At 37.7% G+C, this 57,671-nt stretch carries 52 protein-coding genes, 3 tRNA genes and 1 other annotated feature (1 of these 56 running past the window's edge); of the genes, 7 read left to right on the forward strand and 48 right to left on the reverse strand.

All coding sequences use genetic code 11. The annotated features are described in order from the left end of the window. Positions 1-384: 384 nt before the first annotated feature. The 7 genes from BUB87_RS04005 to BUB87_RS04035 all read right to left on the reverse strand — a co-directional run bounded on the left by BUB87_RS04005 (position 385) and on the right by BUB87_RS04035 (position 6,004). Positions 385-1,452 carry a hypothetical protein gene (locus BUB87_RS04005; protein ID WP_073341978.1) on the reverse strand — a complete coding sequence of 356 codons (1,068 nt, stop codon included), beginning with the start codon at positions 1,450-1,452 and terminating at the stop codon, positions 385-387. 12 nt (positions 1,453-1,464) lie between these two features. Beyond that, positions 1,465-1,854, reverse strand: a complete 390-nt coding sequence (locus BUB87_RS04010; RefSeq protein ID WP_073341979.1) for a hypothetical protein — start codon at positions 1,852-1,854, stop codon at positions 1,465-1,467. A 78-nt stretch (positions 1,855-1,932) separates the two neighbouring features. Continuing rightward, positions 1,933-2,142, reverse strand: coding sequence for a hypothetical protein (locus BUB87_RS04015; protein WP_073341981.1), 210 nt, complete (start codon positions 2,140-2,142; stop codon positions 1,933-1,935). Further along, positions 2,118-3,134: an oligopeptide/dipeptide ABC transporter ATP-binding protein gene (locus tag BUB87_RS04020; RefSeq protein ID WP_073341982.1), complete on the reverse strand. Its 1,017-nt coding sequence runs from the start codon at positions 3,132-3,134 to the stop codon at positions 2,118-2,120. The genes BUB87_RS04015 and BUB87_RS04020 overlap by 25 nt, the downstream gene beginning before the upstream one ends. Next, the gene (locus tag BUB87_RS04025) at positions 3,131-4,144 is read right to left on the reverse strand and encodes an ABC transporter ATP-binding protein (protein WP_073341983.1); all 1,014 of its coding nucleotides are present in this window, start codon (positions 4,142-4,144) and stop codon (positions 3,131-3,133) included. The genes BUB87_RS04020 and BUB87_RS04025 overlap by 4 nt, the downstream gene beginning before the upstream one ends. Positions 4,145-4,156: 12 nt before the next feature. After that, complete coding sequence (locus BUB87_RS04030) at positions 4,157-4,999, reverse strand: ABC transporter permease (RefSeq protein WP_073341985.1); 843 nt, start codon at positions 4,997-4,999, stop codon at positions 4,157-4,159. Positions 5,000-5,005: 6 nt separating this feature from the next. Further along, positions 5,006-6,004 carry an ABC transporter permease gene (locus tag BUB87_RS04035; RefSeq protein WP_073341986.1) on the reverse strand — a complete coding sequence of 333 codons (999 nt, stop codon included), beginning with the start codon at positions 6,002-6,004 and terminating at the stop codon, positions 5,006-5,008. 749 nt (positions 6,005-6,753) lie between these two features. Here BUB87_RS04035 and BUB87_RS04040 point away from each other — a divergent pair. Beyond that, positions 6,754-8,001 carry a D-alanyl-D-alanine carboxypeptidase family protein gene (locus tag BUB87_RS04040; RefSeq protein WP_073341988.1) on the forward strand — a complete coding sequence of 416 codons (1,248 nt, stop codon included), beginning with the start codon at positions 6,754-6,756 and terminating at the stop codon, positions 7,999-8,001. Between the two features lie 15 nt (positions 8,002-8,016). Here the strand turns inward: BUB87_RS04040 and BUB87_RS04045 are convergent, their stop codons facing one another. The 21 genes from BUB87_RS04045 to BUB87_RS04145 form a co-directional block, all read right to left on the reverse strand. Continuing rightward, positions 8,017-8,871, reverse strand: a complete 855-nt coding sequence (locus tag BUB87_RS04045; RefSeq protein ID WP_073341989.1) for a helix-turn-helix domain-containing protein — start codon at positions 8,869-8,871, stop codon at positions 8,017-8,019. A gap of 83 nt (positions 8,872-8,954) precedes the next feature. Continuing rightward, on the reverse strand, positions 8,955-9,614 hold the full coding sequence (locus BUB87_RS04050; RefSeq protein WP_073341991.1) for a helix-turn-helix transcriptional regulator: 660 nt from the start codon (positions 9,612-9,614) through the stop codon (positions 8,955-8,957). Between the two features lies 1 nt (position 9,615). After that, the gene (gene leuS, locus BUB87_RS04055) at positions 9,616-12,096 is read right to left on the reverse strand and encodes a leucine--tRNA ligase (RefSeq protein ID WP_073341992.1); all 2,481 of its coding nucleotides are present in this window, start codon (positions 12,094-12,096) and stop codon (positions 9,616-9,618) included. A 57-nt stretch (positions 12,097-12,153) separates the two neighbouring features. Further along, positions 12,154-12,360, reverse strand: a binding site (T-box leader). 8 nt (positions 12,361-12,368) lie between these two features. Continuing rightward, a complete protein-coding gene (rsfS, locus tag BUB87_RS04060) occupies positions 12,369-12,725 on the reverse strand; it encodes a ribosome silencing factor (protein ID WP_073341993.1) in 357 nt (118 codons plus the stop codon). 11 nt (positions 12,726-12,736) lie between these two features. Next, positions 12,737-13,975, reverse strand: coding sequence for an LCP family protein (locus tag BUB87_RS04065; protein ID WP_073341995.1), 1,239 nt, complete (start codon positions 13,973-13,975; stop codon positions 12,737-12,739). Between the two features lie 2 nt (positions 13,976-13,977). After that, entirely contained in the window at positions 13,978-14,559 is a 582-nt protein-coding gene (yqeK, locus tag BUB87_RS04070) for a bis(5'-nucleosyl)-tetraphosphatase (symmetrical) YqeK (RefSeq protein WP_234945949.1), read from the reverse strand. Positions 14,560-14,568: 9 nt separating this feature from the next. Beyond that, entirely contained in the window at positions 14,569-15,159 is a 591-nt protein-coding gene (gene nadD, locus BUB87_RS04075; RefSeq protein WP_234945952.1) for a nicotinate-nucleotide adenylyltransferase, read from the reverse strand. A gap of 92 nt (positions 15,160-15,251) precedes the next feature. Next, positions 15,252-18,164 (reverse strand): extracellular solute-binding protein, encoded by a 2,913-nt coding sequence (locus BUB87_RS04080; RefSeq protein ID WP_073341998.1) that lies wholly within the window; start codon positions 18,162-18,164, stop codon positions 15,252-15,254. A 12-nt stretch (positions 18,165-18,176) separates the two neighbouring features. Continuing rightward, positions 18,177-19,046: a carbohydrate ABC transporter permease gene (locus tag BUB87_RS04085; RefSeq protein WP_073342000.1), complete on the reverse strand. Its 870-nt coding sequence runs from the start codon at positions 19,044-19,046 to the stop codon at positions 18,177-18,179. Then, on the reverse strand, positions 19,046-21,229 hold the full coding sequence (locus BUB87_RS04090) for a DUF5696 domain-containing protein (RefSeq protein WP_073342001.1): 2,184 nt from the start codon (positions 21,227-21,229) through the stop codon (positions 19,046-19,048). The genes BUB87_RS04085 and BUB87_RS04090 overlap by 1 nt, the downstream gene beginning before the upstream one ends. Positions 21,230-21,246: 17 nt before the next feature. Further along, the gene (locus BUB87_RS04095) at positions 21,247-21,861 is read right to left on the reverse strand and encodes a hypothetical protein (RefSeq protein ID WP_073342003.1); all 615 of its coding nucleotides are present in this window, start codon (positions 21,859-21,861) and stop codon (positions 21,247-21,249) included. After that, a complete protein-coding gene (locus tag BUB87_RS04100; protein WP_073342004.1) occupies positions 21,858-23,294 on the reverse strand; it encodes a hypothetical protein in 1,437 nt (478 codons plus the stop codon). The genes BUB87_RS04095 and BUB87_RS04100 overlap by 4 nt, the downstream gene beginning before the upstream one ends. 18 nt (positions 23,295-23,312) lie before the next feature. Further along, positions 23,313-24,158 (reverse strand): carbohydrate ABC transporter permease, encoded by an 846-nt coding sequence (locus tag BUB87_RS04105; RefSeq protein ID WP_073342006.1) that lies wholly within the window; start codon positions 24,156-24,158, stop codon positions 23,313-23,315. 26 nt (positions 24,159-24,184) lie between these two features. Beyond that, positions 24,185-25,132 carry a carbohydrate ABC transporter permease gene (locus BUB87_RS04110; protein ID WP_073342007.1) on the reverse strand — a complete coding sequence of 316 codons (948 nt, stop codon included), beginning with the start codon at positions 25,130-25,132 and terminating at the stop codon, positions 24,185-24,187. Positions 25,133-25,209: 77 nt separating this feature from the next. Continuing rightward, on the reverse strand, positions 25,210-26,616 hold the full coding sequence (locus tag BUB87_RS04115; RefSeq protein WP_073342009.1) for an ABC transporter substrate-binding protein: 1,407 nt from the start codon (positions 26,614-26,616) through the stop codon (positions 25,210-25,212). A 260-nt stretch (positions 26,617-26,876) separates the two neighbouring features. Beyond that, on the reverse strand, positions 26,877-28,283 hold the full coding sequence (locus tag BUB87_RS04120) for an ABC transporter substrate-binding protein (protein ID WP_073342010.1): 1,407 nt from the start codon (positions 28,281-28,283) through the stop codon (positions 26,877-26,879). 82 nt (positions 28,284-28,365) lie between these two features. Further along, positions 28,366-29,364, reverse strand: coding sequence for a carbohydrate ABC transporter permease (locus BUB87_RS04125; RefSeq protein ID WP_084110863.1), 999 nt, complete (start codon positions 29,362-29,364; stop codon positions 28,366-28,368). A 330-nt stretch (positions 29,365-29,694) separates the two neighbouring features. Beyond that, positions 29,695-30,765, reverse strand: a complete 1,071-nt coding sequence (locus BUB87_RS04130) for a uroporphyrinogen decarboxylase/cobalamine-independent methonine synthase family protein (RefSeq protein WP_073342012.1) — start codon at positions 30,763-30,765, stop codon at positions 29,695-29,697. A 49-nt stretch (positions 30,766-30,814) separates the two neighbouring features. Continuing rightward, positions 30,815-30,887 (reverse strand) — tRNA-Thr (locus BUB87_RS04135). 9 nt (positions 30,888-30,896) lie between these two features. Then, positions 30,897-30,968 (reverse strand) — tRNA-Glu (locus tag BUB87_RS04140). Positions 30,969-30,986: 18 nt separating this feature from the next. Next, positions 30,987-31,059 (reverse strand) — tRNA-Pro (locus BUB87_RS04145). Positions 31,060-31,301: 242 nt separating this feature from the next. Here BUB87_RS04145 and BUB87_RS04150 point away from each other — a divergent pair. Then, complete coding sequence (locus BUB87_RS04150) at positions 31,302-33,656, forward strand: phosphodiester glycosidase family protein (protein WP_073342013.1); 2,355 nt, start codon at positions 31,302-31,304, stop codon at positions 33,654-33,656. A 115-nt stretch (positions 33,657-33,771) separates the two neighbouring features. After that, a complete protein-coding gene (gene yyaC / locus BUB87_RS04155; protein ID WP_327021781.1) occupies positions 33,772-34,317 on the forward strand; it encodes a spore protease YyaC in 546 nt (181 codons plus the stop codon). On the opposite strand, the gene BUB87_RS04160 is transcribed toward yyaC, so the two are convergent. The 10 genes from BUB87_RS04160 to BUB87_RS04205 form a co-directional block, all read right to left on the reverse strand. Next, the gene (locus BUB87_RS04160; RefSeq protein ID WP_073342015.1) at positions 34,285-35,943 is read right to left on the reverse strand and encodes a methyl-accepting chemotaxis protein; all 1,659 of its coding nucleotides are present in this window, start codon (positions 35,941-35,943) and stop codon (positions 34,285-34,287) included. The genes yyaC and BUB87_RS04160 overlap by 33 nt on opposite strands. Before the next feature lie 57 nt (positions 35,944-36,000). Beyond that, entirely contained in the window at positions 36,001-36,987 is a 987-nt protein-coding gene (locus BUB87_RS04165; protein WP_234945950.1) for a LacI family DNA-binding transcriptional regulator, read from the reverse strand. Positions 36,988-37,118: 131 nt separating this feature from the next. Then, the gene (gene cimA, locus BUB87_RS04170; protein WP_073342018.1) at positions 37,119-38,690 is read right to left on the reverse strand and encodes a citramalate synthase; all 1,572 of its coding nucleotides are present in this window, start codon (positions 38,688-38,690) and stop codon (positions 37,119-37,121) included. Between the two features lie 84 nt (positions 38,691-38,774). Beyond that, positions 38,775-40,151, reverse strand: a complete 1,377-nt coding sequence (locus BUB87_RS04175; protein WP_327021782.1) for an RsmB/NOP family class I SAM-dependent RNA methyltransferase — start codon at positions 40,149-40,151, stop codon at positions 38,775-38,777. Between the two features lie 126 nt (positions 40,152-40,277). Next, positions 40,278-40,664 carry an SHOCT-like domain-containing protein gene (locus BUB87_RS04180; RefSeq protein ID WP_073342022.1) on the reverse strand — a complete coding sequence of 129 codons (387 nt, stop codon included), beginning with the start codon at positions 40,662-40,664 and terminating at the stop codon, positions 40,278-40,280. Position 40,665: 1 nt separating this feature from the next. Continuing rightward, entirely contained in the window at positions 40,666-41,976 is a 1,311-nt protein-coding gene (locus BUB87_RS04185; RefSeq protein ID WP_073342023.1) for a DUF4097 family beta strand repeat-containing protein, read from the reverse strand. A 4-nt stretch (positions 41,977-41,980) separates the two neighbouring features. Beyond that, complete coding sequence (locus BUB87_RS04190) at positions 41,981-42,358, reverse strand: DUF2089 domain-containing protein (protein WP_073342025.1); 378 nt, start codon at positions 42,356-42,358, stop codon at positions 41,981-41,983. 149 nt (positions 42,359-42,507) lie between these two features. Then, on the reverse strand, positions 42,508-42,780 hold the full coding sequence (locus tag BUB87_RS04195; RefSeq protein ID WP_073342026.1) for an SHOCT domain-containing protein: 273 nt from the start codon (positions 42,778-42,780) through the stop codon (positions 42,508-42,510). Beyond that, a complete protein-coding gene (thiI, locus tag BUB87_RS04200) occupies positions 42,767-43,939 on the reverse strand; it encodes a tRNA uracil 4-sulfurtransferase ThiI (protein WP_073342028.1) in 1,173 nt (390 codons plus the stop codon). The genes BUB87_RS04195 and thiI overlap by 14 nt, the downstream gene beginning before the upstream one ends. Before the next feature lie 4 nt (positions 43,940-43,943). Then, positions 43,944-45,095, reverse strand: coding sequence for a cysteine desulfurase family protein (locus BUB87_RS04205; protein WP_073342029.1), 1,152 nt, complete (start codon positions 45,093-45,095; stop codon positions 43,944-43,946). Between the two features lie 177 nt (positions 45,096-45,272). Between BUB87_RS04205 and BUB87_RS04210 the strand changes: the two genes are divergently transcribed. Next, entirely contained in the window at positions 45,273-46,307 is a 1,035-nt protein-coding gene (locus BUB87_RS04210; protein ID WP_073342031.1) for a hypothetical protein, read from the forward strand. A gap of 34 nt (positions 46,308-46,341) precedes the next feature. On the opposite strand, the gene BUB87_RS04215 is transcribed toward BUB87_RS04210, so the two are convergent. Then, positions 46,342-46,563, reverse strand: coding sequence for a NifU family protein (locus BUB87_RS04215; protein WP_073342032.1), 222 nt, complete (start codon positions 46,561-46,563; stop codon positions 46,342-46,344). A 301-nt stretch (positions 46,564-46,864) separates the two neighbouring features. On the opposite strand from BUB87_RS04215, the gene BUB87_RS04220 reads away from it, so the two are divergent. Genes BUB87_RS04220 through BUB87_RS04230 form a run of 3 tightly spaced genes read left to right on the forward strand, consistent with a single transcriptional unit; the run spans position 46,865 to position 49,606 of the window. Next, on the forward strand, positions 46,865-48,115 hold the full coding sequence (locus BUB87_RS04220) for a magnesium transporter (RefSeq protein ID WP_073342034.1): 1,251 nt from the start codon (positions 46,865-46,867) through the stop codon (positions 48,113-48,115). 4 nt (positions 48,116-48,119) lie between these two features. Continuing rightward, positions 48,120-49,361, forward strand: a complete 1,242-nt coding sequence (locus BUB87_RS04225; protein ID WP_073342035.1) for an Nramp family divalent metal transporter — start codon at positions 48,120-48,122, stop codon at positions 49,359-49,361. A 29-nt stretch (positions 49,362-49,390) separates the two neighbouring features. Next, positions 49,391-49,606 (forward strand): DUF3006 domain-containing protein, encoded by a 216-nt coding sequence (locus BUB87_RS04230; protein WP_073342037.1) that lies wholly within the window; start codon positions 49,391-49,393, stop codon positions 49,604-49,606. Here the strand turns inward: BUB87_RS04230 and BUB87_RS04235 are convergent. The 9 genes from BUB87_RS04235 to BUB87_RS04275 form a co-directional block, all read right to left on the reverse strand. Beyond that, entirely contained in the window at positions 49,603-51,015 is a 1,413-nt protein-coding gene (locus tag BUB87_RS04235; protein WP_073342117.1) for an AAA family ATPase, read from the reverse strand. The two genes, BUB87_RS04230 and BUB87_RS04235, sit on opposite strands and share 4 nt — an antisense overlap. Before the next feature lie 69 nt (positions 51,016-51,084). Continuing rightward, the gene (locus tag BUB87_RS04240; RefSeq protein WP_073342039.1) at positions 51,085-51,612 is read right to left on the reverse strand and encodes a hypothetical protein; all 528 of its coding nucleotides are present in this window, start codon (positions 51,610-51,612) and stop codon (positions 51,085-51,087) included. Between the two features lie 106 nt (positions 51,613-51,718). Then, on the reverse strand, positions 51,719-53,467 hold the full coding sequence (locus BUB87_RS04245; protein ID WP_073342040.1) for an NADH-dependent [FeFe] hydrogenase, group A6: 1,749 nt from the start codon (positions 53,465-53,467) through the stop codon (positions 51,719-51,721). A gap of 20 nt (positions 53,468-53,487) precedes the next feature. Next, positions 53,488-55,290 carry an NADH-quinone oxidoreductase subunit NuoF gene (gene nuoF, locus BUB87_RS04250; RefSeq protein WP_073342042.1) on the reverse strand — a complete coding sequence of 601 codons (1,803 nt, stop codon included), beginning with the start codon at positions 55,288-55,290 and terminating at the stop codon, positions 53,488-53,490. An 11-nt stretch (positions 55,291-55,301) separates the two neighbouring features. Continuing rightward, positions 55,302-55,670: a (2Fe-2S) ferredoxin domain-containing protein gene (locus BUB87_RS04255; RefSeq protein ID WP_073342044.1), complete on the reverse strand. Its 369-nt coding sequence runs from the start codon at positions 55,668-55,670 to the stop codon at positions 55,302-55,304. Beyond that, complete coding sequence (locus BUB87_RS04260) at positions 55,648-56,205, reverse strand: ATP-binding protein (RefSeq protein WP_234945951.1); 558 nt, start codon at positions 56,203-56,205, stop codon at positions 55,648-55,650. Before BUB87_RS04260 ends, BUB87_RS04255 begins: the two co-directional genes overlap by 23 nt. A gap of 11 nt (positions 56,206-56,216) precedes the next feature. Beyond that, positions 56,217-56,711, reverse strand: coding sequence for an NADH-quinone oxidoreductase subunit NuoE (gene nuoE, locus BUB87_RS04265; protein ID WP_073342047.1), 495 nt, complete (start codon positions 56,709-56,711; stop codon positions 56,217-56,219). Between the two features lie 217 nt (positions 56,712-56,928). Continuing rightward, positions 56,929-57,612 carry a PHP domain-containing protein gene (locus tag BUB87_RS04270; RefSeq protein ID WP_073342049.1) on the reverse strand — a complete coding sequence of 228 codons (684 nt, stop codon included), beginning with the start codon at positions 57,610-57,612 and terminating at the stop codon, positions 56,929-56,931. Next, positions 57,613-57,671, reverse strand: the 3' portion of a protein-coding gene (locus BUB87_RS04275) for a DRTGG domain-containing protein (RefSeq protein WP_073342050.1). The gene runs 274 nt beyond the window's last position; only the last 59 of its 333 coding nucleotides appear in the window; its start codon lies beyond the right edge, outside the window; the stop codon is at positions 57,613-57,615.

Here is a 57,671-nt window from a genome sequence, read left to right on the forward strand (position 1 = left end):
AGACTGGTCTTTGCCTTGCTGAGCAAAGGCCAAATCTACCAACCGGGAGGTAATGGATAGATTTAGCAAATACATTTAACTGAATATCAGCTAAGTTTCCTTCCATTATTATCCAATATATGGTGGGTTTATTAAGTGTTGTCTTTTTTAGAGTTTTTGAGGCCTTTATTTTTCAAGGTTCCAAAAAATACCACTTGACATTACACCGCTTGTCTTTATAATATTTTTTTACTTAACGCCCACAATCTGTAGGGCCCTTTTATATCAAGTCTAATATGTTTTGCTGGTTATCTCTATGCAAGAGGTTATAATGCATCTGCATAACATCAAACTCGCCTGATTCTATACACCTCTCTTCTATGAGATATGCATAATTAAATATATTTAGACCACATCCATTTTATCACTCTTTGAAAACCATTGCAATTTAGTTTCTATCAATTTCATCAAATTATGGTAATTCAGTGCAAAGATTATACCAATTATGTATGAAATATTAACAATTATTTCTACATTCTTGGTGGCAAATGGCAAAATAATGACATTCACTAGTAAAATAGCCCAGAAAGCAACGTTATTTGATAGACGCGCCAATGTAAATTCATTTAAACGTGTTGCAATCAACATAAAAACATAAACACCTATAATAGAAATTATAAAAAATGTGAGCGAAGCCTGCGATAATTTAAAATACCGTACGTATTTTCTCATGAATAAAATATGTGTATACAAAAACATCAATGAATTTCTGCCAAAATAGTTTATAATAGGAACTTCTACATTTTTTAGCCCTCTTGTCACAATAAACAGCATCGAAAACAAAAAGAGCGATGCAAAAAAATACGATGCATCCATATTCCATTTATCAGACGAAAAAAATTTACCATTATATAATATTAGCAAAAGCAATAAGATAATCGTATTTATAATATTAGCTAGCAGCGAATGTTTGTACATATATACTCCATACAGAAAAAATCCCAACCATGGAAGAAGTGTAAAAACCCCTGGGGGCATAATAAACTCCCTCAAAAAGAAGTTGGACGTTACAGTATTCGTAAGCAAAAGATGAAGCAGTAAAGGAACCAAAAACATATAAGAATAATCTTTAAATCCCGCCTTTTCAAATACCGCTATGATCAAAACAGCTATGGCGACAATCTGTAAAATGTCGCTTACCAAATCTCTGGTAAAATAAAATGTATGCCATAGAGCATTGTAACTAAACCCCAATACAAAAAAAATAGCATAAAAGCAAAAAAGAACTTTCAAGTTCCTTTTTTTTATCTGATATAATGTTGTAATTCCTGTAATGGGGAAAAAAACCGCCGGAGCCATATTCGCTATAAAAAAACACAGTCCCCAGCTCGGCGGTATCTGTACAGGCGCATGAGCTAATATCATCATTAAGCAAGCAACGCCTTTTAAAAAGTCCAACGATCTATCCCTCAAATTGGCTCCCCCTCATCTCCTCTTTACGTATGAATCTAACCATTCCCAATGTCTCACATCGCTTACCTCTTTTCTGGCGGTAAGTTTTCCCCAGATATATGAAAAAGCAAGAGAACCTATTGCTCCTCCAAGTACATTAAAATCGCTGAATACCAATCCACCCGTTTTATTTAACAAGTAGTCCCCTACGTAACTTCCAATACACGCGATAATAAAATATACTACTATACCTCCATACCTAAATCTCATATCCCTAAACAACAATTTCTTTAGTACAAAGGATATAATTAATGATACCAACAATAACAGCGCTAAATACTCCGGGTGATTAAGAAAGCCTAAAAACTGCACAACAATATAGAGGTACGCGATCATTATCCATTTGACGACAAAATCAAACATATACAAGACCCCTTAAATGTTATTAAGAGAATAAATCCTCGAAGGATTTATTCTCTTTATATATCTCCTTATATCTCTTTACTCTCTACGCCTTTTTCCTTTTTCCTTTTTAGCCAGATAGCGTATATACATAATTGACGCCACTACTATAATTGCATTTAAAATCACCGAATACACTGTTACGACAAATTGACCCGTTCCCTTTTGTACAAACAAAAGTTGCACAAGACTTAATATCAATAAAAACACTGCAAACTTATATATCAATTTGCTTTCGGTAATTCCCATTTCGGCACCTTCTCATAATTATGACATGCTATAAACCCACTTCCTAATTTTACCATCTCTGGCTCTACCTCTTCGCACTTTTTATCAGCATAGGGGCATCTTGGATTAAACCTGCATCCCTTTGGCGGGTTAGCTACACTTGGCATCTCCAAGCTCTTAAGAGGCAATTTTCTCTTCATTTTAGCTATCTTAGGATTAGGCACAGGCACAGCTGTCAACAATGCCTGCAAATACGGATGTCTCGGATTTGACAGTATTTCCTGTACATTGCCCTGTTCTACAATCTTGCCCAGATACATAACCGCCATCCTGCCATTTTGGGCTATATACCTGGCTGTAGATAAATCATGGGTTATATATATAAACGCTATATTCATACTCTTATTCAAGGATGCCATCAAATTGAGCATAGCCAACCTTAGTGACACATCTATCATGGACACAGGCTCATCAGCCACTATGACCTTGGGGTTTAAAGATATAGCCCTGGCCATTGTGACCCTCTGTCTTTGACCTCCGCTCAATTGATGGGGATACTTCTCCAAAAACTGCTCTGGCGGCGTTAATTCCACTATCTTTAATAGCTCACATACCCTTTCATAAGCTTCTTTTGTGTTTTTAACCAATTTCTTTTGCAGTATAGGAGCTGAAAGAGATTGATATATAGTTCTTGCGGGATTTAACGCTGCAAAAGCATCTTGTTGCACCATTTGAACGCTATTTCTGTAATTATCAAATTCTTCCTTATTCATTTTGTATACATCTTTTCCCTCAAAAAACAACTGACCGTGAGTCGGTTTATACAACCCTGTCACTATTTTACCTAGCGTGGTCTTACCGCATCCACTCTCTCCTACCAACGCCAGGATTTCTCCAGGATATACTTCTAAACTTACGTCTACCACTGCACCTATATGAGATACCGGTCCAAATATGCCTGACCTCTTTTCAAAGATCATACTTACATTCTTTAATTCGATTATTGGATTCATGCTAACAGCCCCTCCTTCTTGTATCTCTCATTGTTATATGAATGACATTTTACTATATGATCTTCTCCCAGCACTGTAGTAGTAGGTTTAACTTCTTTGCACACCGGTTTAGCAAAGGGGCACCTTGGATGGAAGGGGCATCCGCTTGGCAGATTCAAAAGGTTTGGAGGAGATCCTTTTATTGGTGTCCTCTTGCCCAGGTCATCTATCAAAGACGGAGCTGCGTGTATCAAACCTATGGTATACGGATGTTTAGGATCCTCAAATACTTCATATATATCTCCCACTTCAACTACTTCTCCTGCATACATAACTCCTATCCTATCTGCCACCTTGGCTACAACTGCTATATCGTGTGTCTGAAGTAGCATCGTGATTCCTCTCTCTTTGTGTATCTTGGTCAAGATATCAAATATATAGTCCTGTGTTATAACATCTAATGCTGTAGTAGGCTCATCCAGTATAAGAAACTTTGGGTCCAGCAACAAGCTAAAAGCTATCATAACCCTCTGCTTCATGCCACCACTAAGCTCATGTGGATAAGACTTCAGTATCCTTTCTGGCTCCAATCTAACGTAGTCCAGGAGGTCTGACGCCTTTTTGAGTATCTCCTCACGGCTCATATCCACATGTTCCTGCACAGTTTCTATTATCTGTTCATCTATCCTCACAACTGGATTTAACGCATTCTGAGCTGCCTGGAATACCATTGCAACTTCTTTCCACCTGAAGCGCTGCAACTCTGCATTATTAAATTTTAAGATGTCTTTTTTAACATTATCTTTGGCGTCGTAACCATTATATATTATACTGCCACTGGTAATTTTACCCGGCGACGTTACAACTCTAAGTATTGCTGACGCCATGGTAGATTTGCCGCTTCCGCTCTCTCCCACAAGCCCTGTTATCTTACCTTCTGGTATATCAAAATCTACATGATTTGCTGCCGTTATAGTTCCATTTCTCAACGGAAATTGTATTGTTAAATCCCTTATTTCTATTATATTCATCGCTTTCACTCCTTATCCCCTTAACCTCGGATTAAGTGCTTCGTCCAATCCATTGGCAAAGAAAATAGCCCCTGTCTGGAAAAGTCCCAAACAAACTATCGGCGATAAGAGGTAAATATATCCTCTTGGATTGAATATTCCACCAGTCTGCTGTATTGCCAGCTGTAGCATCATACCCCAGTTAGTTGGCGAATACGGTACCAATCCTAACAACATCAATCCTACGCTGGCTACTATAGCTCCCTTCATTATCATAATAAAGTTCATAGCCAGGTATGATGTGATATTGGGCATAAGCTCCCTGAATATGATGTGGGACGTCTTTAACCCCATGACCCTACATATTACTATGAAATCCCTTTCTTTCAAAGATATAATCTGGGACCTTATGGCTCTTGCCAATCCACCCCAGCTCCACGCTGCCAGTATAAGGGAAAAAGTTATGGGGTCTTTTATCTTTACCAATGCCGACATCATCAGCATTGCAGGAAAGCTCGGTATTGTAAGGAAAAGGTTCGTTATCAACATCAATATCATATCCACTTTTCCGCCTAACAATCCTGATAAAGTGCCTATCAGTATTCCTATTATCAAGGTAAATAGCGCTGCAAAAAAGCCTATTACCAGAACGTCTCTTGAACCATATACGAGCTGCACAAAGGTATCTCTTCCGGCGTAATCTGTGCCCAACCAGTGTTTTGCCGAAGGTGGTTGATACCTCTCGTCATAACGCACGGTCATATCCAGTTTAAACAACATAGGCCCTATTATAGCCATCAAAAGGAAAAACACCAATATTAGAAGCCCTACAAACGATCTTTTATTTCTGTATATTACCCTGAAAAAATCCGCCATATACCATCACTCCTCTATTTTGACCCTTGGGTCAAGTTTTGCGTAAAGCAGATCAGCTATCAAGTTCGCAAATATCATAACGATACTCATGAAAAGGAACATTCCTTGCATGACGGTATAATCCCTCTGTCCTATCGCCTGACCCAAATAATAACCCATACCCGGATATGAGAATGAGTTTTCTATAAGAGCTGAACCACCTAACATTCCGCCAAAACTTATAGCAAGACCTGTTATCTGTGGCAATATAGCATTTTTTCTAACATAGTTTTTCATTATCTTTCTATCTGATATACCTCTTGCTCTGGCCGCCGTTACATAATCTTCACCTAGAACGCTCACCGCGGCACCTTTCATTCCCAACGTCCATCCTCCTATATTTGTGAGTACGTACGTTAGAATTGGAAGGGCCGCGTGATAGAGAACATTTAAAATAAACGTCAAATTAAACCCGGGTGTAACATACGGATCGTATGCACCGTTTATAGGAAACCACTGTAATCCGTAAGCAAATATGACCAATAACAATATAGCAAATATAAAGTCAGGTATAGCCGTAGAGAGAATCGCATAAACAGCTATCACAGGTTCAAGCCACGAACTCCTTTTCCATGCCATATTTACACCAAGCAACATACCTATAGTAAAACTTATAAGCAATGCTATAGTCAAGACAAACGTTGTCCACGGCAATGCACTAGCAATAATATCGTTAACTGTCCTGTTTTGATATATCATAGATACACCAAGATTGCCATGCAACAACCCCTTCGCATACCTTACAAACTGAGACGGGATAGGTTCCTTAGGATTGTAATTGATCATCAAAGCAATTCTTCTATATGCTTCTTCCAATGTCACCTGATATTGTATAGCATATTGCCTTGCCCAGTTGTCTATAGCACTACCAGGTGTAAGCCTCAACAATACAAATGTCAATATTACCGCTAATACAAGCGTAATAATTGCATTCCCCACCCTTTTAGCCAAAACTCTAAGGCTCATCTCTTCAACCACCTCTCGTATATAATCAATAGTACAACATTATATTATATAATGTAGAACCACAGCATTCATATTAAACATGCATATAATAAAATCCGTAAACCTTTGCTAGTAAAAGGTTCTCCCTCTTGTTACAGAGGCGACTTTGGCCAACCAGCAATTTTCCTCTCGACCTTCTTGTTTATTATATTCAGGGTCACTATCCTTCTCTAAGAGATTATTTTTTAAAAGTGTTTTAAAAAAATAAATTTTTAATTTTAGGTAAAACTATAAATGTAATTGATTTATAAAAACATTTAATATGGAAAACGGTAAGATCTTAAATTAAAGCATCTCCTCCTTCCTCCTTTACCTAAGAAAGCCTTTTGCTCTCTCTTCCACCTCCTCTTTTAAGAATCAAACGTTTTAGCAAAATATCCAACAAAACTTTTGTGATGATTACATTATACTATTAATGAGAATTGATAACAATAGTCAAATTTCACGAAAATCCGCCATTTTAGATGATTTTAATAGAAAAATATTCACTTTTCTCTCTCTTTCTAACTTATGTTTACGTTTTCTCGCGTTTTTAAGTTTTAAAGTTTTAATATGCAAATTTTTATAAACTCAATTCATATCTATATATTGTGAAGATTGTATACCAAAATTTAATAGAATTTTTTATATTTATAGCGTCCAAAATTTTTGTTTTCTTATTTTTTGAGGTTTGGTATAATTAAAATATCAATGTTTTAGGAGGATGAAAATTGAAAAAAAGCGCAATTATTATAATAATGCTTTTTTTACTCAATTTAAATATACGCTTTACATATGCAAATCCTGCTAAAATCGCACCCCCACAAATCAACGCTAAAAACGCCGTAGTAATGGATTATGAAACAGGCCAAATACTTTATGATAAAAATGGTCATATAAAAGTATATCCAGCCAGTACAACCAAAGTGCTAACTGCAATATTAGCTCTGGAAAAAGGAAATTTAGACGACACTGTTACAGCCAGTAAAAATGCAGCAAATGTGGAAGGTAGCAAAATATATTTAAGTGAGGGCGAGCAGCTTAAATTAAGACAACTGTTATACGCTATGATGGTAGAATCAGCCAACGACGCTGCTGTAGCCATAGCAGAATATATTGGTGGAAGCGTCGAAAATTTCGCAAATATGATGAACGAAAAAGCCCAACAAATAGGAGCTAAAGATAGCCATTTTGTTACTCCAAATGGCCTTCATGATCCTGATCATTATACGACAGCATATGATATGGCATTAATCGCTAGATATGCCATGAAAAATCAGTTTTTCAGGGAGCTAGTAAATACTATTACGTATGTAATTCCTCCTACAAATAAATTTAAAGAAAAAAGAGTTTTGTTAAATACTAACATGTTAATAAGGCCAACTAAGTATCACTATGACGGCGCTGATGGCATCAAAACTGGTTATACGTCTGAAGCAAATAAGTGCCTTCTTGCAACAGCTATGCGAAACGACAGGCGAGTAATAGTTGCTATTTACGACGATGATTCCTCTATTATATGGAAAGATGCCACTGATCTACTAAATTATGGCTTGGACAATTTTATAACAAAAACTTACATTCATAAAGGCGACTATGTAAAAAAAATACCTATAGATGGCACTACGGCATATGTTGATTTAAAAGCCGCTCAGGATTTTATATATACCGTCCCTACAGATAAAGCTGATTCTATAAAAGCACACATAAAAATAAAAAACATAAAAGTACCTATAAATAAAGGTCAAAGACTAGGTTATATAAGCTATGAACTCGATGGAAAAGAAATAGGAAAAGTCAATTTGATCGCAGATAGAGCAATAAAAGCAAATATTTTAAGTAATTTATACAGTAGTAGCAGCAAAAATGCTATAGATAATGATTTATTAAGACAACTTGAAAAATGGATATACTGGGGTATACTGGCACCAGGAGCCTTTATATTGGGTTTCTGGATCAAAAAGAGAAAAACTAAATAACAGGCATTTTGCCTGTTATTTAGTAAATACATACCAATATATCCCTGGCACATTTGCTTTTTCTACAGCCTGCCCGTCGATGTAAATAGCTACATCAGAGGCTTTGCCCAGCTTTATTTTTACCGTCGATGAAGATTTTATATCTAATTCTTTTGATTGACCTGTAGTCAATATGCCGCTATATACACTAGATCCATCCACCGAAATATCCATCCAGCATCTCGTACCTACAATATCTATTTTGAGTTTATACGAATCGTTATCTGTAATCACCTGATACATGGCTGTATCGGCTGTCTTGCTCATCTGTTTTATTTCTGTTTTTGCGGTTGGAGCGTTTAAATCACCTAAATTAACTGATTGATTGCTTTTATCTGTGGTAGGTTTATCCTTGGGCTTCTTATCTACGCTTCCTATATCTATTTCAGCACTTATATTATTATCAACAATACTATTGTTATGTCCGTCGATTTTCACTCCCAAAAAATTTCCCAATGAATAAAATCCATATATAAATAAACCGATTATAATTACAATAGCTATATATCTACCTATCTTTTTCGTGGAACGTCTTATATCAGTATTAACCTTACTTTTTTCTTTAATCATAGCAGAAACATTATATTCTCTGGTCTTGTTAAGCTTTAAGTCCTGCAAAAGCACTTCACCATTTAATCCCAACATTTCCGCATAACTTCTAATAAATCCTCTAATATATACAGGGTCAGGTAACTTATCTTCTTCACCATCTTCTATAGCCTTTATATAATAAGATTTAATTTTCGTGAATTCCTGGACATCTGATATACTAATATTCTTTTCCAGTCGCTTGGTTTTTAGTATTTCTCCTATTTCTCTCAATTCACTCAAGGGATCACCTCCATTTACCTACACCTAAATTATATTATAAAATTACAAACAGCGTCAACAAAAAAAGCCCAGAATGCGGGCTTTCAAAAACTTTCGCTGCTGGCACGAACTTCATCTAAATAATTATATATGGTATACCTTGATACACATAAAACTTTGGCTACATAATCAATTGCACCTTTTATCAAGAAAATACCTTTAGAATCCAGAAGTTTAACGATATATACTTTTTCATCTTTTGTCATAAAATTCACTGGCTTCCCAAAATTTTTTAATGTATTATCTACGATATTAGCGAGCACATCATTGACATTGCTATCGGTTGTTTCTGCCATATATTCTATCTGATTTTTACTTTCTGTCTGACAAAAATCTTTTATTATACTATCAAACATCACAAATTCTGATATATCGTAATTAATGCATAGAGTTCCAATGACTTTATCTCTTTCATCTCTTATAAAAATATAAGATGATTTTAGTATCTTGCCATCACTACTTTTGCTGCTAATATTTATCCTATCTTTTCCCAAAGTTCCTTCACTTATAGACCTCAAAACAACATCAGGCATAGGATCGCCAACATCTTTCCCCGTGACGTGGCCATTAAAAATGGCCACAATAGAACGCTGGGGATTTGATATATCATATATGGATACCTCGCAATTTTTGCCAAAAGTCTTAGCGATTCCTTCTGCAAGAGGTATTAAGTTTTTTAAAAGGGGGTGGATATTTTCAGCCATATTACACCTCCTTGACTACAATATTAACTAATTTGTCCTTTACGTATATAACCTTTACTATGCTTTTGCCGTCAATAAATGCCTTTACCTTTTCTGTATTCTGAGCCATTTTCTTTATGACCTCATCGCTCTCATCTCTTGGAACTATGATTTTATCTCTTACCTTACCATTTACCTGTACTACCAATTCCACCTCATTTCTTATCAATGCATTTTCATCATACCTGGGCCATTTCATAAGGTGTACACTCTCATTATGGCCCATCCTATGCCACAATTCTTCAGTTATATGTGGAGCAAATGGCGCAAGCATTATGACGAGGCTATCCAATGCCTCGCTTACGACATCAGGGTTTTTGTATTCATCGCTCAAATCAGCATATTGATAAAGAGCATTTACCATTTCCATAATAGCGCTGACAGCGGTGTTAAAGTTAAACCTGGTACTTATGTCCTCTGTAACCTTTTTTATAGTATAATTGGTAGAATACCTAAGTTCTTTATCCGCAGGACTTAAATTAGTGAACACACGAGGTCCCGTGTGGTATAAAGGTAACAATTCACCTACTACCCGCCAAACCCTGTTTAAAAACCTATAGCATCCTTCAACGCCTTGATCACTCCACTCTAGATCCCTTTCCGGTGGTGCTGCAAACAGTATAAACAATCTTGCCGTATCAGCTCCATATTTATCTACAATCTCTTCTGGGCTTACTACATTGCCTTTTGACTTTGACATCTTAGAGCCATCTTTTAAAACCATTCCTTGCGTTAAAAGATTTACAAATGGTTCATCCACCGGCGAATACCCTAAATCATACAAAACCTTTGTAAAAAATCTAGAATACAAAAGGTGCAATATAGCATGTTCTACACCACCCACGTATTGATCCACAGGCATCCAATGCGCTGCCTTTTCTTTGGCAAAAGGCTTTTCACTGTTGTGAGGATCCGTATACCTGAAAAAATACCATGAAGAACATATGAAAGTATCCATTGTATCTGTTTCCCTTTTAGCCGGCCCACCGCAAACGGGACACGTCGTATTCACAAAAGATGAACATTCAGCTAGAGGCGATTCTCCCTGCCCTGTAAATTCTACATCAGTAGGTAACATAACAGGTAATTGATCCTCTGGCACAGGTACAGTTCCACATTTTTCACAATAAATAATAGGTATAGGCGCTCCCCAATATCTCTGCCGGGATATTAACCAATCCCTCAATCGATAATTTACTTTGCGCTTACCCAACCCTTTTTCTTCAACAAACCTTATAATTTCTTTTATCATATCCTGACTTTTTAGTCCATTAAATTCCCCAGAATTTACCATGATACCAGGTTCCACATAAGCCTTATCCATTTTTTCAGGATCTAATGTCTCCCCTTCAGGAGTTATAACTACCTTTATCGGTAAACCATACTTTTTAGCAAATTGAAAATCTCTTTCATCATGAGCCGGTACACCCATAACCGCACCCGTACCATAATCTAATAATACATAATTAGCAATCCATATAGGTACCTTTTCACCATTTACTGGATTGATAGCATGTGCCCCAATATATATACCTTCTTTTTCTGTTTCAGTGGATGTGCGCTCGATCTCGCTCATCCTGTGTACTTTTTCAATAAATTCCTTTACAATCGCCTCATAAGGTGTTCCTTTTGTCAAAGTCTCAACCAGATGATGTTCTGGCGCCAGTACAATATATGTTACGCCGTATATGGTATCCGGTCTAGTAGTAAATATCGGAATAACATCGTCGGTACCATCAACCTTAAATAAAAGTTCAGCACCTTCACTTTTGCCTATCCAATTTTTCTGCATAATTTTTACTTTTTCAGGCCAGCCCTCTAACCTTTCAATATCGTTTAAAAGCCTCTCAGCGTACTTGGTAATTCTAAAAAACCATTGTTCGAGATTTTTTTTGCTGACTTCTGCACCACAGCGTTCACATCTGCCATCCACTACCTGTTCGTTGGCTAATACCGTCTTACATGAAGGGCACCAATTGGCATAAGCCTTTTTGCGATACGCTAGCCCGTTTTTATAAAACTGCAAAAACATCCACTCGGTCCACTTATAATAGTCTGGATGACACGTAGCTACTTCTCTATCCCAATCATAGCTAATGCCCAACTGCCTTAACTGCCTTCTCATGTTATTGATATTATCCCATGTCCACTTACTTGGATGTATGCCATGTTTAATCGCAGCATTTTCGGCTGGAAGGCCAAATGCATCCCATCCCATGGGATGCAACACATTGTATCCATTCATGCGCTTAAATCGAGCTATAACATCACCTATAGAATAATTTCTTACATGTCCCATATGTAGGTTTCCAGAAGGATATGGAAACATTTCTAGCATGTAAAACTCTGGCTTTTTATCATCCTCTGCTGTCTTATTTAGCTGATATTCATCCCAATACCTTTGCCATTTAGCTTCAATTTCTTTAAAATTATAGCTATCCATACAATGCCTCCTTCACACATGATATTTATCTCGTTAATAAAAAACCTCTCACCCCAGTTTAGGGACGAGAGGTCTCGCGGTACCACCCTAATTGGCTATAAGCCCTCTTTTAGCTTATAAGCCCTCTCTTTTACCTTATATCCGATATAAAATCGGATAATGCCCATTTTCATGAGGCGAGTTCACAGGATATCTGCACTGGTTTGCACCGACCACCAGCTCTCTCAAGCCCTTACCTGCTACTACTCCTCTGAGCATATATTTCAACTTTTTTAAGTGTTATTATAATTTACTTGTAGCAAATTGTCAACACCTATTTTTTCGGCATCAGCCCAAATACGCTCCAAATCGTAAAAATTTCTTTCCTCTTTTGTGAATATATGAACAATAACAGAACCGTAATCCATCAAAATCCATTTTCCAAAATCATAACCCTCTTTGTGCAATAATTCCAGACCACTCTCACGCATTTTCTCCTCAAGCTCGTCTGCAATAGCTTTAGTATGAGTAACAGATGTGCCACTACATATAACGAAATAATCAGCAATCGTTGATATTCTATCGATTTTAAGCACACATATATCTATAGATTTTTTGTCATCTAACACTTTTACAATCTGTTTTAACATAAATACCTCCCTTAATTGCTATTATAATCACTGCCAACTATAATTGTTACATCAGGCTTATTGCTTGTAGGATTTTCATCTATAACAACAGAATTTTTAATATAAGCCTTTATGCTTTCAGCAACTGCTTTATTTTGTGTTCTATTGATAATCTGCGTTGTTCTATAGTTCATATTTTCAGCATTGGCAATGTTAATAACATCATAACCATATTTTTCTAGTAATCTAGCTACAGACGTCGCTGCACCATTTATTCCTCCTCCATTTAATACCTCTACCTTAATATTTGAAGGATTTACGTCAGTGCTACTGCTACTAGAAGCTACATCGCTGTCATCCTGTAATTTATTTAAATTAGCCATCATCTCTTCAGTTTTAACTTCATCATAAATATAATAAGATATCCCATCAATGTATTTAGGTTCACCTGGAAGCGTCTCCATTTTTATATCATTCTTATTTACCTTAAATAAGTCATCTACATAGCTCAAAATCGTCATTGCAGGCATATTTGTCTTCACGTAGTGTGTTAAGACATCATATATAGACCCAACTTTAAAAATAGATGAGGGACTAACGATCTTGTCAAACAAAGTTTTCAAAAACTTTTGCTGTGTCTTTATCCTTCCCAAATCAGCATCTGCATATCCATACCTGAAACGAACCAGACCCAGAGCTTGATCTCCATTAAGATGCTGCATTCCTTTCTTCAAATGAATATGCAGATTCTGAGCAGGATCATCATAATTCATATCAACCGGTACATCAAAATCAATTCCACCCAAATCATCAATAAGCTTTTTAAACCCCTGAAAATCTATAAGAACATAATAATCTATAGGCACTCCTAAAACTTTAGATACTTCCTGAACCGATCCATCAGGACCGTAATATGCATATGCCGCATTTATCTTCTGATACCCATATTTATCCAATAATATTCTGGTATCCCTTGGAATCGAAATAAGCGTCGCCCTTCTCGTTAAAGGATCGTAAGATACAAAAATCAAGGTATCTGATCTGCCCGTATCACCTTTAGATGCATGGTCAACACCTAATATCAATATATTTAACTTTTTATCTCTTTTTGGAGACGATTTTGTCCGAGTCAATTTACTGTCGTTGTTATCGTTAAATGCCGATGTATTGTTTATGTCGGAGATATTATGCAAATATACATAACTTCCTGTACCAATAACAAGTACTGATAAAAGCAGCAACATAATAAAATATTTTAATAATTTTCTCATGCCTATCCCCGCCTTTCTCTTATTTTACACAGCAACTTATTTCTGGCGTCAATCGTATTGGTATGTATAAGTCCTTTCTTCTTGATAACATAAATAATAGTACTATCCATAGCCATTATAACCGCTTTATCTAGATCCTGCTTTGCTTCCTGTCTTATTTCATTTACGCCATCAAAATTTCTGCCAGGTTCTATATAATCCGATAAATATATTATTTTTTCTAGCAAATTCATATCAACTCTTCCTGTGGTATGATACCTTACAGCGTTTAATATATCCTCATCCTGGACATCAAACAGATCTTTAGCGAGCGCAGCTCCTAATGGTGCATGTACCAATTCCAATTGATTCAAATATATGTCGTCCAGTGCTAACCCATACTTCTTAATAAGAGCATGAATCTGGTCAGCATCGAGATCCTTTGCACAGTCATGTATCAATCCAGCAATAGATGCCTTATATACATCTGCTCCATACAAAGATGCCAGTTCTACAGCTGTAGCTTGCACTCCCAACGAATGCCTATATCTTTTGGGTGTTAACATATGCTCTAATCGTTGAGATATCTCTTGTTCTGATAACACGCTTTCACCTCAATTGTCTTTATATAATCCATTTTTATAAATATACCTTTCCACCGGTTCAGGCAACAAATATTTTATAGATCTACCCTCAGATACCCTTCGCCTTATATCAGTGGAAGATATGGCCAATGACGGCACTTCCAGTTTATATATAATCTTATTATGTTTTTCTTTTATAAAATCCAGCTCTTTCTCCAATTCACTTATATCAAATCCCGGTCGCGTTGCTGCTACGAATTCACATATCTTAAGCAATTCCTCTGAATCCTTCCATTTTAGTATCTCCAGCACAGCATCAGCACCCGTTATAAAATAAAATGTGGAATCAGGCAGCATCTCTTTAAATTCTCGCATGGTATCGATGGTATAGGTATAGCCTTTTTTTGTCAATTCGATAGTTGATACCTCAAACTTCGGATTTGATATAGTAGCAAGTATCGTCATCATATACCTGTGTTGACCTGCCGTCACCTTACGAGCCTTCTTGTGCGGCGGATTGCCGGCAGGAACAAATATAACCTTATCTAAATTAAACTCATCTCTAACAGCTTCAGCAGTAACCAAATGACCATAGTGAATCGGGTCAAAGGTTCCTCCCATTATCCCAATCTTACTCACTGTTCTCCCCTTTACACCTTTTCTATTTTATTTGTATATTATATCACAAAAAGAGGTACCAAAAAAGGTACCTCTCAAGGCTTTACACTAAATTCCTCCTGTTTCGCTTTCATTTCTTTGTTTATCTGTTTAACAGCATCCTCCAGTGCATCCCTGATCTTCATACCGCCCAGCACCACGTTATTCCAGGCAAACCCTACATATCGCCCTGTAAAGTAACCTCCCAAAACCACCGGCTGAACTTTAAATTGTTTCCATTGTTCTAATATTACATTTAAATCTTCCTGTTTCCACGGCATGCTCTTAAAAGCTGCTACATTCGCACTGTTCCATCTGGCGCCAACGCCTACAATTGCTTCAACATTTTCTCCAAATCTTGACTGTACATCTTCACTCATCCACCACTTCAAAAATTCCCACGCTTCCCGTTTATTTTTAGACTGCTGGAGTATTATGTTGGTGGTACCAAAACTACCTGTCCTCCTGTTTATGGTTGCATCAGGCATCCTGTGCCCCGGAAATGGCGCAATTCCCCATCGGCCTGTAAGCTCCGGTGCTGCAACAGTAAACATCACGTATTCGTTGTAACCTCCAACTCCCAACGGCATCTCACCGGTTCTGAACCTGTTAAAGAAATTGGCAGCCATAGGTATCTTAAAGTTGGTATATAGCTCTGTCCATTCTTTAAACGCCATATAAGCTTCAGATGTATCAAGAGCCGATCTCATGTAATCTTCAGTGTAGTAATCACCACCATACTGGAATAAAAACGGATCCAGTACAGGTGGATAATAGAATTCCATCCCATGCTGCTGCAAAATGGGCAACTCTGAGTATATGTCATCCCACGTTTGAGGTATTCCCAGCTTTAATTCACTTAATATATCTTTTCTATAAAACAATACGTTAAAATCCTGAGTACATGGAATGGCATAAATTCCACCCCTGTATTCAAAGGGAATAAAGGCGCCGTTTACAAACCACTTGGCTACATCCTTAAAATCCGGAAATTTGCTCAAATCTGCCGTCGCACCCCTGATGGCAAACTCCACCGGTGACTGTGAATCAACACCTATGGCCACATCAGGAGCCTTGCCTGAATTTATAGCAAGGAGTATGACGTTTACGGCGCCGGCATTTAACTGGCCTGCTGGGAATGTATTTATCTGGACCTTTATCCCGGTCTTAGGAGTAAATTCGTTATCAGCCATATCTCTCAATATCTCTGCCCATTCACGTCCCATGGCGACCCATACCTTTATAGTTTTTTTGCCCGTTGTAGTACTGCTTCCGACGCTATTATAATCTTTGTAAAATGACTTCAAAAAATTGTACCATGTAGCCCCAACCTTCTGCAAAAAGTTAGATCTGCCCGTCGGAATACTTTTATCCGGCGATGACACTATAAAATAGTCAATCACCAATGGTTCATTTTGCAGATCCAGCATCCACTGACCAAAACTGGTCTGGGCATTATTTAAATCATTTAGCCTTCGGGATATGAGGTCAGGATTCCTTATCATCTCATCAATGCTCTTCTTAATTGACTTAAAACTATAGTATACACTGGGCCTCTGGCCAGATATATTTGTTATATATTTCATCTGCGCCTCTATATCCTTAGACATATCCTTGAATTCATCCATAAGGCCCGGTACCTTTTTATCCAGCTCATACTCAAAATTAGGATCAGGCCTGGCTCCTGTAACCATTATGATCTCTCTTATCATTTTTGAAAGCCTCAAAGCCAGATCCGACATGGCATTCACCACTTCACTCATGGGACCCACTTTATCTGTCAACCTTAAAGTATGTTCACCCTTGGTAAGGTAAAACAAATACGGTTTCCCATTTTTATCCGACAATGTTTCCATGCGCCAATCCCTCTGGTATTTAAAAGGATACTCCTCCAGCTCCTTAAATGGCACTTTGCCATCAATGGCAACCTGCCTATAAGATGGTAAACCATCTCCCCACCATTGGCCTACCTTGAAAGATATTTTGTAGAGACCATCTTGTGGTACATTAAATTTCCATTCCGCCCATTGATTGCCACGGCGCCAGTTCCAATCGCCAAATACGTTCAATATAAAATCACCATTAGCTGCCGGTTCCACAGAAGGATCACTGTTGCTCTCAGCTCTTATGGTCGGATCAGATTTTAAAACCGGAAACTCCGCCTGGAACTTTACCTCTGCATCCTTCACCTCTTTATATCCCATAGCTTTATATTGATTTAAAACTTCATCATATGAAGGAATATTCTCGGGTGACTTTACCTCAATGCTATCTATGGCAACGGGTTCACTCACATATTCAAGCCTTATGGTGTGTTTACCTTTAGAAAAATACAACCTGAATGGCTCGGGATAAAATCCTTTAGAGTCGCTAAAACCTTCGTAATTCCACATGGTTTTTTCTTCCTGTAATGGCCTTATATCATCGCCGTTGCTATCCCTCACAGGTTTTCCTTTATCAACCCAAAGCCTTTCAAAAGAAACATTTAATGCCTCTTGAAAAGGTACAACACCATCGACGATCAATTTTCTCACAATAGGGCTTCTCTTGCCTTTTAATGGATAATAGCGCATGTATAATTGATACAAACCATCTTCAGGCACATCAAAAGTCCATTCAAACCACTTAACAGAATCGTCCCATACAAGAGCTGGTTTTGCATTACCGCCTATGTCGTTTTTTATAGGTAGCGATCCTCCATTAGAAGATTTAGCCTCATCGGGTCTTAAAACTATATCTATACCATCGGTATCCTTATAACTGCCCTTTTGATAACCTTTTAACACCTGCTCATAAAATGGAAGATTAGCCACTTTGACATCGTAGTCAACCTTTGGCATATCATTGTTTTTCAGATTCTTTTCTCTAAGTGGAACACCAGTATCAGATGTATCAGCCTTAACGGCTTGTGTAAATACCGAATTAAAAGCAAAAGCAATTATAAGTATGATCAAACCTATCTTTCTCACCTGTATCCCCCCTTAACGCTCACCGGCATAGAATACATGTCTTGAACTGACGATAAAGACGATGGCAATAACGATGAATATGAAAACAAAGTACAAAAAGCCCAGCGCGGCTGCATAACCTAATTCCAATTTACTGAACGCAACTTCATTAATATATTGCATTATGTTATTATTTATGTCCGTAAATGAATCGATAATTGTAAAAATTATATTTATCAATATAACAGGTGAAATCAAAGGCAATGTTATTTTCCAGAACGACTCCCATTCTGTTGCACCATCACATCTGGCTGCCTCATACAAATTATCTGATATACCCTGTAATCCTGCCAAAAACAGCACAATCTGAACACCCGAGCGCCAGAATATAAGCGTTAACCTGCTCAAAAAGGCGTTGACAATGTTTGTGGCAGTGGGGCCCAGATAAATAAATATCTGCTGAGGTATGCCTATGCCGTTTACCATCACCGTATTGTTTACACCGCCGTAAAGCAGCTGTTGCATAACGTAACCTGTTCCAAGAATAACAGGTAAAAAGAATACACCTCTAAAAAATCCTTTCGCCCTTATGTTATAATTTAACAATATTGCAATAAAAAGAGAAAATATTATTATCAATACAGTATTTATTATGGTATCGTTTATGATGGTCAAAAACCGCGGCAAGAAATTTACATCCACCACAAAGGCGTTTATATAATTGGAGATTCCCGTAAACTTTACCCTCAAGTTGGAAACTCCCTGTACCTCGCAAAAACTCAGCCACGCCGTGTGTAGAAGAGGATACAAGGAAAAAAGGATAAATCCGGCCAACCATGGCGATATAAAGAAATATCCATCTAAAACCTTCCTTTTTTCCAGCCCCATCTTCTTAATCTTCATCACATGCCACCTCCAACTACCAGGTAATCATACCCTTTAATAGTACGGCCATCCACCTCAACGTCGTTTTCGCTATAGTTTACATATACCTTTGCACCATTGCTGTACGTGGTAACATACAAATAATCGTTAACCTTCTTATGGTCAACCATATATTCCGACCATAATGGTTTAAGGTCCTCATTCATTTTCTTGTAATACTTTTCCGCATGAGCCACCCAATCGGTGTACTGTGAGCTAAATAACTCATTATAGTCTGTATACATCATTTCATTGGACGACCTATACGTCAGTTGATAATAAGGCATATAGCCGTATTCCACCAGCTTTAACAGTTGTGCTTTAGGATCATAGAACATATTAATAGGTGTACCTGAGTAAGGTATGGAGCCATGCACTACCATCTGATAGAAAGGAACGGCTTCGTCGCTGAAAAAATATCCTGAATCTTTTTCTGGTATGTCATAGAGCCTATCAGCGTACTTTAAAACATAAGCGTTTCCACCTTTTATGGCTGCAAAACCCAGCTTTTCTCTGACTTTATTTACCATCTTCATCCAATAACTGGCCGTCTGAGTTCGTGTAGAAGGATATCTATCGTTAAAATCATAGAAAAGAAAGTTTCCAAAACGTTCAAAGGTAATGCCATTCACTTTAAGCCTCAATAAATCAGGAAATATACTGTAATTAAAATAATCATAAACATATCCGGCGCTCTCTAAAAATCTGTTATTCCATATATTGGTAACAGGTAAAAATTTATTTGCCTGATACGCAATATTCTTTCGCGAAAATCCTCTGTAATCTGCATATATATCTACGTAATTATCCTGTAATGATATCTTTATTCCCATTTTATATACATCGCTAATAAGCCTTTTTAACCCCTCTGTTCCACCCAACGCGCCATTCACAGGAAAATGCAGAGGATAGGATAGATAACCCCTAGCATTCCAGCCCACAAGGTTTACCTGTACATCACTTACACCCCTTTCCCTTATATCTTTTAGAATAGTGTCTGCCTGATCAAATGTAGTCATAGGTATAAATTTATTCCTCAATAATTGATGTTCCTCTATACCCATAAACAGATCCAAACCCAGCGGCATATTGTCACCTTTTTTGATTACCTGTCTTAGCTCATGATGATCTATCAGATATTGCCTGTAAGCATTAGCCATACCGCTATAATTAGCATACGGCCCTGTTAAAAATTTATATGTGACGCTTCGGTCGATTTTTAGCATATGTGGCTCTAACTTCTGGGTCAGTGAACCGTTTTGAAGCGCGCCCTGGTAGCTTCGCCTGTAGGTAAATTCTACCGATACCCTGTTTAAATTAACCTGATACCCGCTGGGAGAGTAATTTATTGTAGCATCATATTCGCCTTTTGTAACAATGCCCATAAAAGCATTATCACCATTTTTTAACCCAAATACGGGCAGCATAGCAACTTCAGCCTTATTGTATTTATTCTCGTTTAAATTTATATCATCAGCGCCATAGATGTCTCCCTGATAATTCTTAAAGTACACAGGATGTGTCGACTTAAAGTATGAAATAGCCCCACTCCCATCAGGATAAAAAGCATAACCCTTATCTCTATCCGTCGCCGCCCCAAAATAAGGCAAAAGCTCTAATGTCACCAACCTTAAATTTCCGTATTCTTTTATATCCCTGGCCGGTATGTTTACGATAAAATCGTCTCCTTCAAGCTTGTATTCTATAGTGATTTTGAATTTTTGATCTACCATATCATAAGTCACTTTTACGCCGTTATCTATAGGTTGGGATGTGATTACAACTTTTTCAGTCGCTACACTGGCAGGCATGATATCAAGAGTCCTGGCCGCCGGATCAGCATATGTGATATTAAAAGCCGACTGGGTGTTTTTCAGTATATATTTATTTCCATTCACATCGCTGTCTTTTAAATTCTGAGGAAATCCCCATATATATCCATTCCTCTTATCTTTAAGCAAAATTCCTCCATCGGTATTCCTGAAATAAAAGGCAATGTTAGATGACTCCGCAACCAGGTTATAACCATCAGGTATTTTATTAACCACAGTTCCTTTCTGTAGATTTTCCTGCGTAGTTGGTTCCGCTATAGCCTCTATGCCAAAGGAATTCACTGTTATAATCAGTAACAAAGATATTAAAATCATCAATAATCTTTTCACTTTTCTCCCCCCTCGCGTCAACTTAACGTGAGTATCTTTATTTCCATAAATATCTGCAGCAAAAACTCATATATATTTCTCGTAAGCACATAAAACAGTCCACCCACCGCCCACAGTATCAGCATACTAAACAAAGCAAGAATACAAATCTTAAGCGTATCTATAAAGCTGTAGTCATTAAGATCCCTTACCTGCATAAAAAACAATATTAAAACCCATGCCCAGATAACTTCCTGTAAAAAAGTATATAACCCGGCATCTGTAGTACTCATAACGTGTGATAATATGCTAACGGGTATTGTAAGTATTATATATGGCAACATGGAATAAGCTGTAGCCACAAACACCTCACCTATATGGGATTCGCCATTCATTATGGTCGTCAAGGCATAACACGCAATTACCCAGGAAATAAGCGGCAATAGCATGCGGACTATTTCCAGATAAAAATTGGCCTCTCTAGGAAGTATCGACGCCAGCGGATAATGTGTAATAAAAATCTGTGCAATCCTTACAATACATACTAAAGCGTATAGAATAAATGCTTCAATATAATTTACGCCTTTTTTTAACCTAAAATAGCCTTCTGTAGGGAAAAATAGCATTACCAGCACGTTTTGTGCAAATCTCAATTCCTGATCCTCCCTCCTATGATCATATTGGCTTTCCTTCTGAGTATTGCCACAGCTTTTAATATGAGGTAGATTAATAAAACAACAATCAATACGACCCATCCAAAGTATTGCCTATATATCTGATGGCGGTACTCATCAAACGCCAGTGAATAACCGGCTTTATCCTCCCCTTTTAGATATTCTTTCATGCTTTCCCGCCACTTCCCTTCTTTATACAAAGCCTTTCCTATCTGCCTGTGAGCCAGCAAATAATTGGAATCTATCTTCAGGACATCCCTCCACAGCGTTGCCGCTTGCTGATATTTGCCATTATAATACATCTCTACTGCATTATGTACCATACTCATAAACCTTGTTGGTTGAAATATCTGTATATTGTTTCGATCCCTATCCAATACATAGAGTAAACCATCTTTGTCGACATCTATCGCTGAGGGATACTCAAAAAGTCCTCTTCTCTCACCCTGACCGCCGAAAACACATAAAAGATTTCCCTCTTGATCATACTGATAAATTCTTCTGGCCGATGCGTCTACTGCGCTTATAACCTTTTTGTCATCAACTGTTATACCTGTAAAATACGGCGTGTTCTGTGTCCATGATTCAGGTAACCAGTCCTCACCAAAAGATTTACCTGTGACGAAGGTGTTTACGCCCAGCGCATTTATCTTTTTAATCTGATCACTGTTGCTTAAAACCGTTGTGGTATACATATATCCTTCATCATCTAAAAAGATATCTGTAAAATATGGAGGGACCACCTTTGATAGCTGCGCCTTTTGTTCCGGCGTCGCAAAGAATCTAACAAGGGTATTTATTAAACTAAACGCCACCTTATTTGTTCCCACATAACCCCTGAAATTATTGAGGCCATCAATAGTTATCACGCCGTGGTAGTCATTTTCATTTAATACATTAAGGTAACCTCTTGCGTCCACCACCACTTTCCTGGGTTTAAAGGGATATTTGTTGTCCAGTAATTTCGAAGCAGGTCTGACAAATTCTTCGACAAAATTGCCATTTGGATCTAGATGAACAATACGGCCATTGCCTGTATCAGCCACAAATATATCACCGTTTTTATTAACAAAAACGCCTTTAGGCCCATTAAATGGCTTATCTTTTGGCCCCTTAAATACACCAAGGACATACCCGTCTTTTTCCAGTTTTACAATTCTGTTATTTCCTGTATCTGCCACATATAAAATCCCGTTCTGATCCACAAAAATGTCTTCCGGTTTATTAAAACCCACAGCCCCGCCATCGAGGTTAATGATAACGCTCTGTACGTCATAGGCTTTAGGTATAGGCACTCTTCTGCCATCCAGATTCAGCGTGTAGTCAATATCTTCAGCATAAGCAGGCAAAGCAGCAGAAATCAATGTAAAAACTATAACAATAAATGCCCACATTTTTTTAATATGCAACATAAATTGCCCTCCCATCCGTCAGGACTTTATACCTGAGTATATCATTGTATCCATAACCTTTTTCTGCATGATCACAAATATGATGATTGTAGGCATAGTCATTAAAAACGTAGCTGCAGCCATAGCACCCGATCGGGCTATGCTTGTACCTATAGTCTGGATAGCCAGTGTCAGATTTTTCATCTGTTCCGATGTGGTAAATACCAGCGGGCTGAAATAATCGTTCCAGTTGGACACGAAAGAAAACACAATAAGGGTAGACCATGCCGGTTTGCATGTAGGCATAACCACCTTCCAGAATATCTCCCATTCGTTAGCGCCATCTATGCGGGCTGCTTCTATTAATGAATCAGGAATCTGGTCGATAAATTGTTTCATTAAGAATATATTGTAGGCCACAGCGATTTTTGGAAGGATTAAAGCCCAGTATGTATTTACAAGCCCCATTTTGGATATCAAAAGATATGTAGGTATCTGCGTAACCTGTGGCGAGAACATAAGGGCTGCAATAATGATATTAAACATAGTGTTGGCACCTGGAAGCTTAAATTTTGATAGTGCATAAGCACCAAAACTACTTATTATAAGGGTTCCCAGCACTGTTGCTGTAGTTGTAAAAAGACTGTTGAACAAATACCTGGAAAATGGCACTGTAAAGCTGCTCAAAGCCGTAAGAAGATCGTAAAAATTCCTCAACGTAGGCCTTCGCACAAAAAATTCAGGAGGGAACAAAAAGAGTTCGTCCATGGGTTTAAAAGCAGTTGAAATCATGTAAACAATAGGCAACATCGTAAAACAAACCAGTGCGCCCATGAAAATATACGTAAATACCCATCCCGGTGTAAGTCTTGGTTTGCGAAACATACATCTCACTCCTTTCCCATATGCCTTCACAGTTCATCTTTAGATGAGAATACTCTCATGCAAATTCGGCCCAGCAAGAAGGTAACTATAAACAGAAACATAGCTATAGCTGAAGCATATCCCATTTCAAACCTTATAAACGCATAATCAAACAAATGAGCCACAATGGTGTGAGCTGCGTAATCAGGGCTGGGCATTCCCGCCACAGATACGGCAATATCAAAAACGCCAAAAGAACCCACAATGGCGTTGACGGCGCCAAAGAGTAATTGAGGTTTCATCATAGGCAGTGTAATAAACCACAGTTCCTGAAAACGACTTTTTATACCATCTATTATCCCTGCTTCATACAGTTCCTGAGGTACATTTTGTAATCCTGCTAAAAACACCAAAAATCCTGTACCCATACTCATCCACAGAGATATAATCATGACCACGGGCAGGATGGTTTTTGGATTTGTAGTCCACATAATGGGCTCTGTTATAATTCCCAAATTCATCAAAATATTGTTGATAAAACCGTATCTATCGTTAGAAAAGAAATAAAGCCATACAGTAGACATCGCTATACCGCTGGTGATAGAAGGCGCATAAAACGCCAGAGCAAAACCCGTCTTGAACTTCAGCTGGTTTATGACCCATGCCATTACAAAGGACAGCAGATAACCTATGGGACCCACGATCAGTGAAAACAAAAACGTATTCTTTAATGCGATCAAAAATACGTCATCGTCAGTAAACAGCAGCTTATAATTGGTTATGCCAATCCAGCGGGCAGGCTGGAGGAGATTGTAGTAGGTAAAACTCAGTCTCATGGCATCAAAAACAGGCAATACCGTAAAAACGATAAACAGGATCAAAAACGGTGCTAAAAAAAAGTATCCTGCTTTATTTCTATTAGCCTCTTTTAGCATGTGGCGAAAATTAACCTTCCATGCAGGTATCAAAATATTTCCCTTGGTTTGAACCCCCATCTAATTCACCTCTCCTCTAATGGATAATGGTAAGCCTGAACAAGTCAGGCTTACCATTTATTTATATCAGCTCATTATCATCTCTCGTATATGGGCTTTGCCAATTCAGCATCTATCTTTTTCTTTACGTCATCCAGTAATGCCTTGGGATCGCCTTTGCCTTGATAAGCCTTTTCTTTCGCATCCCACAATAAATTCCATAAGGTCTGCCCCACTGGTGTAACAGGCCTATAGTGATTCTTTGGAAGCAATTCTTTCACAAATACCTGATATCTGGGATCCCAATTGTTTACATAAGCTTCATTCACCGAAGGCATAGCTGAGAGCTGATTGCCATTAGCATCAAAATTTTTCAGTACCGACATCTGGCCTTCTTTACCGGTAGCCCATTTAATAAATTCCCACGCTGCATCCCTATGTTTTGCGCCTTTAGGTATCGCCATGGAAAATCCACCACCCCATGAAGCTGAGTCCACGCCAGGGACGGTCGGGAAAGGAGCCGTATCCCACTCAAAAGACACTTTATTTTTAGGATCCACCAGTGAAGGTATAGCAAAATTGCCATTATACATCATTGCTAATCTTCCCGATGAAAATGCATCTCTTGTTAATTTCAGTTGACCTGGCATTTGATTTACCTTGTCATAACCATATTTTTTAGCGTACCCTACTGCCCACTCCAAGGCCTTCACGAGATTAGGATCATTGGGCGTAAGATTCCCTTTATCATCAATAAATTTACCACCAAAGCGAAAACCAATATCATATATTGATCCACCTGATTGATCCCACCATGGCACGTATCCCAGTTGTGTATAATTTCCATTAGCGTCTTTCACCGTCAATTTCTCAGCCATCTGATCCAGTTCATCTATAGTCTTGGGAGGACTGCTAGGATCCAAGCCCGCCTTCTTAAAAAGCGTCTTATTGTAGAAAAGCCCACGAGCATCGGTGATATATGGCATGGCATACTGTTTACCGTTAAATATAGTTTCATCCCAACACGCTTTATAGTAATCATCAGCATTTATGCCATCCCTTTTCACGAGATCGGATATATCCTCAATAAGACCCTTTGCTGCCCATTCTCCAACAGCAAACCTATCAATATACAGCACATCCGGAGGGCTTCCACCTGCAATAGCAGCCGTGATCTTTTTGTCAAAACCTGTAACCCCATCGCCATTGGGCATAATGACCAACTTTACCTGAACATTCTTGTGTGTTTTATTAAAGGTATCCACAAGAGTTGCTTTAAGGTGATTCATGTAATTAACGCCCCAATCAGAATGCCAGAAAGTCACCTCAGTTACTTCACTCGTATTGGTGTTTTTGGTCTCCTGTGAAGCGCCTTGAGAGCTTTTATTCTTTTCACCACTTGATGTCGTCTGCTTTGTGTTTTTGCTGCCACATCCCGAAAGCAATAATGCACCTATCATCGCAATAATCATAATAATGCTAAAAAGCCTTCTTACATTTGACATCATTGTAACCCCCTCTTTAAATATTCATTTTGAATTATTATTAAAAAATATTTAATAAATTTATTGACTTGATATCCCTTTCGAAATTAAGTTATTTTACTATACCCGATCTCTCTATTCTTCTCATAACATACATGATTATATTCTAATAAGTCCCAAAACTGCCACCTCCATCAATCATGGTAACATCCTCCAACTCGTAAGGTAAACCCGAACAGGTCAGGCTTACCATGCAAAGATTCATCTTAAAATATTCATTATCATCTCTCATATATGGGTTTTGCTAATTCAGCATCTATCTTTTTCTTTACGTCATCCAGTAATGCCTTGGGATCTCCTTTGCCTTGCAGCGCATTATTTATAGCCTCGCCCATAAAACCAGCCAATGTCCCCGTTACCGGTGTGGCAGGCACAGGATTAGTCTTTGGGAATATGTCATCTATTAATTTTTTATAATGCGGATCTAACTTATTCTCAAATTCTTTATTAACAGATGGCAACGGTGAAAGGTCACCCAATATTGACAGGGTACTAGACATCAACATTTCCTGCCCTTCTTTGCCAGTTATAAACTTAATGAATTCCCATGCTGCATCCCTATGTTTTGCACCTTTAGGTATCGCCACGGCAGCTCCACCACCCCATGCAGGTGAATAGTCACCAACACCTGTAGTCGGTAAAGGAGCAAAATCCCATTCAAAAGATATATTATTATCTGGTTTAATCAAATTAGGTATCTCATAGCTTCCACTATACCTCATGGCCACTCTTCCTGCATAGAACGGATCTGTATTCAATTTCAATTGATTTGCCATTTGATTTACTTTATCATAACCATATTTTTGTGCATATCCAACTATCCATTGTAGTGATTTTACAATATTAGGATCATTAGGTGTTATATTACCATTGCTGTTAACCATTTTCCCACCAAATAAATACGTTACAGAAACCCAATGTGATCCTTGACCCCACCATGGCACGTATCCTAATTGTGTATAGTTTCCATTAGCATCTTTTATCGTCAATTTCTCAGCCATCTGGTCCAGCTCATCTATGGTCTTGGGAGGACTATTAGGATCTAATCCTGCTTTTTTAAATAAAGTTTTATTATATAAAAGTGCTCTTGTATCACTTTGAAGCGGCATAGCATATTGTTTGCCATTGTATATACACGCTTCCCAAGGTCCTTGATAATAATCATTAGCATTTATACCGTCCCTTTTTACAAGGTCAGATATATCTTCAAGAAGAGCTTTTGCAGCCCATTCTGGCACGCAACTTCTCTCACCGTTAACTATATCTGGTGGATTGTTCCCTGCAATAGCAGAAATAAGTTTTGTATCAAAGCCAGTAAAATTTCCATCACTCCACGGAAGTATTACTAACCTTACTCGAATATTCTTATGGGTCTTATTAAAAGAATCTACAGCTTTCTTAAGTGCTGCCATTTGATCAGCGCCCCAATCAGGTTGCCAAAAAGTTACCTCAGTCACTCCGTTTGCATTGGCATTTTTAGACTTCTGTGAAACACTTTGAGAACCTTTATTCTTTTCACTACTTGGCGTTGTGTGTTTTGTATCTTTATTACCACATCCCGAAAGCAATAATGCACCTATCATCGCAATAATCATAATAATGCTAAAAAGCCTTCTTACATTTGACATCATTGTAACCCCCTCAAATCTGCCTTAAGTGTTAAAACTATTTAATAGATATATTGATTTGAGACCCTATTTTGAAAGTGAGTTACCCAACTATACCCGATCTCTCTATGCCTTTCATAAACTGCTTTTGTAATATTAAGTATAATATCAGCATAGGAAGAACTACCAAAAATGTAGCTGCCATTACTACTGTTATGCTAAGCTCTTCTCCTGTCCTTCCTATCGCCAATTGTTCAAGTTGTTGATATAGTCTTGGAAGCATCATAGGTAATGTAAATTTTTCAAAAGAATTCAAATATACTGTTGGCTCAAAGTAATCATTCCAGTGCCAGACCAGTGAGAGTATACTGGTAACCAATATAGCTGGTTGACTCACAGGCATGATTATATTCCAGTAAATCCTGAAGCTACTGCATCCATCAATTATAGCTGCTTCTTCCAATTCATAAGGTAAACCTCTGAAGAATTGTCTGAAAATAAAGATGAACAATGCACCTCTCAGACCTGCACCCAAAAAACTCGGTACAATGATGGGAAGATATGTATCCATCCATCCTAAGGCCTTGTACTGAATAAAAAGAGGTATTATGAGAGATTGTGGTGGAATGATAAGCGTAAACATCGCCAGCATAAATAGTACTTCTCTGCCGGGAAACTTAAATCTGGCAAAACCGTAACCAACAAAAGAACATGATATGACCTGCCCTGCCATTGGCACAATAGATAGAATCGCAGAATTTTTTAAATACAGAGGATATGATAACAATTTGTATGCTATTGCATAATTCTTTACTTCCATGCTGCGCGGTATCCATCTTATCGACATGTCCAGCAGATCCACAGGTGTCTTAAGTGATGTGCTTATCATGTATATAAATGGATAAAGAAATACAAAGGACATATCTATCAGTAAAACGTATACGGCCAATTTGAAAATCAAGCGCCCCCATCGGCTTTTACTTTTGGCCATCTCCATATACCGTCTAATTCTAAAACTAGACCACATCTTTTTTCGGGAAGCCACAGGTAACTGCGAGGCCAGTTCAGCCCTCAATTTCTCACCTCCCCCTCTAAACCTCAATTTCTCACCTCCCCCTCTAAAAAACAGATAAACCACGTCTCAGTAAACATATTGTCGCAATTTTAAACATATTTAGATACTTCGTGTTTTACTTCGAACGAATTCTACCATAGTACATTATATATATGGTAAGCTCTAAATATTACTCGTGCTTTTCACAATTTCTCCATTTTTACCCTATATATCATTAGAATGACTTTATTTCCATGACAAGCGCTGTTATCATTAAAATTTTTTTATAACACTTCTGTCAAAGGCAAAAAAATTAGGCCTGCCTCTATAACAATAAATAGGCACGCCTAATTTTATCAGTTAATTTTATTTTTTACTTTAGCCATTTAGTTTTTCTCTCCACTCCAGAAGTTCATAGGCCTTATCTTCGCTATCACAATATACCGACACATAAACACCTTCAGGGGAAATCCTCTCAAAAAGCCATGATATCTTCTCAGGATCAGCTCCATTTAAAACCAGCAATTTGCCTTTATTCTGAATCCTCTCATACAATTCTAGCCATGCCTCTGAATCCACATTTTCATTACCGGCGCCAGGAACCCACTGTATCCCATCTATCTCATCTATATCCAGCAATATATCAAGATGCGGGATCTCGCCAGGTCCATCCCAATGGTATATGGTGTGATCAAGTCTGCGGGCCTGCTCTCTCAAATATGGGGCCACAAATTTTTCAAACATCTCTGGCGATATCATTACAGAAAAATCACACTGTATGGGATACCACTTTGTAGGACACCATAAACCCATCCATGCAGAAGTTCCTTCCATATACTGTGACAGTATATTGTTGAGTTCATCGTAGCAAATATGCCATAATTCCAGAATCCTATCCATTGCGTTTATAACTCTTTCAGGTTGGTCAATGAGATCGTACAAAAGGTTTTCCGTACCTCTTAAAGAAGCCAGAATATCCATAATGCCACCCAAATCCGTCATCCCTGTTAAAAATTTACCTTGACTACGTTTTCCTATCAAATGAGCTAATGTCTTGGTATAAACCCACCATTCATTATCCTGCTTTAAAGAAATAAGGGCCTTTTCTATATCATCCCACTCCATAGGATGCTCAAACCACGCAGTATCGCCGCTAAACCCTAAAAAACCCGTAATATAAGCTGCCATTACTCCTGGACCCAGATTTAACCATAAATTTGGATATGATTCTCCCAGGAACAAAAAATCTTCTGCCATTGCCTCAAAATTATCTACTGCTTTTTCTGGATCGCCCTTTTCCCTCAATAAATCCCAACCGTTCCATTCATACTCCTGATGCCTGCGAAATTTCTTGGGTGCGTTTATACTGAGAAGCGGTTTTTTTAGCTCTTTATTCCACCACTTTTCATATTGTGATTTTGTCTCTTCCCAACATTCTTTATAAAGCACAAAAATCCCCCTTTTTTACAAAATAATCTATAAAAATTTAAATAAATAAAGCTGGCAATAGGACTTGAACCTACAACCTGCTGATTACAAGTCAGCTGCTCTACCGATTGAGCTATGCCAGCAATATGCAGTGACCCCGACGGGATTCGAACCCATGTTACCGCCGTGAAAGGGCGATGTCTTAACCACTTGACCACGGGGCCATATTTAATTGTCAATAGTCGGGGCGGAGGGATTTGAACCCCCGACCTCATGGTCCCAAACCACGCGCGCTCCCAACTGCGCCACGCCCCGAATAACGACAATATGTATTTTACTAAATCTAATATCAAATATCAATACTCAAATTCAGCCAAATTACGCCGATTTTACGGTTATATAGCTATTTTTCTCTTGTTTTCTCGCTATATCTTATATTATCTCCGTTCTTCTTCTTTTGTAAATTAAATGTAACATCTATGTAACAACAAACTCTACTTTATATTGTATAATTAAACTACCCATTGGTAATTATTTCGAGGTTAGGAGGAACAAATATGAAAAATTTTTTAAAACCGTTCGTAATTTTATTTCTTTTATTTACGCTTACCGCCTTTTTTTCGCCAGCATATGGCTATACAGTGCTGGACACCAGAATCCAGAGTGAAACTATTACAGAAGGTGTTGTGAGGCAGTATATAAAAAAGTATACATCGACAGGCTGGTTATATTTGAATGTGCTAAAAGTAGACCTTAAAAATCCTTATATAACACTGAATGCCATCATAAATGACAAAAGATTATCAAACAAAGAATCTGTTTTACGCATGGCCACTGATAGCGGTGCAATTGCCGCTATAAACGGAGATTTTTTTGCTCCAACGATCAGCAGTGAACCATCCCAATCCATCGGTGTTCTCATAAAAGACGGTCAGATCCTATCATATGCCAATCCAGGCAAAGATTTTGCTACTTTCAGCTTTACATATGATAAAATACCAGACATATCCCTGTGGGATTACACCACATTGAAAGTCGTCGCACCTGATGGTAGCAGCGCTCCTATAGACCGTATCAACAAGTTTAGCGATTTCAACAACATAACATTATATGATAGGATGTGGAGAGATACTACATATGGTGTTTCTAAAGACTGCCCTGGTATGGTGGAAGTAATTATAGATAAGAATAATACAGTACTAGAAGTACGGGATAAGCAACCTCCTACAAATATACCCGTTGGTGGATATGTACTGGCATCTTCTAATTTGGATAAGAGGAACTTTTTGCTCAAACTTAAGCCAGGTGATGTTATAAAGATTCAGGTGTCTCCATTTATAGAAAAACTGAAAACAGCCGTAGGTGGCGGAGCCATGCTTATAAAAGACGGCAATATACTCCCACCACCTGCCAATAAAAATGCCTTTCCTCAGCACGATACTCCTGCAGCCAGAACGGCTATAGGTTATACTCAAGACATGCGATATATCATCATGCTGGTTGTAGATAAAAGTGCTCCAAATTCCATAGGTTTAACATATAATGAACTGGCACAAGAAATGAAGGCCCTTGGAGCATATAATGCCATGAGCTTTGATGGCGGAGGATCTTCAACAATGGTAGCAAGGCCTTACGGTAGTAATAATCTTACAGCTGTTGCAAAAGGAAGCCAGGGTGAGTGGTTAAGACCTGTGTCCAACGGAATAGGTGTCTTTTCCACGGCGCCCAAAGGTGATGCCGCCAAATTGATACTTAAAGTCGACGACACCAATACATATACAAATGTGCCTAGAACCATTCAGGTCCTGGCAGTTGACGCCCACGATAATCCTGTAGATATTGATCAATCAAAAATTTCATTTGATGTAAAAGGCATCAACGGTTCAATGAATGGCAATTTATTTACGCCTTACACTCCAGGGAATGCTGTAATAACGGCTATTTATGGTAATATCTCAAATAGTATTACTATAAACGTGTTAAATGATGTGGCAGAGCTGAAATCATCGCCTGTTAACATAGATCCAGGGCAAAAGAAAAATATCATCATTTACGCTAAAGACTATAGTGGAAAAAGAGCACAACTAAATTTAAGCGACGTAAACTATAAAATTTATGGTAACATCGGTTATATAGAAGGCGATACATTTATAGCAAACAATAAAGATAGCAGCGGCTTTATAGCTGTTGATTTTAGAGGGTATAAACTGAATATACCTGTTAAAGTAGGTGAAGGTTCTCAAATTGATACAAGCTTATTACCCGCTGAAACCAATTTTATAGATGTCGACAAAGACAACCGAGTTATTGTAAACCCAGATTTAAAAATAGCCGTCATCGGTCAAACCAAAGTTAAAACCCTATTTGACTTATATATGATGAGAAAATTTATAAATGAAGCCAACAAAAACAATATGCTGGTCGTAGCTATGGGAAGCAATGAAAGTAAATTGTTAAAAGAATTGAAAAAGACACCTATTACCACTGATACTCGTGGAGCATATATATATGGAAATTCCACATTTATCGTCTTAGATACATCAAAAGGTGGAATAAGGGAAACAGATCCAGAACAATGGATATGGCTTAAGGATCAGCTCAAAAACATTAAAACCGATAATATCTTTATTGTAATGCCTACAAATGTATGGGGAACAGGTGGTTTCAAAGATCCTGAAGAATCCCGACTATTAGAAGATCTATTGATAGAAGTAAAAAATAATGGAAAAAACGTATGGGTACTTCAAAATGGACAGAATAGATTATATACCACCGTTAACGATGGTATAAGATATATATCTACTAATGGCCTCTTAAATAGCTCTCCAAAAAAAATGCGCGATAATATATATTTGAATATTTACGTTAAAGGCAAAGATATTTCATATCAGATAAATAGTATTATAAAATGAATAATTAAGTTAAAAAGTGTACTTAAAATGTTTGAATCTTAAGTACACTTTTTTATTGCCAAGAATATATTTGTAATATAGCAAACATAGAATAAAAAAATAGGGAGATGAAAAAATGGCTTTCTTACCTGGTCGCATTGATGAGAGAATAAACTATACTCATCCCAACGCTATCAATTTTTTAACAAATATACTGTGCAATCTCATTGCACATGACGACGTTTTCTTATGTATAGGCACAGACAAATACATAGGAGACGCCCTGGGACCTATAGTAGGGAATAATCTTATAAAAATGCATCCTGATCTCAAAGTTTATGGAACACTAAAGGAACCTGTACACGCTATAAATATCGTAAAAACCATGCACATGGTGAAGAAAAAACATCCTACCTCCCGAATCGTAGCTATAGATGCATGCCTCGGTGAACCATCAAGCATCGGCGATATATGTATAAAAAACCAACCTTTATTCCCAGGCAAAGGGGTAGGTAAAAACCTTCCACCTGTAGGTGATATCTCTATCATAGGTATTATAGATGTATACGAGATGTATTCGCTGCGTAATACCAGACTAAGCCTGATCATGGACATGGCAGATATTATATCGCTGAGCATATCAATGTCATTACATAGCCTTCAGTATAGACAATATCGATGATAAGTGCTGTCCCTGCTCATTTATACTACTTATCTGATCATAAATCTCATTTACATTTCTACTGTTATTCTCGTTGACGCTATTAAGCATCTCCTGTATCTGCTCCGAAGCAGCCAACAATTCCTGTACCTGCGCTGAAATCTCTTCGGAAATGGCCATTACCTGTTCAACTTCTTGCTGAGATTTTTTAGCACCATCTACGTTTTCCGCAGATATTTCTGTTATGCTGGATACAGCAGCTGTTATTGTATCAAAAATCTTTATTATTCGGTTAAATAAATCGTTTACAGAATAAACTTTTTCAATAGCGGCCTTAGATTTAGACAAATTATCCTTTATGCTTGCAGAAGCCTTATACGCATACTCTGTTATATCCCTTACAATCGAATTTATATTCTCGGCATTCTCCGCTGATTGATTGGCTAATTTTCGAATCTCTGTTGCCACCACTGCAAACCCTTTACCATGTTCGCCTGCTCTAGCTGCTTCAATCGAGGCATTTAACGCCAGGAGATTGGTCTGAGACGATATCGAATGTATAACATTGAGTATTTCACCGATTTGCTGAATCTTTGTATTTAATGTATTTATTTCTTCTGAAGACGCATCAATTTCATTCATAATGAGTTTTAGATTTTCTATGGTCTGAATAACTTCACCGCTGCTATCTTTCACCTTTTGTGACATTTCATTGATGTCTTTTTCTGCTCCAGATATACTCTGCATAACCATATCTGACGATGAAACCACCTGATCGTTTACTGTTGACACCGTAGATATAGCTTGTACTACCTGGCTTACAGCATCAGCAATTTGTTTTACTCCATCCACCAATGAATTAAGAGAATCAGTTGCTTCCTGCAGGCTTATGGTATTATTTTTTGACATTTCCTGAATCTCATTAGACTTTAATGCTACCTTGTTTGAGGACATTTCGATGTTCTCAATATTTTTATGGAGATTGTTTATAAAACTTCTTATCCTTGAAAACAGTCTTATGCCGCCTATCAAACTTATAAGTATAGCCACTATTCCAACAATGAGTGAAACCATTTCAAGCTGTCTATACTCTTTCTTCATGGCGTCAAAGCGTTCCGAATAATATTTTGTAAAGCTATTATTAAACACATTCAATGTATCCACCATCATTTTGGAATCGGACATTATGCTGTTAATCAAATCCGAATCCTTATCAGGATCGTTTGATAGTTTATGAGCATTTTTCATAATTTCCTTATTAAAGTCTATCAACGCAGTTATGTACTCTTTAAAATCCTTATAGTATTTACTGCCTTTTGTCTTCTCTATAGAATTTTTAAAATCTAACAATTGATCATTTATATTGGCAGCATCACTTTGTAACGTCTGGGCACCATACGTACCAGATAAATAATTGCTCAAGTTATTGTTAAACGATATAACCGCAATATCAAGTGTATTAAATTTTACAATCTGATCGGATACTATGCTGTTAATATCGTTTATACTTCTTAAATTCCCTACAGAACCCAAATATATAAAAACCGAGAGAAACAAAATAATGATAAAAAGCAATAAAAACGACGTAAGAAGCTCCCGCCTTAACGTAAAATTCAGTGATAAGTTTATCTTATGTTTCTTCAACACACACTCCATCCCCTTTTAGTATGTATTTTAAGCGGCATACGCCGCTTAAAAAATTTTTTACCTGGCTTTTGCGCTGGTATCTCTCTCAATCAATTGATAAGGCAGATTAACAGCTTTCTCTTCCAGTTTCTCGCCGTTTAACTTTTTTATAAGCATTCTCGCTGCAACAGCACCTATATCATATATAGGCTGCCGTATAGTAGTCAATGCAGGTCTTATTATAGATGCCAACGGAATATCGTCAAACCCAACCACAGAAATATCATCAGGAATCTTATAACCTCTATCCAAAATACAATTTACTGCACCGATAGCCATAATATCATTGGCAGCAAACACTGCTGTTATGTCATTATACACATCCAAGATATCCGCCATGGCCTCATAACCATTTCTTATGCCAATTTTAGATACTCGGACCAATTCTTGCTTAAAATCTATACCTGCATCATAAATCGCCTGCTTATATCCTTCAAAGCGCTCCTTACCTAATACCTCGTCGGAAAGCGGTCCACCAACATAGGCAATTTTTTTATGACCAAGCTTTATAAGGTAATTAGTCGCATCATATGCAGCGTTATAGTTATCAATGCTGACATAGGGGATATCCAAACCTTCTGCACGTCTATTAACAAAAACGGCTTTTACCTCGTTTTCCTTAAACCAATTGATATGGTCATCAGTTAAATTAGTTGTCATAAATATAATTCCATCTACCTGCTTTTCCAGCAAGAGATTTAAATACTCCATCTCTTTTTTGAGTTCTCCATAGGTATTACATAAAAGTATGCTATAATTGTACATATTGGAAATTTCTTCTGTGCCTTTGACCAATTCTGAATAATAGGAATTCGATATATCGGGCACGATAATCCCTATAATATTCGTCTTGCGCAAGACAAGACCCCTTGCCAGCAAATTTGGCCTATAACCCGTTTCTTTTATAGCCTCCAGCACTTTCTGCCTTATCTCCGGCGAAACAGGTTTTGAATTGTTCAAAACCCTTGAAACCGTTGAAATAGAAACACCAGAGCGCCTCGCCACATCTTTGATCGTAACTTTAATTTTAACTCACCTCTCTTAAATTATATCGTACATTTTTCTTAAATCTTAAGCTTTTACATTGAAAGCATGTACAAGCTTATTATAGGAAAATTTTTTCCCGTTGTCAACAACTATTTTTGTTTCTTATCTTCTTCTTTCGCTAATTTATACTCTATAGAATCTATTAAAGCATCCCAGCTGGCTTGTATGATGTTTGTAGAAACGCCCATAGTACTCCAGCATTCTTCCCTGTCTGAGCTCTCGATCAAAACCCTTACTTTCGCAGCTGTTGCACCATCACTATTCAAAACCCTCACTTTATAGTCTGTTAACACTACCGACTTTAAAACAGGATAAAAACGCTCTAACGCTCTCCTCAATGCAGCATCCAATGCATTTACAGGGCCATTGCCTTCAGCAGCTGTTACTTCTTCAATACCATCTACTGCTACCTTAACCATAGCAGTTGCACTGGTTTGCAAATCCCAGGGTATCTGGTCTATTACTTTAAAATACTTAATATCAAAGTGCTTTTTAAATTTGCCAAGAAGTTTCTTGACAATCAGATAAAAAGAGCCTTCCGCACCCTCAAATTGATAACCTTCATACTCCATTTTCTTCAGCTCATCGATTATCATTTTAGTTTCAGGAGAATTTTTCGTCAATGTCGGTTCTATTTCCTTTATTTTTGAGAGTATGGTACTTTTACCTGATACCTCAGACATAAGAATACGCCTTTCATTGCCCACGCTCTCAGGGTCTATATGCTCATATGTCCTAGTATTCTTTAACACTGCATCTATATGCATGCCACCCTTATGAGCAAAGGCACTATCGCCTACATATGGCATTCTGTTGTCATGCTGCATATTGGCTACTTCACTTACATATTTCGAAACAGATGTTAGCATTTTAATATTATCGTCAGGTATACATTCATACCCCAATTTTAGCTGAAGAGCTGGTATTATAGAGCATAAGTTAGCATTTCCCGTCCTCTCACCATAACCATTGATACAACCTTGAACCATTGAAGCGCCAGCTTTTACAGCTGTTATAGAATTGGCAACAGCTAATTCAGAATCATTATGGGCATGTATACCTATTGCTACTGAAATATTATTTACAACCTTTGATACAATTTCATATACCTCATCAGGGAAGCTCCCCCCATTGGTATCACATAGGACTACAAATTTTGCACCAGCATCAGCTGCAGCTTTTAAGGTCTTCATAGCATAATCGGCATTTGCTTTATAACCGTCAAAAAAGTGCTCAGCGTCGAAAATAACCTCATATCCTTCTGATGCAAAAAACGATACTGTATCATATATCATATTCAAATTTTCATCAAGGGAGGTCCTCAATACATCTGTCACATGGAGATCCCAGCTCTTACCGAATATGCATATTGTATTTACGCCCGCTTCCAATAATGCTTTTACATTATTGTCTTCATCAGTTTTTATACCAGGTCTTCTGGTACTACCAAATGCCACAACTTTTGCATTCTTTATACTTACACCTTTTAACCTTTTAAAAAAATCAGCATCTTTAGGATTAGAACCGGGATTGCCTGCTTCGATATAACTTATACCAAATTCATCTAACTTTTTTACAATCTTTAATTTATCTTCAACAGAATAGGAAATACCTTCAGCCTGCGCTCCATCTCTTAGTACAGAGTCATAAATATATATCATCCGTGTATATCCCCCTTGCAAAAATTTAAAATATTGTTTTTATTTTATTGCCAAAGCAGGCATTTGTCAATACTTTTTATGCGCTTACCAGTTAATCCTCAATCCCTTTGGATAATGGTTTTTAAAATTGCCTCCAGCAATCTTACACCAACCTAATGGAAAACCATCAACACATACCAATGACCATCCACTTTTTCTGTATAAACTTTCTGGAATACCTATTGCCTGTCCTCTCAAATAATCTAATACTTCTTCACTATCTGATTTAAGGTCAACACACCTTAAAACATCACTTTTTCGCAACCCCAACGCCATGGCATGTGATGGTTCAAATCGACCCTTTTTTAACTGTCCCAGGTACCAACCATACCGCAATACCTTTAGACCGCGCAAATTTGGCAAAAAATCAGGAAGCATATACACTTCATCACCTACTATTGTAATATTATCCATATCTTCAGGCTTTACTAACGCGTCCTTGCAAAAGTCATAAAAGTACTCTAATTTACTCGTATTAGTCTTGATTTTTTTATTGCTGTACTTTATATCGTCACCATCTAATTTTTTAAGAACAGCTATAAAATGTCCCTCACCTTCTATTTTATGAGGCCACAACCTCATACACTTTGATAATTCTGGATTTCCATCATCCCAGTCAGGTCTACCTGGCGAAAAGAATCTGCTCACAGCTACATCTATTAACTCAAATTCTGGATGCTTTTTAAGAAACTCATCTATTACCTGCTCGTTTTCTTCTGGCGAAAAAGTGCATGTAGAATAACTCAACAATCCCCCCGGTTTCAATAACTCAAAAACCACATCCAATATCCTGGCTTGTGTTTTGGAACAAGATTTTACCATGCCTTCAGACCAAGAATAGCATACTTCTGGATCTTTTCTAAACATCCCTTCACCAGAGCATGGCGCATCTACTATTACCTTATCAAAAAATCCCCTGAATGAATTAAGTAATCTTTCAGGAGATTCGTTTAAAACGATAGTATTTCTAATTCCAAATCTCTCAATATTCTCAACCAGTGCTTTAGCTCTTAAGGGATTTATCTCGTTGGATATAAGTAATCCTTTTTCTCCAATCTTGTTAGCAATTTGAGTAGTTTTTCCACCTGGAGCCGCACTGATATCAAGCACCACATCTCCGGGTTGGGGAGATACAGCTTCAACTACGGCCATAGCGCTTGGCTCCTGTATATAGTACAACCCCGCTGCGTGGTAAGGATGTTTACCAGGTTTTACATCTTTTCTATAATAAAATCCTGATTCACACCACGGAATTGGTTTAAGCTCATACGGAAATATTTTCAAAAAATCTTCTACTGATATCTTTGACGTATTAACCCTTAATCCATAATACCTTTCACTATCGTAGCTTTGTATAAATTCTTCATACTCATCCCCTAATAATGATTTCATTTTCGCTATATAACCATCAGGTAATACCACTGTTACACCACTTTCCCAAAATTTTATTTTAAACATTATATATTATATCACATTCTAAAGCCCTGTCACCTGTATTTAGAAACAAAAAAAGCGGGATTTATCCCGTACATATATTAAAGCGAATGATCATTCTATAGTAATTTCTACTTTTAACCCTTCTTCATTCTGTATTTCCACTATTTTTCCTTCTGCTCCACTCTTTATAACCTCTGCGATTTGTTCCAAATCAAAATCTTCCGGCATCTTATCTGCAGCATATTTTTTAGCTATTTTCAATCCTACATCCACTAAAGAAATAGGTAAATTGACATTAACGCTGGTATTATCTTCAGGCACAAAGACCTTTATACGTATCCATCTAGTTTCTGGCTTTCTGCCTATCAGTCGCATCACACCCTCATCCCGGTTCGAAGAATTAGCATCATCTAAAGCCTTTATAAGCTCCGCACCTTGCTCTGCGCTAAGCTTACCACTTTCCACCATTTTCAATATCTGTAATTTTTCACTTTCCATACTAATCCTCCTTATACACATTTATACTCCCATTACTGGTCAACGCTTTTAAGCTAACATTAACAGGAGCTACACCATAGTTCTCGCTCTTATACCTAAAGTTGTTTTTACCTGAGTAATTTATATCTTTTAAATGTATTGTTCCATGTCCATTGCTTGTAGTCAGAGTTATATCATAAGCCATACCATCAACTTCATTGAGGCTAACGTTAATGCTGCCGTTGGACGTGATAAGTTCCATCTTCCGGCTTTGATTTTCTATTACCCTGAGATTGTCAACTGCAATGCCGCCATTAGATGTGGTAAAATTTATATCTCCAAGCTCGCTGTTTATACATTCTATTTTCCCATTAGATGTTTTTACAAATATATCAGGTACATGAAGGCTTTCAAGTAAAACCTTTGCATTAGATGTAATACATCTTACTTCATCACTAGCAGTATTCAACACTTCTATTTTGCCATTACTGGATTTAGCATCTAAGTTTTTACATGTAAGTTTTGTCACGCAGATTTTACCGTTTGACGTATTTAAATTAATTCGATTATAATCTTTATCAGGTAACCATATAACAACGCTTAGGTATTTCACTACAGTCGCATCATAGCCTATAGAAAAATAAGGTTCTTCCAACGAATCCAATCTATTTTCTACTTTAATACCTGGAAGACTGTCCCCGTTTGGCTCCACCCTTACATCTGCCTTTGCGTTTGATTTTATTCCCCACTTCAACTCAACCTTCATTTCAGTTCCATCATAAGTATAGAGCTCTATCTTTCCATTTATCCCGTCTACCTCTAAATTCAATCCATCAGGGATATTGTTCCACGTCTTCGTCACGCTCAATTCATGTCCAGAAGGTTTGCCAATGGGATTATTGAAAAATTTCTCCACAAACCGTTCTGCAAAGATGGCCGCTTTTTCCCCTATGCTTTCACCTAAGTTTCCTATTCTTTCCCCTAATTCTTCGCCTAGTTTGCCCATTTTTTCTCCAATTTCTTCGCCCAATCTGCTCAACTGCTCCATCTTTTCCTCAAAGTCATTGTCCATGTTTTTCCATTTCTTTATCTCATCATTAACCTTATCCTTTATTGTCGTATTCTCCGCGTCGTCCTCATCATCTCCTTCATCCTCATCATCTTCTTCATCTCCATTTATGTCTGCTTTCTCAAATTTAATTTTGCCGGCATTACTCGAAGAACGATTTTGCTTCTGTTCTCCTTCCAGCGCTTCAAGGAGAAGCAATGCTTCTTCGCTTGTGATCTTGCCTTCTTCCAGCATCTTTAAAATAGCCATCTTTTCCTCGTCCATACCCCTACCTCCCATCTTTTAATAATCTAATAGCTTCACTAGCTGATATTTCTCCCCTGTCTAATTTGTCAAGTATTTCCATTCTTTTTGAATCATTCAGCGATGTATTTGGCACTGCATCAAGTCCCAGAGTAGCAATTACGTTTTCTAAACGATTTTTTACTGTGGGATAAGAAATGCCCAATTCTCTTTCTACATCTTTTATGTTACCCCTACATTTTATAAAAACTTCCAAAAACTCCCTCTGCTCTTTCGTGAGATAACAAAATTTACAAAGATCAAAACGACCCTTTATATCTATATCACATTCGCTGCAATGGAGATTTGTAACTTCGAGTTTTGCACCACATACAGGGCATAACCCCAATACCTCCTTTTTCAACATATCACCTCTTTTCTCAAATCTTATGTGACATTTTCTCTGTCTATGAATATTATAAATTAAATTATCAATAATGTCAATTTTTATTTTAATAATTTTAATGTTTATATTAAGAATATTTACATTTAAAAAAGAGCCTTACGGCTCTTTTACTCCTTTAATTTCTGTTTCATTCTCTCATATTCTTCATCACTTATTTCGCCACGAGCATAGCGTTCTTTCAATATGTCCAGTGGGTCGATTTTTCTGTCCAGCCTGCTGACATTATAATCATAAGATCTGCCTGAGCGCAAAAGCTTTATGAGCAGGTAAACAGTCAGCACAATAATCAGTACATAAAATATCATCATTATTAAACCCCCGAGGCCAAACACGTGCATGTATCCCCACCAGCCGTCACCCCACCAGTTATTCCACATCATTTACATCACCACCTTCTATTTTTATTATTTCACTCTTGCTCAGGGCATTTTCTATCATACTCTCTATATTTAATCCCTTCTCTGCCTCCTCTATCAAGTCTATTCTCGGCCTTATTACAGGATGTTTAGGCACAAAAACTGTACAGCAGTCTTCATAAGGCAATATAGATATTTCATATGTCCCTATCTCTCTTGCCTTTGATATTATCTCCTGCTTATCCATACCGATTAATGGCCTGAACACAGGCAAATCTGTCACAGCATTGGTCACATGCATGCTCTCGATTGTTTGGCTGGCAACCTGACCAATGCTTTCACCTGTAACCAGAGCTAAAGCCCCTTCCTTTCTGGCAATCCTGTCAGCTATCCTCATCATCATCCTGCGCATCAGTATGGTAATCATTTTAGGCGGACAATTTTCATATAAATCTTTCTGTATATCAGTAAAATGCACCACATACAGCTTGATGCTGCCGGCAAATTGAGCTAATACACGAGTAAGATCAATGACTTTTTCCTTTGCCCTTTCGCTGGTAAATGGGAAGCTGTGAAAATGTACTCCTATTATTTGCACCCCTCTTTTCATAGTCATCCAGCCCGCCACAGGACTATCTATACCTCCTGACAGCAATAAACACGCTTTTCCACTGGTACCAAGAGGTAATCCTCCACAACCTGGTATTTCTTCACTGTATATATATGCCTCTTTTCTTACCTCCACATTTATTACAAAATCAGGATTATGGACATCAACGGAAAAACCCGGTATCTCATTGAGTACTCTTGACCCTATATAAGCATTTATTTCAGGACTATCCAAAGGAAATGCCTTGTTGGGTCTCCTGGTCTCCACTTTAAAGGTTTTACACCCTTTTTCAAACATTTTGCGAGCAATATTAACAGCATGCTCTGATATAGAATTTATATCCAGTTCCACTTCTTGTGCAGGACATATGCCTACGATGCCAAATACCTTTTTTAATTTTCCCAGAACCATTTCCTTATCTAAATCTGTTTTTACAAATATCCTACCATTTTCCCTTATTATTTCCACATCTTGCTCAAATCGTTTTTTTATGTTTTCAACCAATTTCCTCTCAAAAAACGATCTGTTCTGCTTTTTTAAAGCCAATTCTCCATACTTAATCAAATAAAGCATTTACCTACCTCCGATAAAACTTTCTATATTCTCTCACTAAATCAATCAAAACATTAACCGTATAATCTACCTCTTCGCAGGTATTAAAAGGAGACAAACTAAACCTTATGGCGCTCTCTATCCTATCATCGGATAATCCAAGATTTTTTAAAACATGGCTTACGCCTCGTTTGTGGGAAGAACAAGCTGATCCTGTAGAAACATACACACCCTTTTCCTCTAACGCATGCAACAGCACTTCACCTTTTACACCTACAAAAGATATATTCAGTATGTGAGGCGCTCCTTTTTCTACATCGGGTCCGTTTATAAAGCAGTCGCTTATGTTATCCTTTAAGCCATACCACAGTCTCTTTTTTAATGTCATCATGTAATCACTATATTTATCCATATTTTTATGACATATTTCAGCCGCTACGCCAAAACCTATTATACCAGGGACATTTTCTGTACCAGAACGCACATTTCCTTCCTGTCCTCCACCGTCTAAAAGAGGCTGAATCTTCACACCTCTTTTTATATAAATAGCACCTATCCCTTTAGGGCCATGAATCTTGTGCCCGCTAATCGACATCAAATCCACATTCAAATCTCTCATATCAAGTACTATTTTACCATAACCCTGCACAGCATCTACATGAAATAATACGCCCTTTTCTTTTGCTATATCACCTATATCCTTTATAGGCTGAATACTTCCTATCTCATTGTTTACAGCCATAACACTTATAAGAGCCGTACTATCATTTATTTTATCTTTTATTTCGTTTAAATCAACTATACCATTAACGTCCACACCTATATAACTTACCTTAAATCCTTCGGCCTCCAACCTCATAACCGCATTTAAAACAGAAGGATGTTCAATCGTCGTTGTTATTATATGGTTTTTTCGCTTTTTTAAAAGATACGCGGCCCCTTTTATGGCAGTATTATTAGCCTCAGTGCCCCCTGATGTAAAGAATATCTCCTCTTTTTTAGCGCCAATTACCTTTGCTATATTTAATCTAGCATTTTCAATCATTTTTTCTGCTTCCATCGCAGGCCTGTACATAGATGAAGGATTTTCATAGCGCTCGTTTAATGCATAAATCATCGCCTCAACTACCTCTTTATATGGCTTCGTCGTAGCGCTGTTATCAAGATACACTTGCATTGTCATCATCCTTTCAGCTGAGTGCTTTCAGTTGCAAGCAACAAAAATTATGGTTTCTTGTTCGACATTATCATATATCTTTCCAGGAATAATGTCAAACTCCATGTTTTTATTTTGAGCACGAATAAATCTACAATATTCCCAATATATATAGACATAGAAATGTGAGGTGGTAAAATGTATGTCTTAAAAAAACAACTAATACCGATATGCATAGTCATTTTACTTCTCATTGGTTTCCTGTACATTCAGGCAGAAAAAATATATCCTGTCTTTTTAAAAAGTACCAATGCAAGTATATCAGAAGACGATGTAAACATATACTTTAGCCTATCCTCAACTCAAAGAGGTATGGCCTTGCAAAGAATCGCACAGGCTACCATGAAAAATCTTAATCTTGACTGGAATAATGAACGAATAAAAACAATAGTAAAAAAAGGCAAACTAACAGGAAGTAATGCAGACGATCTCATCGTGGCTATTTCTCTTCTTCCTGACAAGGGTTCATTGTGCATTTATCGAAAAAGTGGAAAAGTTTATGAATACTTTCAAGGCATAAACGACCTCGTCCCAATCAATGAAGTTGAAGTGATAAACTCAAAAAACGGTAATAACTTCATCTACTTAGAAGAAGAACTAAATGAAAAAATGGGGGCATTTTATAAAACCACATTAGCTGAAATGTATGGGATAAATGGCAGCGGCGTAAAGCTGGTGTTCAGTGCTAATAAGGATTACGAAGCAGACTGGAATGAGGCTTTTGATAACAAGAAAAACCCTTCGTGGCTAAAACTTACAGAAAACTCAAATATCAATATATCCGATAAAAATAACCTCAGAATAGTGGTGACATCACAGCAAAAATTGTTGAAATCAAAAACAAGTGATTCAGTCAGCGCACCACAAGAAGAGGACTTCAAACTGGTAAAATCCAGAACGTTAAATGAGGTATTTTACTGGGAACCAAAGCTTTCTACTTTTATAATGGGCAAAGCTCTCGTGTTCAATGACAACACTACCACTTATAACTATGACGGACTAAACTTTAATCCAGAGGGCAAAATACAAAAAGGCGAAGTTGTCAATATTATAGACGACATGGCAAATAATGTAGAAAATCTGGCTCAAGACAAAAACAATTATATTATGGCAATGACCAATGACGGCAAAATCATATATCTTTTAAAAGATGATATAAAAATATTAAAATAAAGCTCTATAAGGATTTATAGAGCTTTATTTGCTGTTAAACAGCGACAACCTTTTTAACTTCAGGTACTCTTTCTTTTATATTTTTTTCAATACCTTGCTGGAGAGTTAACAGTGCAAACGGACATCCACCGCAAGCACCTGTAAGTTTCACCTTAACAACACCATCTTCATCAACGTCAACAAGTTCAACGTCGCCGCCATCTGCTTGAAGTGATGGTCTGATCGCCTCTAAAACCTCCTGTACTTTTTCTTTCATCAGATATACCTCCTCTCTCTATTCATGAATATATTATACCACAAAAGTATAAAAAAATAAAAGAAGTCAAAAATATAAGATAGCCCTCATATATAAATGCAATAAAATTGTTGACAATGAGACACACATGAGATAGAATAATATTGCTATTAACAATTTTAGTTATTTGAGGAGTGTGTATTTATAATGGACAGTAGTCCTTATTACCAATGCCATTTAAATAAGGAAGGATGTATGTCCATTTTAATTGTGTCTCATCGTTAAAGGGCCATGCATCCTTCCGTGAAAAGGAGGATGCATTATGCCTATTATGAGCCTTTACCTGAGTAGGATACTCGGGAACAAGATCTATTCTCGTGACAAAAAAGTCTTGGGAAAGCTCCTAGATCTAGGAGTTTCTATGGAAATTCAACATCCCATCGTACTATGCGCCAAAATAAAGACAAAATCAGGTGTTAAATACTATAAATGGCAAAATTTCAAAATTGCAAAAAAACATGGCCAATATGAACTCACATGCACAAAGCCAATAGAACTTCAATCAGTGAATGACACCTTGTTTTTGTCAAAATACGTGCTGGATAAGCAAATTATAGATATAAACGGTAGAAAAGTCGTCAGAGTCAACGACATAAGATTAGTACTTTTAGAATCAGGTTTATATGCTGTAGCTGTTGATATAGGCGTAGAAGGACTTTTGAGGAGATTAGGATTAGCCAAACCTCTCAAAAGACTATTAAAGAGGTTTAATATAAATATATCGAGTAAATTTATACTATGGGAAGATATAGAGACAATTACGCCGTCCCATGAAAATATAATGCTGTCCAAAACTTATCAAAAGCTTTCAACGTTACACCCCTCAGATCTTGCCGATATCATCGAAGACCTCGATTTGAAGTCGGGTATTGCCATATTTTCAAGCCTTGATAGGTCTCGAGCAGCTGACGTATTGGAAGAAATGGAAACAGACACACAGCGAAACATTTTAAATACCCTTTCAGCAGAAAAAGCCGCTGATATACTTGAGGAAATGCCCGCCGATGAGGTAGCCGATATATTGGATGATTTAAATGAAGAAAGAGCAGAAGAATTGCTCAATGAAATGGAAAATGATGTTTCAACAGAAGTCCGCGAACTCATGGAATATCCTGAACACACTGTCGGAAGCCTCATGACCACCGATTATATTTCATTTAAAAACACCTTAACAGCGGAAGATACCATAAGAGAACTAAGGCGCATTAAACCTGAGGAGGATACCATTTATTACCTCTACGTAGTTGATGCCAAAAATCGATTAATAGGCGTCGTGTCATTGAGAGACCTTGTAATAGCCGAGCCCAATACAACCCTGGAAAAAATAATGAATACAGATATAATATACGCCTACGATATGGATCCAATAAGTTCTCTTATAAAAACCATTTCTAAATACAACCTCATGGCAATTCCCGTGGTGGATAAAAACATGAGACTATTGGGCACAGTAATAATAAACGACATTATATACGAACTTATGAAAACCAGGAAAAACTACGTAAGGAGGTAATAAAATGAGCACAAGGAAAAAAAACTTGCTAACAAATATATTAATTTTTCTATCGATACTGGGACCCGGCATCATAACAGGTAGCGTCGACAATGACGCAGGAGGAATAACCACATACTCAGTAGCAGGTGCTACATACGGATATAAACTTTTATGGACATTAATTCCTTCTTTCATCGTACTCATAGTCATTCAGGAAATGAATGCGCGAATGGGTGTTGTAACTGGAAAAGGGCTCGCGGACCTCATAAGAGAAAACTTTGGCGTAAAGATCACATTTTTTATTTTCATGGGTTTACTCATTGCTGATATCGGGAATACTGCTACAGAATTTGCAGGTATAGCCGGTAGCATGGAGATCTTTGGTATAAGCAAGTATATCATAGTACCACTGGTTGCCATAGGAGTATGGATTCTCATAGTCAAGGGCAATTACAGGATAGCAGAAAAGGTATTTATAATATTCAGTGTCTTTTTATTATCATATATCATTTCGGCACTTATGGCAAAACCTGATTGGAAAAATATAGGATTAGCATTAGTAAAACCGTCTATTGAAGCCAAACCAGATTATTTAAGTATGGTAATTGGCATCATAGGTACTACCATAGCACCGTGGATGCAATTTTATATGCAATCCTCGGTAATCGAAAAAGGCATTAAATTAGAAGATTATAAGTACACCGTCTGGGACGTGATTATAGGCTGTATTGCAACAGTAACAGTAGCATTTTTTATCATAGTCGCCTGTGCTTCTACATTACATACCAATGGCATTAGAATTGAAGAAGCCAAGGACGCAGCAATGGCTTTAAAGCCGTTAGCTGGTGCTCTGGCCTCTCAAGTATTCGCCTTTGGACTTTTTATCGCATCTGTTTTTTCGGCTGCTATATTGCCAATAGCCACAGCTTTTTATGTATGTGAAGCTTTTGGTTTTGAAGCCGGTATTGACAAAAAACTTGAAGAAGCGCCACAATTTTACACGCTATTTACAGCTATCATGATCATAGCTGTGGCAATCATACTTATACCCAATGCTCCCTTAATAGCTATCACCATATGGACCCAGGTATTAAACGGAATATTGTTACCTGTCGTATTAATATCTATGATGTTGCTGGTAAACAATAAAGAAATAATGGGTAAATATGTAAATAATCCTGTAAAAAACGTCATCGGTTGGGGTACTACAATTATCCTTATAGTGCTTACCTTTGTACTGCTTGCCGTCTCTTTTATAGGATAGTCGACGATAACAGAGGAAAGGAGGATAAAATGGCATATGGCATAATTGACAGATTTGAAGGCGATATGGCTATCATTGAAACCGGAGATAAAATTATAAGTATAAAAAGGCATCTCCTTCCTCCTTATGCCAGCGAAGGAGATGTCATCGACCTTAAATCAATGAAAGTTGATGTTGCTAAAACACAGAGCAGAAAAAATAAGATAAATCGCCTTATGAGAGACGTTTGGGAAGACAGTGATTAAGTACCATTCAGTATACTTCTTAACTCTTCTCCTGAAATCGTCTCTTTTTCTTTTAAAACATTAACTACTTTGTGTATAATAAAGTGATTATCGGTGAGCAACTCAGTGGTCTTTCTTTCAAGGGCACCTATTATTTTTGTCACCTCATCATTGATCTTTTTAGGAGATATATCGTCTTTGCTTATTATGCCCAGCGATGATAGACCCGAAAAAATTATTTCTTTGGCCAGTTCTACTGCTTTCTCAAAATCATTGCCTGCACCTGTGCTCTTATTACCTATTATCACCTTTTCAGCAACAGAGCCCGCGAGACAAATCATTATTTGCTTTTCAAGCTGTTCTCTTGTATAGATGTATTTATCCTCCTTAGGCGCTTGCCTTAAAAATCCCATCGCATTTCCTCTTGGAACTATAGTCAGATTGGCAACACTCCCTTTCTCAACTAGTTCACTTACTATGGCATGACCTGCCTCGTGTACAGCTATTCTGTACAACTCTTCGGGAGTTGGCTTCCTATCAATTTTTTCCCCCATGATAACTTTATCTATTGCTTGAAGAAAATCTTTTTGAGTTATCTTGTCGCTGTTATTTCTCATGGCTATTATAGCTGCCTCATTGGTTAAGCTCTCCAGATGAGCTCCTGAAAAACCAAAGGTTTCTCTCGCTATCGCTTCAAGATCTACATCTTCTGCTAAAGGTTTATTTTTAACGTGTATTTTTAATATCTGAAGTCTTCCATCCTTATCAGGCAAATCCACCCTGACCTGTCTATCAAATCTCCCCGGCCTTAACAGCGCCGGATCCAGCATATCCGGCCTATTAGTAGCGGCTAAAACAAGTATTTTTACCTCATCATTTACATTTATACCGTCCATTTCTACTAATAACTGATTGAGGGTTTGGTCGTATTCCATATGGCTTTCATGAGTTCCTCGCTTTGCTCCTAGTATGTCGATCTCATCTATAAATATTATAGCACTTCTTTTTTTCTCAGCTTTTGCCTTATCCCTGGCGCTTTGGAACAACTTTCTAACCCTCTGGGCTCCAACGCCCGCATACACCTCTATAAATTCACTGCCGGATGTAGCTATAAATACCGAATCAGTATAATTAGCTGCCGCTTTAGCCAACAATGTCTTACCTGTACCGGGTGGCCCCGTAAGCAGCAAACCCTTTAATGGTCTAATACCCATTTTTTCAATCTTATCGCTATCCAATATAAAATCAAGAGCCTCTTTTAACTCAGATATAGCAGTATTTTGTCCACCTATGCTTGAAAAATCCTCTTGTGGCACTCGAACCAAAGTTCCGATGCTATTGGTCCTTAACAGCCCTTGATTTGTTATAAAATTATAAAGCAAATATAGCAAACCTCCTACCATAATTATAGGAAGCAGATTTACATTCATAAAATACGCAAAAGTCACAATTCCTATCGCAATACCCAAATATACTTCCTTCAACTATCAATTCCCCCCTCACAACGTCACATCGGGTTTTTGAATATGGCGCGGGACAACTTCATAAAGGTATTTATCTCCTTTTATCAATTGTACATACACATTATTATCATCTACAAAAATTTTGTAGCTGTCAAGGTCAATATTTGCCAAAAGTTTATCTATCGTCAATTTCATTGATACAAAATCATTGTTAGCCGCGGCCTCGTAAACAGCAAAATGTATGCGATAATAAACATCATCTAAATAGCCATCACGATTGTCCATAACTTTTATATTATATTTTTTGTATCGGCTTTTTATAACTTCCTGAACACTTTTATACATTATATTAAAATTACTTACCTTTCCTGCTTTTACTATAACCATTTGCTCACCATCAGACTTTTTTATAACTACATTTAATACCCCGGGTATCTGTTTTACCTTTTTGACAGTCTGATTATAGTAGGCATCCTGATATAGTTTAAAAATACCTGCTAAAAGTAAAAAAGTCAAAGCAAAAGACAAAAAAAATTTTTTATACTTATTAATATCAAAATCCATACTATCACCCGCTTTATATTAATACGCAATATATATTATATTATATCATATTATATATACACATTCAACATAAAAGAATAGGCTTTCAGTGAAAGCCTATTCTCTGCTATTCTACATTATAGAGTTTTCTAGGCGTATATTTTGTATGCAAAAGCTCATGCGATTTATGCCCAAGAGGTTCTTTTAAGAACTCCTCATAAAGTTTTATAATTTGAGGATTCTTATGAGATTTCCTGATAGAAAGAGCTTTATCTTCTTCATATATAGCCTTTGCCCTTAAGGCTCTTACATCTACTTCCATTTTCACCCTGGAAGGCACAATCGGCTGACCGCCTCCATTTATACAGCCGCCCGGACATCCCATTACCTCAATAAAGTGATAGTTTGCTTCTCCCGCTTTTATCTTATCCAGAAGTTTACGGGCATTACCTGTACCATTTACTACAGCTATTTTGAGATTAAGATCACCTATACTTACCGTGGTCTCTCTTACGCCTTCCAATCCCCTGACATTGGTATATTCAAACTCATGGAGATCCTTGCCTTCCACAATATCAGCAACTGTCCTGAGAGCAGCCTCCATAACGCCACCTGTAACTCCAAATATAACTCCAGCGCCTGTAGATTCCCCTAATGGATCGTCAAAATCCTCATCTTTCAATTTATTAAAGTTTATATTTGCCTCTTTTATCATCCTGGCCAGTTCCCTTGTAGTGAGGACCGCATCCACATCCCTCAATCCGTCATGGCCCATCTCCGGTCTATCTATTTCGTATTTCTTAGCTGTACACGGCATAATTGACACCATGTATATCTTCTTGGGATCTATGCCCATTTTCTCTGCAAAATAGGTCTTAACTATAGCTCCCATCATCTGATGTGGCGATTTACATGTGGAGAGGTTATCTAAAAATTCCGGATAATAGTGCTCACAGAATTTAACCCAACCAGGGCTGCAAGACGTAATCAGAGGAAGTTTACCTCCATTCTTAAGTCTGTGAAGTAATTCATTACCTTCTTCCATAATAGTCAGGTCTGCAGCAAAATCTGTGTCAAAAACCCTATCAAAACCCAATCTCTTAAGAGCAGCAACCATTTTACCTGTAACCCTGGTGCCAATCGGTAAGCCAAATTCTTCTCCCAACGCAGCCCTTACTGCGGGAGCAGTCTGCGCCACAACAAACTTATCCGGATCTGCAAGGGCTTCCCAAACTCTTTGCGTGCGATCTTTTTCATAAAGAGCACCAGTAGGACACGAAATCACACATTGACCGCAATTTATGCAGGGTGAATCAGCAAGGCTCATACCGTATATGGGTGATACAACTGATCTAAACCCTCTTTCGTTTACACCAATGGCATTGACCGTCTGTACATTTGAGCACATGGACACACATCTACGACAAAGTATACACTTGTTTGGATCCCTTATAATGCTGGCAGACTGGTCATCTATTTTGCCTTCGTGCCTTACACCTTCAAACCTCAAACCAGAAATGTGAAACTCATCCGCTAAAGTCTGAAGCTCACAATTACCGTTTCTTATGCATGTAAGACAGTTCTTATCGTGATCAGATAATATGAGCTCAAGAGTTGCTTTCCTGGCTTCCCTTACTGTCGGCGTATTGGTCTTTATCACCATGCCATCAGAAACCGGGGTAACACAGGATGCCTGAAGAGCCCTTGCACCCTGCACCTCTACAACACATATCCTGCACGCGCCGATCTCATTGATTTCTCTCAAATAGCAAAGTGTCGGTATATCAACACCAGCCTCTTTTGCTGCCTGTAGCACCGTATAATTCTTGGGTACTTCTACTTTTATGCCATCTATAGTAACAGTAACTTTGTCCATCTTCTCACTCCTCCCCTCGTTTACCTCTTTACAACGGCTTTAAACGGACAATTGTCGAGACATGCACCACACTTAATGCATTTATCCTGGTCAATGACATGAGGTTTCTTAGGTTCACCACTGATAGCACCAACAGGACACCCCGCAACGCACCTCGGCTTGGCACAACCACGGCATTTGTCAGGCTCAATATAGTAAGAAATCAAAGACTTACATACACCTGCAGGACATTTTTTGTCCCTAATATGCGCTTCATATTCATGTCTAAAATATCTTATAGTAGACAGAACAGGATTCGGTGCTGTCTGTCCCAATCCACAAAGAGCCGACGCTTTTATGGATTTTGCCAGTGTCTCCAGTTTTTCGATATCTCCTTCTTCCCCACGTCCACTTGTTATCTTGTCTAATAATTCCAACATTCTCCTGGTACCTATTCTGCATGGAGGGCACTTACCGCAAGACTCATCCACAGTAAACTCTAGGAAGAATTTAGCAATGTCTACCATGCAGGTATCTTCATCCATCACTATAAGCCCACCTGAACCCATCATAGAACCTATGCTAATAAGCGAATCATAATCAATAGGTGTGTCCAGGCATTCAGCAGGTATACAACCTCCCGATGGTCCACCCGTCTGAGCGGCTTTAAACTTTTTCCCATTGGGAATTCCGCCACCGATATCGTAAATTATCTCCCTTAAAGTCGTACCCATAGGTACTTCAATCAGTCCTGTGTTGTTTATTTTTCCGCCTAACGCAAATACCTTAGTACCTTTCGATTTTTCTGTACCAATAGACGCGAACCATTCCGCACCGTTCAATATAATCGGACAAATATTAGCGTAAGTTTCTACGTTGTTTATCAGAGTAGGTTTGTTCCATACACCGCTGTTAGCGGGGAATGGTGGTCTTGGCCTCGGTTCACCTCTTCTTCCCATTATAGAATTCAACAAGGCTGTCTCTTCGCCACAAACAAATGCGCCAGCACCCAGACGTATTTCTATATCAAAGTCAAAACCGGAGCCAAATATATCTTTGCCCAATAACCCATATTCTCTCGCCTGTTTAATAGCTACATTTAGTCGCTTTACAGCAATAGGATACTCCGCGCGCACATAAATATACCCTTGATGAGCACCCACTGCGTATCCTGCTATAGTCATTGCCTCTAACACGCTGTGCGGATCACCCTCAAGAACGCTTCGATCCATGAAAGCACCTGGATCCCCTTCATCCGCATTACATACAACGTATTTTTCGTCACCTGGAGCATCGTGAGTAAACTGCCATTTTAAACCTGTAGGGAATCCACCGCCTCCACGACCTCTCAAACCTGAAGCTTTAACAATATCTATAACTTCTTGTGGAGTCATTTCCTTTAATACCTTTGCTAATGCTTTATAACCATCAAAGGCAATATATTCTTCTATATTTTCCGGATCAATTACACCACAATTTCTCAACGCAATTCTCTTCTGCGTTTTATAGAACTTAGTATCTTCCAATGGCTTTATCTCGCCTTCAGCTATAGACTCGCCGTATACTAATCTTTTTACAATACGCCCTTTTAAAAGATGCTCTTCTACAATTTCCGGGACATCTTCCACCTTCACCCGGCTATAAAAGACCCCTTCAGGGTACACCACTATCACAGGTCCCATCTCACACAATCCAAAACAACCTGTTCTAACTATCTGTACCTCGTTATCAAGGTTTTTGGCCTTTAATTCTTCTGAAAACCTCTCAGCAATCTTGTCTGAGTTTGACGAAGTGCAACCAGTACCTCCACATATCATAACATGAGATCTGTACAATTTCGGCATTCAAATCCCCCCTATTCTATGACATTCTCAATCGTCCAGTCTTTTATGACGTGACCATTTATTACATGTTCGACAACTACCTGCCTGGCTTTTTCGGGATTCATTTTGACATACGTAACCTTTTCTTCTCCCGGCCGCAATACTTCAACTATCGGCTCAAATTTGCACAGGCCTATGCACCCCGTCTGTGCCACCACTACGTCAGTAATATTTCTCTTTTCAAGCTCATCCATGATGGCCAGCATAACAGGTCTTGCACCTGCGGCTATACCACATGTAGCCATACCTACTATGATGCGTGTACCACTTCTATCTTTTCTAAGATTAACCCTCTCCAAAGCTTCTTGCCTGATCCTTTCAAGTTCCTCCATAGTTTTCATTTTTCACACCTCCATAAAGGTTAGATATACCTTCGCTTAAATACTCGCGAATCCATCTAATAACACCAATATCATTCAACGGAACTTCTCCTAATTTTTCCCTTAACACTCTCGTATCAAACTCAAAAACATTGTCGTTATACGTGTGCACATAAAAAAAATCTATAGACGGATTTGCCGCAATAAGTGTAGCAATAGAACCCGCCATATCGCCTAAGGGTGCTCTATCAATATGGCTCCACTTAAATACACCTTTAACAGACGTACCCTTGCCTACCTGCGAATTTATCTCAACATCACCGTCACATCTTCTCGCGGCTTCTCTAAAAAGCGATAGACCCAACCCTACTTTTCTCGTCGTTCTCGTGGTATAAAAAGGATCAAAAATATTATTCAAGGCTTTCGCATCAATACCACGCCCATTGTCATCTACCTGTATTACAAGAACATCCTTGACCTGGTCCTCTGTAATTTTTATAGTGATAAGGCTAGCACCCGCCCTTATAGAGTTTTGCACCAGGTCTATAACATGCATAGACAACTCTCTCATTCTTCTTTTTGATACTTTTCTATAATCTTTATCACTTCATCAGGCGTTAACCTGCCATATACTTCTTCATTTATCATCATAACCGGAGCAAGAGCACAAGCACCGAGACACCTGGTAGCATCCAGTGAAAATTTTCCGTCATCAGTCGTCTCACCAGCCTCAATACCCAGTTTCTCTCGGATCTTGTCCATAATCAATGCTGCACCCTTTACGTAACATGCTGTACCTAAGCACACACCTATTTTGTATTTACCGGCGGGCTTCAACGTAAATCTAGAGTAAAATGTAGCAACACCATATACCTCAGATATAGGCACATCAAGGCCTTCTGCAATCATTTCCTGTACCTCATAAGGTAGATACCCAAATAGTTCCTGGGCTTCATTCATTACAGGTATCAAAGCACCTCTTTTATCTTTATAATACTCTATTATACCTTTTAATTTCTCCACTTTCTTTGGATCAAGGTCTTTTGAAAGCAGTTTTGGCATCGTATCCCCTCCTTTTAATTCTCTTATATTTTAACATACTTTCGTAAATTTTTTAACTATCAATTTAAAGATTTTTATAGATTTTTTATAACGAGTCACTTCAAAAACGCATAATTGGTCATAATTAATATAGAACTTTGCTTGTCTGAACACAGCGAAAAGAATTAATATTGTTAATTAATTATATAAGCACGTATATAAATAAGTGAAAAAACTATCAGTATAAATCTATAGCAGGAATACATATCTTAGTACATTCATATCTCTCTAAAATATCTCCTAATTGATGGGCATCTGATGACTTTATAACATGATATCTCTTTAAATCCGGATAAATATTAAAAAAAGTCCCTATGTCACAACTACGAGATACCTCTATATATGTAAAACCTAAATCATCAGGTATAAATCCCAGTTGATACAATATCCCGTATCCCTGGCGGTCTACATGAGCAGGTATTGATATACCGCCACATTCGCGCGCATAGGTACATATATCCTCTATGGAAAGATCCACTGCATTTAGCAACAGTTTATTTTCACTACCAATTACATTATCATTGCAATCCATTATAAGTTGGTTACCAAAAATGTCCTCTTTGTTATTGATTCGCGGTAAATGCCTATATATTATTTCACTAAAGGATTCAGCACCATCAGAATTTTTAAACAAACATAATATATGCACATCTTCTTTGCTCTGTACTTCTATACCTGGAATTACCTTTATCCTACCTCTAGCTGCCTCTATAACAGCGCGCGTATTCAATGACGAGTTGTGATCGGTTATAGCTATGGCATTTAACCCTTTTAACAGAGCCATATTCACGATATTATTAGGTGTCATATCATCAGAAGCACAGGGAGACAGAGCCGTATGAATATGCAAATCCGCATACATTTATTTATCACCCAGTCGATATATGTCAATTGCAACCTCATATGCTGTTTTATTTGTAG

It is taken from the genome of Caldanaerobius fijiensis DSM 17918 (assembly GCF_900129075.1).
Taxonomy (GTDB): Bacteria; Bacillota; Thermoanaerobacteria; order Thermoanaerobacterales; family Caldanaerobiaceae; genus Caldanaerobius; species Caldanaerobius fijiensis.

Coding starts and splice junctions, on each gene's coding strand:
- BUB87_RS04010 (WP_073341979.1), bottom strand. CDS start 1,854: ATGTTTGATTTTGTCGTCAAATGGATAATGATCGCGTACCTCTATATT.
- BUB87_RS04015 (WP_073341981.1), bottom strand. CDS start 2,142: ATGGGAATTACCGAAAGCAAATTGATATATAAGTTTGCAGTGTTTTTA.
- BUB87_RS04020 (WP_073341982.1), bottom strand. CDS start 3,134: ATGAATCCAATAATCGAATTAAAGAATGTAAGTATGATCTTTGAAAAG.
- BUB87_RS04025 (WP_073341983.1), bottom strand. CDS start 4,144: ATGAATATAATAGAAATAAGGGATTTAACAATACAATTTCCGTTGAGA.
- BUB87_RS04030 (WP_073341985.1), bottom strand. CDS start 4,999: ATGGCGGATTTTTTCAGGGTAATATACAGAAATAAAAGATCGTTTGTA.
- BUB87_RS04035 (WP_073341986.1), bottom strand. CDS start 6,004: ATGAGCCTTAGAGTTTTGGCTAAAAGGGTGGGGAATGCAATTATTACG.
- BUB87_RS04050 (WP_073341991.1), bottom strand. CDS start 9,614: ATGGCTGAAAATATCCACCCCCTTTTAAAAAACTTAATACCTCTTGCA.
- leuS (WP_073341992.1), bottom strand. CDS start 12,096: ATGGATAGCTATAATTTTAAAGAAATTGAAGCTAAATGGCAAAGGTAT.
- rsfS (WP_073341993.1), bottom strand. CDS start 12,725: ATGTTAAAACAGATTGTAAAAGTGTTAGATGACAAAAAATCTATAGAT.
- BUB87_RS04065 (WP_073341995.1), bottom strand. CDS start 13,975: ATGAGAAAATTATTAAAATATTTTATTATGTTGCTGCTTTTATCAGTA.
- nadD (WP_234945952.1), bottom strand. CDS start 15,159: ATGGGAGGAACCTTTGACCCGATTCACTATGGTCATTTGGTTACTGCT.
- BUB87_RS04085 (WP_073342000.1), bottom strand. CDS start 19,046: ATGAAGATTAAGAAGATGGGGCTGGAAAAAAGGAAGGTTTTAGATGGA.
- BUB87_RS04100 (WP_073342004.1), bottom strand. CDS start 23,294: ATGTTGCATATTAAAAAAATGTGGGCATTTATTGTTATAGTTTTTACA.
- BUB87_RS04105 (WP_073342006.1), bottom strand. CDS start 24,158: ATGTTTCGCAAACCAAGACTTACACCGGGATGGGTATTTACGTATATT.
- BUB87_RS04110 (WP_073342007.1), bottom strand. CDS start 25,132: ATGGGGGTTCAAACCAAGGGAAATATTTTGATACCTGCATGGAAGGTT.
- BUB87_RS04115 (WP_073342009.1), bottom strand. CDS start 26,616: ATGTCAAATGTAAGAAGGCTTTTTAGCATTATTATGATTATTGCGATG.
- BUB87_RS04120 (WP_073342010.1), bottom strand. CDS start 28,283: ATGTCAAATGTAAGAAGGCTTTTTAGCATTATTATGATTATTGCGATG.
- BUB87_RS04150 (WP_073342013.1), top strand. CDS start 31,302: ATGAAAAATTTTTTAAAACCGTTCGTAATTTTATTTCTTTTATTTACG.
- yyaC (WP_327021781.1), top strand. CDS start 33,772: ATGGCTTTCTTACCTGGTCGCATTGATGAGAGAATAAACTATACTCAT.
- cimA (WP_073342018.1), bottom strand. CDS start 38,690: ATGATATATATTTATGACTCTGTACTAAGAGATGGAGCGCAGGCTGAA.
- BUB87_RS04180 (WP_073342022.1), bottom strand. CDS start 40,664: ATGGAAAGTGAAAAATTACAGATATTGAAAATGGTGGAAAGTGGTAAG.
- BUB87_RS04185 (WP_073342023.1), bottom strand. CDS start 41,976: ATGGACGAGGAAAAGATGGCTATTTTAAAGATGCTGGAAGAAGGCAAG.
- BUB87_RS04195 (WP_073342026.1), bottom strand. CDS start 42,780: ATGATGTGGAATAACTGGTGGGGTGACGGCTGGTGGGGATACATGCAC.
- thiI (WP_073342028.1), bottom strand. CDS start 43,939: ATGCTTTATTTGATTAAGTATGGAGAATTGGCTTTAAAAAAGCAGAAC.
- BUB87_RS04205 (WP_073342029.1), bottom strand. CDS start 45,095: ATGCAAGTGTATCTTGATAACAGCGCTACGACGAAGCCATATAAAGAG.
- BUB87_RS04210 (WP_073342031.1), top strand. CDS start 45,273: ATGTATGTCTTAAAAAAACAACTAATACCGATATGCATAGTCATTTTA.
- BUB87_RS04215 (WP_073342032.1), bottom strand. CDS start 46,563: ATGAAAGAAAAAGTACAGGAGGTTTTAGAGGCGATCAGACCATCACTT.
- BUB87_RS04220 (WP_073342034.1), top strand. CDS start 46,865: ATGCCTATTATGAGCCTTTACCTGAGTAGGATACTCGGGAACAAGATC.
- BUB87_RS04225 (WP_073342035.1), top strand. CDS start 48,120: ATGAGCACAAGGAAAAAAAACTTGCTAACAAATATATTAATTTTTCTA.
- BUB87_RS04230 (WP_073342037.1), top strand. CDS start 49,391: ATGGCATATGGCATAATTGACAGATTTGAAGGCGATATGGCTATCATT.
- BUB87_RS04235 (WP_073342117.1), bottom strand. CDS start 51,015: ATGAATGTAAATCTGCTTCCTATAATTATGGTAGGAGGTTTGCTATAT.
- BUB87_RS04240 (WP_073342039.1), bottom strand. CDS start 51,612: ATGGATTTTGATATTAATAAGTATAAAAAATTTTTTTTGTCTTTTGCT.
- BUB87_RS04245 (WP_073342040.1), bottom strand. CDS start 53,467: ATGGACAAAGTTACTGTTACTATAGATGGCATAAAAGTAGAAGTACCC.
- nuoF (WP_073342042.1), bottom strand. CDS start 55,290: ATGCCGAAATTGTACAGATCTCATGTTATGATATGTGGAGGTACTGGT.
- BUB87_RS04255 (WP_073342044.1), bottom strand. CDS start 55,670: ATGAAAACTATGGAGGAACTTGAAAGGATCAGGCAAGAAGCTTTGGAG.
- BUB87_RS04260 (WP_234945951.1), bottom strand. CDS start 56,205: ATGCATGTTATAGACCTGGTGCAAAACTCTATAAGGGCGGGTGCTAGC.
- nuoE (WP_073342047.1), bottom strand. CDS start 56,711: ATGCCAAAACTGCTTTCAAAAGACCTTGATCCAAAGAAAGTGGAGAAA.
- BUB87_RS04270 (WP_073342049.1), bottom strand. CDS start 57,612: ATGTATGCGGATTTGCATATTCATACGGCTCTGTCTCCCTGTGCTTCT.